This is a genomic window from Candidatus Aeolococcus gillhamiae, assembly GCF_016464765.1.
GTDB classification, from domain to species: domain Bacteria; phylum Chloroflexota; class Dormibacteria; order Aeolococcales; family Aeolococcaceae; genus Aeolococcus; species Aeolococcus gillhamiae.
The window spans coordinates 1-43,238 of sequence record NZ_JAEKNS010000059.1 but is presented as its reverse complement, the minus strand read 5'-3'; the positions used below and the strand labels follow the sequence as shown (position 1 = coordinate 43,238).

Genomic DNA, 43,238 nt, shown 5'->3' with positions numbered 1-43,238 from the left:
GGCAACGCGCGAGGATGCGCGTTGCCGCCGAAGTGTCAGGGAGTGGCCGCGGCCAGGTCCGTCGCAGAGAGCAGCTGCACCTGTGCCTCCTTCCCAGTGGTTGCGTCGGCCTGGAAAGCCCCATACGGGCCGAAGACATTGTTGTACTGGTTGAAGATCAGGTCACCACTGGACCCGTCCATCTTGATCTTGCTGCCGCCCTTGATGCCCTTCAGGCAGTCGGCGTAGGCGTCGCACGGCGTGCCCGGCGGGTCGGTGACCTGCTTCATCGACGCGATGACCGCGGGTCCGTCGGTGGTGCCAGCCTTGTCCATCGCCAGCGCGAGGCTGATCACCGCGTCGTACGCGTAGTTCGCGCCCGCGATCGGCTGTGCGGTGGGCCCGTTCTGAGCGGCGAACGCCTTGGCGAAGTTGTCGGCCGCCGCTCCCGTGGCGTTGGTGCCGAAGACGGAGATGAGATGGTCGTGGGCGATGGGATAGGTGATCGCCTTGAGGTAGTCGTCTCCGCTGGTCACGTCCGTTCCCACGATCGGGATGGCGAGGTTGTTGAGCTCTTTGAAGTTCTGGAACATGACCGCCGCGGTCTGCGGGTCCAGCTGCGTGAAGATGACGTCGGGGTGGGCGTTGATGATGTTCTGCACCTGGGTGCGGTACGACGTCTGACCGGGCGCGACAGTTACGTCGGAGACGATGGTGTTGCCGAACTTCTCCCAGGTGGCCCGGATCGGCTTGGGGATGGTCTGCTGGGCTATGTCCGAGGAGAAAAGCAGCGCCGCGGACTTGTATCCCTTCTTCTGGGCGTACAGCGCCATGGCGACGCCGAGCTGCGAGTCGGAGGGACTGTCGCGCCAGAGGTACTGATTGGCGTTCTTGTCGAAGGCCGTGCTGCCTCCCTGGAACTCGGTGAGAATCCTGGCCGCGCTGATGATCGGCGACACCGCGGCGATCTCCTGCGTCTCCGGACCGATGATGCCGCTGGCATTGTTGGACGCCAGCAGCTGGTGCACGGCAGGAACGGCATCGGCCTCGTCACATTGCGTGTCGGCGTGGCTCAGGTCGAGAGGCTTGCCGAGGACACCCCCGGCGTCGTTGATGACCTTCTGCGCCACCTGGGAGCCCTGCAGCATGGCCTGTCCGAGCACCGCCAGCGGCCCGGTGAAGCACGAGAGCACCCCGTAGCTGACGTGGCCGGCGCTGTCGGTCTTGATGTTGCCGCCCCCTCCCCCGCTGCTGGTCGTGTTGGTGCTGCCGCACGCGGCGACAAGAAGAGCGGCCATCGCGGCCGTGAGGAGACGCCTGCGACCGGCCGCGCCGGTGGTTCGAGCCCATGCAGTCGGGGACACTGTCCAACCTCCGTCAGGGCCCGATCGAGAGCCTTTCATAACGGCCGGGAGTGTTGCTCACTCCGACTAAGTGTGTCAATGAGTCAATGGTCGTACCAATTCTCATGCGATACTCGGAGCCGTGGGCCTCGACACCTCCCCCCTGCGGCCGGTGGGTCGCACGCGCCTCTACGAGGACCTGGTGGACCGGCTCACGGAGTTCGTGGTCAGGACCAACCTGGCAGTGGGCGCGCGGTTCCCGCCCGAGCGCGAGCTGGCGACGCGGCTGGGGGTGAGCCGGGCCTCGCTCCGCCAGGCGTTGGCCGTGCTCGAGGCGCAGGGATTCATCGAGGTGCGCCACGGCGGGGGCGCGTTCCTGCGTCGCAGCCGGGGATTCGGCGGAGTGCTCCACAAGCTTGTAGAGCGCCGGGCCAGGCTGCCGGAGGTCCTCGAGGCGCGCGAGCTGCTCGAGGTCAGGCTCGCGGAGCTGGCCGCGACGCGGCGAACAGCCGACGACCTCGCCGAGATGCGGGTGGCGCTGACCACGATGGAGCTGGACATGGCCGAGGCTGGGCTCGGCGTGGCCGGTGACAGCGCCTTCCACCACGCCATCCATCGGGCCGGGAAGAATTCGGTGCTCGAGCACGTCATCGATGGGCTCGCCGAGGCCATTCACGAGACGCGCATGGAATCGCTGTCCGAGCCGGGGCGCCCGCGCGCTTCCCTCGTGGCCCACAGAAGGATCCTCGAGGCGATCGAGTCCGCCGACGCGGGGCGCGCAGCCGACGCCATGCGCGCGCACCTTCAGCAGGTCGCGGACGTGGCGCTGCTGCGCTGGGAACCGCCGGCTGAAGACGAGGGGAGCTAGCGGCGCCCACGGCGGACGCCTCACGTACGAGCCTCGGCATCGCCGGGTGGCGCGCTATGGTCGCACTGATGGCTGAGGATGCGGTGGTGGTGGAGGCTTCATGTCACGAGATTGCGATCACCAGCCCGAGCAAGGTGTTCTTCGCCGAACGCGGTGACACCAAGCTCGACCTGGTGCGCTACTACCAATCCGTCGAGGAGCCTCTGCTGCGCGCCATGGGCGGCCGTCCCGTGCTGCTCCAGCGTTTCCCCAGCGGCGCGGGCGGTTCGTCGTTCTTCCAGAAGCGCGTTCCCGACTCGCGCCCCGACTGGCTGCAGACCACCATCGTCAGCACGCCGAACGGAACCACCTCGCAGGCGCTGGTGGCCGCCGATCTCGCCCACGTGCTCTGGGCGGTGAACCTCGGCTGCCTCGGCTTCCACGTGTGGCCGTCGAGGGCGGTCGACCCCGAGCATGCGGATGAGCTGCGCATCGACCTCGACCCCACGCCGGGCGTGACCTTCGACATGGTGCGCGACGGTGCGCGCCAAGTGCACGCGCTCCTCGACGAGGCCGGCGTGGTGTGCATGCCCAAGACGACCGGGAATCGCGGCATCCACGTGTACGTTCGCCTGCACCAACGGTGGACGTCGTACGAGGTTCGTTCCGCAGCGGTGGCCGTCGCCCGCGAGCTGGAGCGCCGCCGACCGGACCTGCTCACCGCCGCGTGGTGGAAAGAGGAGCGCGGGCGTCGAGTGTTCATCGACTTCAACCAGAACGCGCCGCACAAGACGATCTTCGGCGCCTGGTCCGTGCGCGCCCGTCCGGGCGCGCAGGTGTCGACGCCCTTCGCCTGGGAGGAGCTCGACGACATTCACCCGGATGCGCTGACCATCGCCACCGTGCCACCACGCGTGGCCCGCGATGGCGATCCGTGGGCGGCGATGGACGCGGCCCCGCAATCACTCGAGCCGCTCCTCGCCATGCACGAGAGGGACCTCTCCGCAGGCCTGCTCGACGCGCCCTGGCCGCCCGCGTACCCGAAGATGCCGGGCGAGCCACCGCGGGTGGCGCCGAGCCGGGCCCGCAAGGTGGCGCCGGCCGAGGATTGAGTCAGCGGCTGGCGGCGCGTTTGTACTGCTGTCCGGCGAGCGGGATGAACACCGCGAGCATGATCACCACCCAGATGAGCGTGTAGATCACCGGGTGCTGCAGTGACCAGTCGTTGGGTGTCGGTAACTTGGCACTGGTGTTGCCGAAGAGCTGGCGCGCCGCCTCGGTGACGGACGACACCGGGTTCCAATTGGCGATGGCGCGCAGCGGGCCCGGGAACCCATTGGTGGGGACGAAGGTGTTGGCGATGAAGGTGATCGGGAAGATCACCACGAAGGACGCCTGCTGCACCACCTCAGGGCTCGGGACCAGGAGCCCAACCCAGGCCATGATCCAGGAGATCGCATAGGCGAACAGCAGCAGGAGCAGAAACCCGGCGGCCGCCTCGAGGAACGACGTGTGGATGCGCCAGCCCACCACGAGACCGGTCAGCGACATGACCACGATGACGATCACGTTGTTGAGCACGTCGCTGTCGGTGCGCCCCACCAGCACAGCGTTGCGCGACATCGGCAGCGATCGGAAGCGCTCGATGATCCCCTTCTGCATGTCCTCGGCGAGCCCCGAGCCGGTGATGGTGGCGCCGAAGATCACGGTCTGCGCAAAGATGCCGGGGATCAAGAATTCGCGGTAGCCGACGCCGGGCACATTGATCGCGCTGCCGAAGACGTACGCGAACAGCAGGATGAACATGATCGGCGAGAGCGTCGTGAACACGAGCAGCTCGGGGACGCGGCGGATCTTGATGAGGTTGCGCTTGGCGACGATGGCGCCGTCACGTAGTGTCTTGGTGGAGATCATCGGCGGCCCTTCTTGACAGAAGGCAACGTATCGATGTCCTCGGCCGCGTGGCCGGTCAGGGTGAGGAAGACGTCGTCGAGCGTTGGTCGCCGCAGCGCGATGTCGACGACCGTGGTGCCGAGCGCGTCGAGGCGGCGCAGTGCCTCGATGAGCACCTGCGATCCGCCCGTCACGGGCACCGTGAAACGGCGCGCGTGCTCGTCGATGATCACCTCGCCCGCGGCGAGCTGCTGCAGGAGCGTGCGCGCGGGTCCGAGGTCCGACCCCTCCCCGATCACGACCTCGATGCGCTCACCGCCGACGCGGTCCTTCAGCTCGGTGGCCGTTCCCTGGGCGATGCCCTTGCCGTGGTCGATGACCACGATGTCGTCGGCCAGCTGGTCCGCCTCCTCCATGTACTGAGTGGTGAGCAGCAGGGTGGTGCCGGCCTTGACCAGCCGGATGATCACGTCCCAGAGCTCGGCACGGCCGCGGGGATCGAGCCCGGTGGTGGGTTCGTCGAGGAAGAGAACGGGCGGCTGCGCCACCAGCGCGCCGGCGAGGTCGAGGCGGCGGCGCATGCCGCCCGAGTACGTCTTGACGGGCCGATCAGCGGACTCGCTCAGCGCGAAGAGCTCGAGGAGCTCGCGTGCCCGCTCATTGGCGCGTCGCCGGCCGAGGCCGTAGAGGCGCGCCACCATCTCGAGGTTCTCGTATCCGGTCAGGTACTCGTCCACCGCGGCTACTGGCCCGACAGGCCGATCTTGGCGCGCACCGCGCCGGGGTTCGTGCGCACGTCGATGCCGGCGACCTCGGCCGAGCCGGAATCTGCATCGAGCAGGGTCGCCAGGATCCGCACCGCCGTCGTCTTGCCGGCGCCGTTGGGGCCGAGCAGGGCGGTCACGGTCCCCTCGGGCACGGCGAGATCGAGCCCGTCGAGCGCGTGGGTCTGGCCATACGTCTTGACCAGCCCGGACGCGCGGATCACATCCGTCATGCCGTGGCTGCCTCCTGTGGCGCGCGGGGTCCCGCGCAGCGGGCGACGGTATCACCCCGGCAGGCGCAACCGACCTCGTCTCAGCTCAGGCGCGAGGATTCCCGCCGAGCGCGCCGCGCCGCGGTGAACACCGAGGTGGCGAGCATGGCGAGGATGCCGGCAGGGAGCAGCCACCATGCATCGGTGCCGGCGTGGGTCAGCAACGCGGTCGTGCCGAGCAACAGGATCACCGCGAGCGCGATCCGGTAGTCGTCGCCGACGATGAAGTCCCACCAGAACAAGGCGAAGGCGCGCACCTGGCGCATCAGGCGACTCTCGCCCGACGCCGCGTTGCCGCCGGCATGCCCCGGCGCAGCGCAACCACCATCGCAAGGCTGACGACGAACGTCACTGGGATGATCACCGCCAGCGCGATGTCGGCGCCTGGCCACGTAACACCGGCGCCCTCGGCGCCCCAGAACGTGCCGAAGGACGTCAGCAGCGCTCCCACGGCGAACTTCATAGTGTTCTCGGGAACGCGTGACAACGGCGCGCGCACGATCACCACCGCTCCCACCACCAGCAGCACGGCAGCGGCGGCACCAATGGCCGCGAGCCCGATGCGCCCCTGGTTGGCGCCGAACGTGATCACGATGAATACCACCTCGAGACCTTCGAGCAGGACACCTTTGAAGCTCACCGTGAAGCCGTACGTGTCGAGCCCACCCGCGGCCACCGCAGCATCGCGGGCGGCCTCGCGCTGCGCGTGAAAGGATTCCTCCTCGTTGTGCAGCGCCTTGACGCCGCCGGCGCGCAGGATCGCCTTGCGCAACCAACCAAGACCGAACACCAGGAGCAGGCCGCCGACCACCAGGCGCAGCGCGCTGAGCGGGATGGCAGTCAGCGCAGGCCCAAGCGCCCCGACCACGACGGCGAGCGCTGCCAGTCCCGCCCCCACCCCGAGAAACGCTCCGCGCCAGCCGCGCGTCACCCCGACCGCGACGACGATGGTCGCGGCCTCCACCGTCTCGACCATGCTGGCAAGGAAGACGGCGACGACAAGCAGGGCGGTGTTGGCGGTCATCGGTGGGGCACGGGGCGGTCAGTCATAGGCACCCTCCATCCTGCCAGAGCGAGGCGGTCCGCTCGCCTCGTGACCGACCTAGCGTCCGACCGGGAACGGGATGGGAGCAGCCGCACCATTCGGGGCGACCGCGATGGTGACCCGGGTGCCATCGCTGTACGTGCGCTGCCACGCTGACCCACTGGCCGGATCGAGAATGTCCACCGACGTTAGGTGCTGGACGCCGATGACGAAGCTGCATTCCTCGACGAGCAGTTGCCCTTGAGGCTGCAGCGTGCAGAGGCCGTGGGATTGGACACCCGCCGACGTCCACGCGGCCGCCGCCCTGGCGGTTCCATGACCGCGCTCGGCGAGGACGTACGACGCGTCGCCTGCGAAGCGGCGCAGCGGCGCACTCGGTGGGCTGACCTCCCGGAGCGCCATACCCCCAACCTGGAGACGGTCACCGAACAGCGAGACGGCAACAGTCTGTGGAGCGAACAGCACGAGGAGCCCGGCCACGCCGCAGAGGGCGCCGACTGCGAGAACCATCGTCGACAGTGGGAGGTGCGATGTCCGACGCAAGCGGCGCCGCCGGATCCGGACCGGGGCCATCCCACCCAGAGGGATCGGCAGGTTCTGGGAGTCGCGGTCAATCACGCGGCTGGCTGGCGTGGTCAAGCGGCCCGCTCGATCCGATGGTCCAGCACTCTGCTGATGCCGGGGTCGAGGAGGAGGTGGAGACGAACACGCCGTCGTGCGTGAACGGGAGTCGAGCCGGTCTCCCCCACCAGCCTCGACCGATCGTCGAACTCCACGACGGTGCGCACCGGCGCGGACTGGTCGAGCAAGTCGCCCTCGATGCGGACCTGCGCGTACTCGCCGAAATCGGGGCGCGTCGGCGCGCCGCCGACGAGCGCCGGCCGCACAGCATCGCCGAGCCGGCGGGCGGAGGTTGCTTCAACGTATCCGTCGAGATCGACCGGGTCGCCGGCGATGAGCAGGCCGAGGTCGTACACAAAGCGTTCGACGAGCTCGAGCACCCGGGTCACGCGCTGAGCTCGCCTGGCATCGAGCTCGCCTCGCGTCGGGCGGCCGAGCAAACCGAACACGCTGCTCACCTGCGCACCGGCTTCGGCAGCCGCGCCACCGCGGCTGTCAGCTCTCGGTACGCCGACCGCATCCTGGGGGACACCTCCTGGACCGGGGCCCCCTCCATACCGGCAAAGCGGACGCTGTCGGCCTCGTCGGGAATTTCCACGAGCTGCTGCACGCGGGGCCCGATCTCGTCCAGGTACTGGCGTGTCACCGGGTGCCGACGATTGCGCCGTGCCGACGAGACGATGTACGGCACCACCGTGGGCGGAAGCTTCGGCACCTCGAGGTAGTCGAGGACGCCGTTGAAGTCCTGCCGGCTGGACCCGGTGGGCAGCACCAACGCGTCAGCCTCCTCCAACCAGTAGGCCGCGACTGCCGCCTCCGGACCCCCGGTCGGATCGGGCAGTCGGTTGCTCATGTCGACCACCACGAAGGTGTATCGGCTGCGCAGGTACTCGGCCAGGCGGCCGATCTCGGTGCGGCTGTACTCGACTCCGTCGCGGCGCTCCGGGAAACAGGCCAGGGCCGGCGTGACCGCATGGATGGGCGGCGGCGGCTCCTCGCCGCGAATCAGCGCGCTCGTGACGTCTCGCACGCAGGCGGCGTGCTCGGGGAGACTGAGCTGTCCCCACGCGTCAGGGTTGGCGACGTTGGCGTCGACGATGGCGGCGCTGTGGCCCACCGCGTCCAGCACGCTGCCCGCGACAATGGCCATCCCCGCTGCGTGACTGGTCTTGCCGACCCCACCCTTACGCGAACCGATGACAACGATGGTGGGCGCGCGCGCGACGAGGAGCACTCCGATCTCCGCGTCGCTGGCGGTCGACGCAGCGCTCCGTCGTCTCCACGCGGGCAGCCGGGAACGCAGACGTGATGTCGCGGTGATAGCGGGCCTCACCGGGCGCCGCAGCTCATCCCAGGACGGCGATGGCTGGGTTGCACGAGCGCTCTCGGCGATGAGCAGCTCCATCGGATCGGAGTGCGCCGGACGAGATCCCACGGTGGGGGCACGGATTCCGTCGACGTGCAGCAGCGGTGGAAACTTCGGACGCGGGCCCTGCGCCAGGCTGGTATCCAGTCGAAGGTTGGCAACCATCCGCGCGTCGCGCCGATTGAAGATATCCGCGAGCGAAGGCTGCTCCGGCTCAGCGGGCACACCGAATCGGATGATGGCCGCCTCGGCCAGCGCCAGCGGTGCCGCCGCCGGGTCGGCATCGACAACGATCCAGTCCGCGTACAGCGTGGCCTGGTGTCGCTTGGCTGCCACCATCGACACGCCGTCCAATCCTCGCAACCAGCCGGTGAGACCCTCCTCATGACAGAGCAGGTACACAGGGACCGACGATTCCGGAACGTTGTCACCCCACCAACGATCGACCTCGGCCTGATGGCGGGGAGCCGCGAAGAAGTCCAACCCACGCACGGGTGGCACGAGGAACACCGATCTCACCTCCGCGGTGGACCGGGCGACGCTGTCCAGCAGCCCGGCGAGACCGCGTGCCTCGAGCTCATCTCGAAGCAAGGAGATGAAGGCAAAGCCGCGCGGGTCAGTGGACAAGGTGCTCTGCCTGTTGGGCGGTGGCCGGATCGCTGCAGCAGACGCGGTACCCGGTCTCCTGTCGGACTACGCCCATGCCGAGAAGTGTGAGGCCGAGAGCGAGAACGACGAGCGACCGCGCGCGGGTTCTCTGCCTCGGAAGACGGGTCGCGGGGAGCAGCGACAGGACACCTGCGATGGCCAGGACCACGACCCCGAGCCAGCACAGAAGAACGATGAAGGCCGATTCGCTGGCGCTGGTGACGTCGCCGGTCACCAGGTCGATGCTCCTGCCCAGATCCGGCACACCGCCGACCACGGCAACCGCGATGCTCATGCCCACCCACGCGGCTCCAAACAGGAGACGGCGCCAGCGCACGTCAACCTCCCCCCAAGCCCGCGCTGATGCTCTGGAAGGTCGGAGCCCCCAAGAGCAGGAGGAGAGGAATGAGCATTCCCGCCACGGGCAGCGTGACCAGGATCCGCGCCCTCGCAGACCGCATGCGTGCCTCGGTGAGGCGCTGCTGGTACACGGCGCCGGCAACCCTGGTGTACGTATCGCGCTCGGCGATGCCCACGTTCGTGGTCACCAGAGCGTCGGCGACGAAGACGAATTGAGGGATGCGGAACTCGTCACCGATGGCGCGGTAGAGGTCGGCGGTGTTGTGCGGCCGGCTGGGGATCAGCCGTCGCCAGCCACCGTCGACCAGGGTGCGCAGGTCCGGCGTGGTGGCGCAGCGGGAGAGGATGCGGATCGCGTCCTCGACCTGGAGACCGCGCCCGTCGGTGAGGATGGCCACCAGCATCATCATGTCGCCGAGGGTGCGCCCCGCCACATCCTGCCGCCTTCGTGCCGCGGCACGGAGCGCAGCAAACCGCAGCAGCACCACACCCACGGCCGTCAGCACCGCAGCCAGCGGTGGGATGGCGAACCCACCAGCGACGCGGGAGCCGACGTCGACCACCAGGATGACGGTGAACGCGAGGAGGGCAAGGAACACGGTGCGCCCCAAGAACGCCGGCTCCGTTTCGTCGCGGCCGGCGATCGCCAGCAGCCGGTGGAGGTCGAGCTCGTCCTGCAGCCTGCGGATCGCCGGGCTGCGTTCGGCGGCGCGCTCCAGCCGGGTCTGCGGACCCGCGTAGCCGCGCAGCGCGGCCAGCCGTCGCCAGGCGCGGACGTCGGGTGACGTCAGATAGCCGAGCTCGGCGAGGACGAAGACCCACGCTCCCACCAGGGCGATCGTCGTCAGCGCGTAAGGCCAGAGGTCACTGAGCACCGAGGCGCTCCTGCTCATCGGCGAGACGCTGCAGGTCCCAACGCGTCCAGCTGCGCACTCGGACGATCGCCCCGAGCAAGGCGACCAGGAGCGCGAAGAGCACCACCACCGCAACCAGGACCAGGTTGCCCGTAAGTGATTGGTAGAAGTGCCGGAAGGTGTCGACGCGCACCACGACCGCGAACATCACCAGCATCAGGACGGACATCGCAATGGTCACCGCGCGCTGCTGGGTGAGCGTGACCGACGCCTCTTCCTGCACCGCCAGCTGCGCCTCGCCGACGGGAAGCAGGAGCCCGTCGATCGCCGCGATGAGGGCGTCCAGGCTGCGGCTGCGTGTCCAGAGGAGGACGGCGCACGCGTACTCCACCACAGGCGAGCGGGCACGCAGGCCCACCGCCACGATGTTGTCGAGAACCGAGCCGCCACGAGCCAGCGGCGCGAGAACGTACTCGAGCTCGGGCCCGGGATTCCGACCGATCTCGGCAAGCGCTGTGTCGAGTGACTGGTTGCCGACCGCCATGCGGTCGCGCAGGTCGCGGAGGCGGCCGAGGAAAGCTCGTTCGACACGCAGGCGGCGGCTCGCCGCGCGGCCCGCGAGCGCGAATCGAAACCCGAGCGTCCCCACCAGGCCACCGACGAGGACGAGGATCCAGATCCGTGACAGCAGTCCCAGCCCGACACCTGTCACGACGAGGGCGACTCGGACGGCCACCCACGTCCGCCAGCGCCAGCCAAGGTTGGCGGCGAGGTCGCGCTCGCGCTCCAGGAACGGGGAGCGGCGGCGCTGGCGGGTCAGGACACCTACGTCAAGATCGAGAATGGCGGCGGCCGCGCCCAGCGCGCAGACAATGACCAGCAGGAAGCCCGCGAACTGACCGGCCGTCAGGGTGACGGAGGACAGCGCCGTCATTGGGACGGGATCTCGTCATCGAGGAAATGACCGCGCAGCCGGGGACCGAGCCGATTGAGGTTGCCCACCAGCTCGGTCATGCGTTGCCAGCCACCGCCGTCGGACTGCCGGTAGATCCACTTGTGGTTGCCACCCCGCTCCACGGCGAGGATGCCCGTGACACGTCGCCTGCCCTCCTGGTTGCCGAGGTGCACCACCAAGTGAATGGCGTGCTCGACGATGCGCTTGGCCATCTTCTCGTTGCCGGTGAAGCGCTGGTTCTCCATGACGTACTGCACCGCCTGGTCAAGGGCGAGCTCCGCGTCCTCGGCGTGGATGGTCGTCATGGAGCCGTCGTGCCCGGTCATCAGCGCCTTGCACACCGCCGCCATCTCTTCACCACGCGACTCGCCGAGGATGAGGCGATCGGGTTGAAACCGCAGCGCGTGCCGCACAAGGTCGAACATGGTGAGCTGGCCTGCATCCGTTTCCACGCGGACCGATGGAATCGTGGAGAGCGCCGTCGTCAACACGTGCCACGGATTTCCGTCGCCGCGGTCCTGGTCGAGGTGCAGCTCCGCTCCGTCCTCCACGACGACGAGGTGGTCACTCGCCGCGGTCATACCGCAGAGAACTCGCATAAGGGTTGTCTTGCCGGTGCTCGTTCCTCCGGCGATCATGATGTTCGCGCGTGCGTGCACGCAGGCCTCGACGAAACGGGCCATCCCCTCCGCCATCACGGCGTCGTGCACGTAGTCGGCGAGGTCACGCACCTTCGAGCGTGCCGGGATCCGAATCGCCGCCTTCAGCGCTGCCTGTCCGGAGACCGCGGGGCGCTTGGCAACGCAGAGCCGCGCCACGCTGCCGACGTTGGCCTCGGCGATCGGCGTCGCGTCGGTGATGCTGTGGTCCCCGGTCACGCCGCGGAGCCGGATGGCGCGACGGAAGAACTCCAGGCAGTCCTCGTCACTGGCAAACGGACTGTTGCCGATCAGCAGCAGCTTGCGGCCGACCAGGCTGACGAGCCAGTTGTCGTGACCGAGACAGGTGATGTTCTCGAGGTCCGCACCGTAGATCAGCAACGAGAGCGGCCAGAGGTGTGAGGCGAGGATTGCCGCGTTGCGCCGGGCCACGTCCCGGTACCCCGGGTTCGCCGCGAGCTCGCTCACCACCGCCAAGGGCAACCCGCTCGTGGATGGAGATGCGATGGCGCGGTCGATGACCGCCGCCACGTCGTGGTGCAGTCGCTCCTCGTGGAGCACTGAGGCGGGTTCGCCACCACGGTCGCGGATGACCCGATCGGCAATGGCCTGGGCCACCTCGAGCTCTTCGGAAGAGATCTCGGGCCATCGCGTCACCGGTACGGGACCGTCGCTGAGCGGTGCCGTCCGCTCCTCGGTCGCAACCGGGTCGGATGTGGACCGCATCACGCGCCCACCAGCGCGAGGTTGAGCTCCCGATCGACTCCGGGGAGTGCTGCCGGGACACCTGTCTCAGCCATGCGCGTCGCCCGCGCCTCATCCCATTGCCAGACGTCCCGCACCGCCATCTCAGGGAGGTTGCGCCCGAGGCTCTCGAGGATTGCCCGACGGTAGGCGCGGCCGTGCTGATGACACACGATCAGCTCGCCGTGTGGCGGGCGTGCCGCCTGCAGGACGGCGATGCTTCGTGACAGCAGCGCGGGCTCATCCCGCACCACGATGAAGGCGCGGCCGAACACGGAGCAGATCGCCTCCGCCGCTGCTCGCGGGGAGCGCAGCCCAGGATGGGACAGCGGATGGCCGAGGTCCGCGATCACCACGTCCTCATCCGCGCCGCTGAGCGCCGGGGCCAGCTTTCTCAGGCATTCGCTCATCTCGTATCCGTAGCTCCGTGACAGGCCTGGTACCACGCGCAGGCTCTCGCGTTCCGGATGGGTCACGGCTTGCGCGGTCAGCTCGCTGGCGGTGACAGGGCGGTCGCCGAAACAGTTGGCGATGCCGCGGTCGTCGGTACGAAGGAGAAGGAGATCGGCGATCGTCCCTCCCTCCATGTCGCAGTCGACCAGCAGGACGCGGGCGCGCTCGGCAAGCGTCCACGCCAGGCAGACGGCCCAATGCGTCGATGTCTGCCCAGCGCGGGTGGTGTACACCGCGACCAGCGTCCTCACGGCGCCGCCGCCGGACTTGCCACGCCCACACAGCTGGAGCCGCACAGACGGCTGACCGCGTCGTCGGGGCTGAGCGGCTGGAGCGACGACGGATCGAGCTGCGCTGACCGAGCCGCGTGCAGCGCGATGCTCGAGGAGGTGACCGATATCCACGCTTCCTCCTGCTGAACAGGTACCAGGACGGTGAGTGCCCCACCAGAGGCTGTGAGCACGGGGATCCCCTGCCCGATCCGGGCCTGACGCCCACCTCCGACCGCGGCGAAGACGTCGATGCGATCCCCCGCGCTCAATGGAGGGGGAGCCTGCACGGTGAGCGCGACCTCCACCTGCGCTCTTACATCGACGAGGTCGTCGTCGCGAAGGATGTCATTGCCCTTGAGGTCCTGGGTATAGCGAGCCGAATACTGTCCGGGCGCGCGGTGCTCGTAGTTGAAATCCCCCTCCTGCGCGCGCACCGCAACCGCAGAGACGTCGTCAGCGCTGTACGTGCTTCCGGCGAGAACCGCGTGCTTGAGCATGTACACAGTGACAGTCTGCTGTCGGCCGGCCTGCTCGAGGTACACCATCACGCCGAGCACCAGCACGATGACCACGCTGAAGAAGATCGCGGCGGTCAGGCGACGCCGATTCATGGTGCGTTCCTCTCCCCCTCATCCCACTTCCGTGCCCCGCCCGACGGCCGCACGCCCATCCAAGGATCGGTGGGCCGCGGCGACCGACGGGTGAGCGGAGACGGTAGGCGCCTGCATTGGCAGCGTCAAGACAGTCGGCCCGGCCCGAGGTAACCGATCGGCGAGCTCCCCCCGCTCGCGTTCGTCTGAAGGTCCAGGTCCGAGCCGTAGGGTGGATGCCAGAAGAGGGCGACCACCTCGATCCTGTGGACCGATGCGGGACGCCGCAGGACACCCCGAACCATCCGTTGGGCGGCGCGGCGCTGCAAGATGGGACGCCGGAGCCGGATCCCGGTTCCGCCAAATGTCGACGCCACACGAGCCACCTGAGTGACCGCGGACGGGCCCACCGCGAAGACCCCGACGGAGAGAACGAAAGCAAGGTCCGGTAACGCGCGAAGGCTGATCGACACCCCCACCAGCATGCTGGGCGGGGCATTGATCAGAGCCAGGAACGTGCCGCGGAGCGGGTCACTGCGTTGCCAGCCGAACGTGCGGCTCTCCACCGCGATGTGCCGGTCTGTTGGGACCAGGTTAACGGCGGCAAGCTCGGTGGCGGCGTCCACCATCGCCGGCACCATCCAGCCGGGCTCGACAGCGCCGCCGCACTGGTCCGCGATGATCGATGCCACCGCCTCCTCGACTCCGCTGTGCGCTGCGGTGACGCCGAGCATCACACGGTTGGCGATGCCGAGCAGGAAGAGACCGAGCCCGCGCCCGGAGGTGAGCTGCCAGAGGTCGGCAAGCAGCCGTTCGGCGTCGGCGGGGGTGGGCACGGGGAATGCCTCGACGAGATACACGGCGCTTCTCGACGCTAGCGCCGGTCGCCGGACAGGCGACGGACGATGCGGCCGGATGGATCGACGCCTCTCTCCCTGCGGAACCGCTGGCGTACAGTGCTTCGCCATGGCGTCGCCGCAGGTGAGCACACACATCCACCAGCTCCTCGACGAGCACTGGACCGCCGCCCTCAACGTGGAGCCGTCGGTGTGGCGGGACGCCGAGGTTGTCGTCGCCTCGCACCCCGAGCCCTCCCACCGCGACCACGTCTACCTGATCCGCCGTGAGGACAGCTGCATCATCGTGGTGCCCCAGGCGCTGGTCGGCAGCACCACCGTGGCGTGCGCCTCGTGGCCGTCCGCAGCGGTCTTCGACCGCGCCTTCGTCCGCACCCTGTACGGCGACGAGGTGGCCGCGATCCACGGCCCGTTCTGGCTCGGCTACGCGACAGAGGAGAGCTTCCGGCGGGTCGAGGGCAGAGGTAGCCGGCGGCTGCACGGCGCGGAGGACGCCGCCGCTCTGGCTACGCTGCTCCGCCAGGTGCCAGAGGAGGAGGCCGTCGACGCCGGCTTCGACGTGGCCCCGCGCCGCGAGTACGGCTGCTTCGTCGGCGACCAGTTGGTCTGCGCGGGCACCCTGACGCCATTCCGCGGGATGGCCGCCAACATCGGCGTGCTCACCGACCCGGCCCATCGCAACCAGGGCATCGGCACCGCGATGCTCAGCGCGCTCACGGCGGACGCGCTGGCACAAAGCCGCACCGCCCAGTTCCGGGTGCTTGTTGAGAACCGCCCGGCGCTGCGCATCGCCCGAGTGCTCGGCTACGTCGAAGACGGCCACACCTTCGAGGTGGTGCTACGGCCGGCGGACCGCGCGCAGGCAGGCGTTCAGGTCAAGACGTAGCGCCGATGCAGCGCGAGCACGCGCTGCGCTGACGCCTGCACCTGGCCTTCGGGGATGGCACCGCTGCGCACAGCGGCAAGCAGCATCTGGTCCGCCTGGTCCTCGAGTGTCGTGCTTCCCGACGACATCAGCAGCAGGTCATTGCCGGCCGCCGCGGCGTCGACCGTGGCTCGGGGCATCGACTCGCCGACCGCGGTCATGCTCAACGAGTCGGTGAGGACCACGCCGCTGAAGCGCAGAGTGTCGCGAAGCAACCTCACGATCACCGGCGACAACAGCGCGGGCCGATTCGACGGGTCGAGGTTGGGGACGCGCAGCGACGTCGTCATCACCGCGTCGGCTCCGGCCCCGATGCCGGCGGCGAAACTTCGCGCTGTCGTTGCGCTCCACTGGGCCAGCGTCACCAGGTCGGTCACCACTTGCCGGTGTGGATCGCCTGCGGCACCTCCCAGCCCGGGAAAGTGCTTGAGGGTGGCGCCGACGCCGCCGTCATGCAGACCGTTCACGTAGGCGGCGACGAGCGGGCCGACAACGCTGGCGTCGCTGCCGAAGGAACGGCTGCCGATGACGGCGTCCGCAGGATTGGTGCGCAGGTCGGCGACCGGGGCGAGGTCGAGCCCGACGCCATCGGCGCGCAGGCCGCCTGCCATGGCTGCGACGTCGCGACGCACCCCGGCAGAGCCCTCGCTGCCGAGCGCCTGCGCGGCCGGCAACAGGTGAAGGCCGTTGGCGACCTGGTCGACCGAACCACCTTCCTCGTCGGTGGTGACGAGCAGCGGTGCCGGCAAACCGGCAATACGCCCGAGGGCCTGGAGCTGGGTTGTCCACGAACGCAGTCCGGCGGCGTCGCCGAAGTTGGAGCGAAAGAGAAGCACGGTGCCCACCTTGTCGTCGAGGATCAGGTGGCGCAGGCCGTCGGTCACCACGGGCCCACTCACGGACGCGACGAGCATCTGGCCGACCGCGACGCTGAGCGGAAGCGTGGCCGGAGTCACAGGTGGCACGCCAGAAACGGCAGCTTTGGTGGCGAGAGCTGCGCTGGGGGTCGTCGGCGCAGCGCTGCTGCACGCGCACATCGCCGCGGACAATCCGACGGCGACGAGCGGCCAACGGGATGGCGACGACACGGCGCTGCAGTCTAGGTGGACGGCGGCGCCCCGCCCACAGGCGTCAGCGATTGACCGCCGCCATGTCCCAGTGGCGCTGGCCCTTGACCGCGTCGCGCGGCACGGCGGCATCGAGCTGGGACATCTCCTCGTCGGAGAGGTCGAGGTCGGCCGCGGCTGCGTTCTCCTCGACCCGAGCCACCCGCTTGGTGCCGGGAATGGGCACGAAGTCGTCTGCGCGGCTGAGAATCCACGCCAGCGCGAGCTGAGCGGGGGTGGCGCCACGGGCGGCCGCCAGCTCACTCACATGACCTGCCAGCGCGACATTGGCGCCGAGGTTCTCCTCCGCGAAGCGCGGGAAACGCTTGAGGCGCACATCGTCGGCAGGCAGCGAAGCCGCGCCGGCGATGGCGCCGGTGAGCAGGCCGCGACCGAGCGGGCTGTACGCGACCAGGCCGATCCCCAGCTCGCGGAGCACCGCGATCACTTCGTCCTCCATGTCACGCGCGAACAGCGAGTACTCGCTCTGCACCGCCGTGATGGGGTGAACGGCGTGGGCGCGCCGGATCGTGGTTGTGGCCGCCTCGGACAGCCCGATGAAGCGCACCTTGCCGGCGGTCACCAGCTCCCCCATCGCGCCCACCGTCTCCTCGATGGGCACGGTGGAGTCAACGCGGTGCTGGTAGTAAAGGTCGATGTGGTCGGTGCCGAGGCGCTGCAGACTGGCGTCGCAGGCGCGGTGCACGTACTCCGGCGAGCCGTTGATGGTCTGCGAGCCATCGGCCTTGCGCTCGAAGCCGAACTTTGTCGCCAGCACCACGCTGTCGCGGCGATCGGCTATCGCCTTGCCGACCAGCTGTTCGTTGGTGTACGGGCCGTACATGTCGGCGGTGTCGAGGAAGTCGACGCCGAGCTCGAGCACGCGGTGGATGGTGGCGATGCCCTCGCCCTCGCTCCGATCGGCGGCGGTGCCATAGAAATCGGACATGCCCATGCAGCCCAGCCCGATCGCCGACACCTCGAGCTCGCCCAGCTTGCGTCGCCTCATCTCTGTTCCTCCGTCTGCTGCTCAGCGGCGCGCCCCGGCCCGACCTCGGTGATGAGGCGGACCGGGCGATCGTAGAAGATGTAGTTCCACGCCCAGTTGATCAGCACCACCGCCTTGCTGCGGAAGCTGATGATGTAGGTGAGGTGGACGACGAGCCACATCAGCCAGCCGACGAAGCCGGCGACCCTGATGCGGCCCAGCTGAACCACCGCGTAGTTGCGACCCACCGTCGCCATGGTGCCCTTGTCGTGGTAGCGGAATGGCGTGGGCGCGCCCCCGCCGCTCATGGCGATAACGTTGGCGGCGGCGTGCTCGCCCTGCTGGATGGCGACGGGGGCGAGCATCGGCAGCGGCTCGCCGTTCTCCTCGAGCTCGGCGAGGTCACCAATCACTTGCACCTCGTCGTGGCCGGGGAGCTGGAGCGTGCTGCGCACCGGCACGCGGCCGAACCGAGCGGGGAGCTCGGTCAGTTGTTTGCCTACCGGCGAGGCGCAGACGCCGGCGGGTCCAGATCACGGTGGCGGCGTCGACGCGAGTGCCGTCATCCAGGGTGATGCCGGCGGCGTCGGCCTCGGTGACGGTGCGGCCGAGCACCAGCTCGACGCCGCGGCGGCGCAGCACCCCGGCGGCCATCGAGCCTAGGCGCGGATGGAAGGTCTCGAGCACTCGGTTGCGGCCCTCGATGAGCACCACCCGAACCGGCGCGAAGTCGAGTCTCGGGAAGTCCTTGGGGAGCAAGTGTACGAAGAGCTCACTCAGCGCTCCCGCGTACTCGATGCCCGTGGGGCCAGCACCGGCGATGACGAAGGTGAGCAGCCGCCGCCGCTCGCGCTCATCCGTGGTTTCGGTGGCTCTCTCGAAGCGCTCCAGCACGTGGGCGCGGAGCGCCAGCGCATCGCTCAGACCCTTCAAGCCCATGGTGTGAGCGGCGATGTCCTGATTGCCGAAATGATTGGTCACGGCGCCCGCCGCGACGATGAGGTAGTCGTACGGAATGTCCGTGCTGCACCGCACCACCTGGCGGTGCAGGTCGATGCCTCGCACCTCGTCCATGCGCACGTCGGTGTTGCGCTGGCCGCGCAGGATGCTGCGGACGGGGTGGGCGATCTCCGCGGGATCGAGCAGTCCCGATGCCACCTGGTACAGGAGTGGCTGGAAGAAGTGGTAGTTGTACCGATCGATCACCAGCACCTCGGCGTCCGCACGCCGCAGGGCACGCGCCGCGCTCAGCCCGCCAAAGCCGGCGCCAACGATGACCACCCGAGGCGCCGTCATCACCGAACCTCCACGATGAAGCCTACTCGCGCGCGGTGACCGTGCTCGCGTCGGCGGCGCCGAGCCCGGCACGTGAGCTGCGATCGGGCAGCGTCGTCCGGCTCATCCGCATGGAGACGACGCCCACGGCCGCGGCGATCACCGCAAGGCCACCGACGATGAGCAGGAATCGCCCGGTGCCGAAGCGACCCGAGAACCAGCCGGTGAGGAACCCGCCGAGCGGCGCTGTGCCGAAGAACACATAGCCGTACAGCGACAGCACCCGGCCGCGCAGCCGGTCGGGCACGACCATCTGCAGCGACGCGTTGCTCTGTGAGGCGTACAGAGAGAAGGTGACGCCGGTGAGCACGAGCGCCATGCATGAGCCCACGACCGTCGCCTGGGTCGCGAGCAACAGCAGTGACGCACCGAAGCCCAGTCCAGCGCCGAGCACCAGCTTGAGGCTTGCCCGCGACAGGGCGGCCGAGACCAGCGCACCCGCCAGCGCGCCGACGCCGAAGCTGGCGCTGAGCACGCCGAACACCTCCGGACCGGAGTTGAGCGTGTGCGAGGTGATCACCGGCAGCAGGACGTTGAAGTTCACCGCCAGGGTTGAGATCACCAGCATCAGCAGCAGCACCAACCGGACGCTGGGGGTGCGCCACGCGTAGCTGAGGCCCTCGCCGATGCCGCGCAGCAGCTTGGGACGTGTGGCACCGCGGTTGATCGGGTACAGCTCGCTCTCGCGCATCAGCAGCAGCGCGATCACCACCGCGACGTAGCTGACCGCGTTGATGAGGAAGCAAATACCCACCCCGGTGGTGGCGATCAGCAGCCCGGCGATCGCCGGGCCGAAGATGCGCGAGGCGTTGAACAGGCTGGAGTTGAGCGCGATGGCGTTGGGCAGCTCCGGCCTGCCGACCATCTGGATGGTGAACGCCTGGCGCACCGGCGTGTCGAGAATGAGCACCGAGCCGCTCGCGGTGGCCAGCAGGAACACCTCCCAGACCTGTGCGCTGTGGGTGAGCGCCAGGCCCGCCAGCGCGGCCGCGATGCACAGCAACGCCGTCTGGGTGAACACCAGCGTGCTGCGCGCGTTGAGCCGGTCCGCGAGCGAGCCGCCGAACAGCCCGAAGAGAGCGTATGGAGCGAACTGGCACACGGCCAGCGCGCCCACGGCGTACGCCGACCCGTGGGTGAGCTCGAGCACGAACCACGCCTGGGCCACGTTCTGCATCCAGGTGCCACTCAGCGACACCACCTGGCCGCCGAAGTACAGGCGGTAGTTGCGGTGGCGGCGCAGCGAGGCGAACGTCCGGGAGGAGGCGCTGGCGACGCTCATCGGGAAGGACGCTCCACCAGCGCGCGCAAGCCGTCGATCGCCGCCTCGACGGCGCGCAGCTGGTCCTCGGGCAGCTCGCGCAGGCGCGCGGCGAGCCAGGCGGTGCGGCGGGAGCGGACGGCGCGCAGCACGCGGGCTCCCTCAGCGGTCACGGCCAGGCCGACGCGACGCCGGTCGCCACCGTCGACGCGGCTGCGGACCACCAGCCCGGAGACCTCGAGGCGGTCGATGTGGTTGGACACCGAGGGCGCCGAGGTGCCCTCACGGGCAGCCAGGTCGCCCACGCCGATGCCGGGCGTGGCCTGGATCGCCGCCAGCAGCGACACCTGACTGCTGCTCACGCCCAGCGCGTGCAGCTCGCGGCGAAGGTGGCGGTTGAGGTGGAGCAGGACGGGGCGCAGCCCATTGGCCACCGCCACCGGGTCAGGCCCGGCGGCAACCCCGCCGGCACTGTCGATCACTACCTCGCTCGTCATCCAAGGTAATTATAGAGGCTAACTATATTTCTTGGCAACCCCTCCCCAGCCCGTGCGGATGCGACCATGCCCAGGTGAGAAGGAGGCCGCCGCGCGCGCGACGGCGGGGCGAGACGGCGCTCGGCCCTCGCGCCGGGCTGGCGGTGGTGCTCGCCGTGGTGGCGTCACTGCTGTGGTTCGACATGCCGGTGGCCGCGCTCACCACGACCGTCGGCCCGGCGGACCGCCCCGCGGCCAGCGCCGACCTGTCGTGGCTCTCGGTGCGTGACCGGCACATCGTCGACGAGGCGGGCCGCACCGTCCTGCTGCACGGCTTCAACACCTCGACGCTGCTGGAGTCGACGGTGCAGCGATCGCCGCTCGACGAGAGTGACGCCACCATGATGGAGCGCGACGGCTTCGACGTCGTGCGCCTCGCCGTCTCCTGGGGCCGCCTCGAGCCGGTGCGCGGACAGTGGGACAGCGCGTACCTCGACCACATCACCCAGACCGTGCGGCTGCTCAACCGCCACCACCTCTACGTCGTCATCGACATGCACTTCCTGGACTGGAGCTCGGCGTTCGGCGGGTCCGGGGCGCCGGCGTGGGCGGCCGTGCCGGGGTTCCCCAACCTGCGCTGGGAGCCTCTCGGTGACTGGCAGCGCCACCTCTCGCCGGCCGTGAACGCGGCCACCACCTACTTCTGGCTGTCGCCGGATTGGCAGGCCGACTTCACGCAGAGCTGGCAACTGCTGGCACGTCGCTTCCGCAACGACAGCGGCGTGGCCGGCTACGACCTATACAACGAGCCCCACGCCGTCCCGCTGCCACCGGTCCGCTTCGAGCGCACCTTCATGTGGCCGCTGTATGCGCGCACCATCGACGCCATCGGAGCCGTCGATCCCAACCACCTCTTCATCGTCGAGGGCCAGCTCTTCGGCGACTTCGGCACCACCGTCGTGCCGCTGCAGGCGCCGAACCTGGTGTACTCCCCGCACGAGTACACCGGCTCGCTGGTTCCGCCGGTCTGGGACGGCAATGTGCAGGCGCTCGACGAGCACGTCAGCAAGCTGAGCGACGAGGCGTCACGCGTGCCGGCCGCGCTGTGGGTCGGCGAGTGGGGAATGTCGGCGACGCAGTCGAAGGCGACCGCGTGGGTCGACGACGTGGTGTCCGCGTTCGACAACGCGGGCGCCGGGTGGGCGTGGTGGCAATGGCGCGAGGACTCGTCGTGGGGCATCCGCGACACCTCCGGCCGTACCAACCGGGCGATGCTGGCGCACCTGGCGCGGCCGTACCTGGCCGCCAGTCCTCCCGGTGTGCGCGCTCGCGTCGACGACCACACCGGGGATTTGACCGTGACCGTCGACGCCGGCACGCCGGGAGGCACGGTCGACATAGCGTGGCCTCTGTTGTCGTCGGCGACGCCGCTCCTCTCCGGGAGCTGTACGGGCCCGTCTCAGTGGGACTCGGTCCGCGCCCGCCTCGTCCTCTCCATCGCCGCTGGACTCGCCTGCGTCGCCGAGGTGCAGGCATCGACAGCGACGTCGCTGGGCTGAGCCTCAGCGGCGGCGGAGCACGTCGGCGAGCGCCACCGCGCTGAGCGCGGCGCCACCGAACACCCGGGGGCCAACCACGCGGTGACGCAGGTGCACTGCGAGCATCGCCGCGTTGGCCGCCGCGACCGCGGCGGCGAGCGCGAGGGTGGCGTTGCTGGGCTTGCCGCGCTCGGCGGCGGAGCTGGCGGCGAGCGCCAGCCACAGCCCCCCGAACGCCGCACTGCCGTAGGCGCGCCCGCGCGCGTTGCGGAACATCTCGCCACGCTGGGCGAGGAAGAGCGCGGTGTCGCCGGCGCCGGCGAGCGCCGCGCGGGTGGTCAGCTGCATGGCTGTCTCCTCTCTCAGGTGGTGGGGACGCGCAGGAACGACTCGGCGCTGCGTCCCTCGCCGAGGTGGTTCTGCTCCGCGTTGAGGCGTGCCCACTCGCGCAGGCGTGCGGCGAGCTCCTCAAAGTTGTCGTACTGGCTGGCGTGGCAGCGCAGCGCCTCGAGCTTGCGGTCGATGGTGCCGGTGATGTCGACCACGGTGTCGCCCTGCATCATCGCCATGAGGTACACCTCCTCCACCGTGTGCGGCTCGAGCCCCTCCTGCTCGAGCAACTCCATGTGGGCGAAGGGGTTGCGCGAATCGGGGTACACCGCGCAGAGCGCCGCCTCACCGGCGGCGAGGTGGTCCGGGTGGCTCGCGAAGATGCGCTGATAGTTGCGCTCCGGCGACTGCGTCACCACCCGCTGCGGCTTGCGCTGGCGGATCACCCGGGTGATGTCGCGACGCAGCTCGATGCTCGACTGCACCTTGCCGTCGGCGTAGCCGAGGAAGGCGATGTCCGATACCCCGACGACGGCGGCGGCGGCAGTCTGCTCGCGGCGGCGCAGCTGCGCGACATCGGCGCGGGTCACGCTCCGATCTGAGCCGCCGGCGTCCCCGTCGGTGACGATGCAGTAGCTGACCTCACGGCCCTCTGACGTCCAGCGAGCCGTGCTGCCGGCGCATCCGAAGTCGCAATCGTCGGGGTGCGCGACCACCACGAGGATGCGTTGGACGGAGTCGTCTCCCTCAGGCACGGTCCTCGATGGTAGCTGAGGGTCCTCGGCGAGGACCCGGCCTACACTGGGCCCGGTGAGACGCGTGGCCTGGCCGGGAGCGCTGGTCGTCGCCGTTGCGCTCGCCGCCTGCAACGACGTCGACAACGCCGCCTTCGACTCCGCGTACCAGTCCAGAAACTCCGCCGAGGTGACCGTGCGCGCGACCGTGACGATGCTGCTGCCGGACGCACCGGCCGGAGCTGAAGGTGCCCACCAGCGTTTCGACGTTACCGTCGACGGAACCACCGTGGAGATCGACCACAATCTCTCGCTCGCGCCGCGCGTGCCCGTCGTCGCCGGGCAGACGGTGGTGATCCATGGCCAGTTCGAGCCCGATCCCGGGCACCCGGTGATCCACTACACGCACCACGCCACCGGCTCCCACGAGGGTGGCTGGATCCAGCTGAACGGCTCAACGTACGAGTGAGCCGTATGCTGGATTGATGGCGCTCCTCCCTCTTCCCCGCCTGCCGGGCGGCGGACGGCTGCTGCGCATCCCGGGCTCGGCCGACCTGGCCGCTGCGATGCGCACGCTGATCCCCTCGGGCAAGCGGCGCTTCCCGATCCGCGACACCGCCCCCGAGCCCGGTCTCTTCGGCCCCGGCTCGGTCACCTGGCGGGTCATGGCCGAACCGGTGCTCATGCTCGGCGCCGGACGTGCCCTTCTGATGCAGGCCGCGCATCCGCTCGTCGCCGAGGGAGCCATCGAGCACAGCACGTACCGCACCGACCCGTACGGGCGTTTCGAGCGCACCGTGGAGTGGGTCACCGTGGTCTGTTTCGGCACCACCGCCGAGGCGCGGCGCGCCTGTCGCCAGGTGAACCGCCTGCACTCCGCCGTCGAGGGCCGGCTCCGGCGCACGCACGCCACCGCCACCGTCGCGCGAGAGTCGGCGTACAGCGGTCGCGACGCCGAGCTGCTGCGCTGGGTGCTGGCGACCTTTGTCGACACCATGCTGGTTGCCCACGACGCCTTCGTCGGCGACCTCGACGAGGCGGACAGAGACCGCTTCGTGCGCGAGTGGCACGCGGTTGCCGCTCTCATGGGCATGCCCACCGGGTCGCTCTGGACGACGCGCGCGGAGCTGAGCGAGTACGTCGCGGCGCAGCTCGACGCCGGGTCGGGCGCGGCGATCCCGGGTGCGGGGTCGCGGCTGGTGGCGGAGACCGTGCTCAACCCGCCGGTGACCTCGGCGGCGATGCGGCCCGGATGGGCGGTGGTCACCTTCACCACGGTGGGCCTCCTGCCCGCCTCCACGCGGCGCGCCTATGGCATCCGCTGGACCCCCGCCCACGCGGCGGCGCACCGGGCCATCTCGCTCTGGCTGCGCGCCGGCAGGCTGGCGGTGCCCCGACGACTCAAGGTGTCGCCCGTCTACGACCACGCGCTGGCGCGGTCGGAGGGCCGCCTGGAGGCTGCGGGGACCCGGAAGCTCGCCTAGAGCGCCTTCGACAGGCCGCGTCTCCATCGGATACCCTACAATGAAATCTGATAGCCGAGTTGTCATGAGCGACCCGGCCGGGAGGGTGGTTGCCTCGCTGGTGAGGACGTCCGCAGTTGGAGGTGTCAGCGATGGACCCGATCGAAGTCCGTGAGGAGCGTGTCTCGACGACCACTCCCGCCGTCCCCGCAACGCCGGTGGTGCCGGCAGCCCCCGTCGTCCCCCCGGCCGACGCGGCTCCAGCTGAGCGTGGATTCCCTGTGCACGGCACGGAGGCCACAGCGCCTGTCGAGCAGGTTCCTGTGGCAGCCGCACCTGTCGCAGCTGCACCCGTCGCTGCCGCACCGGTTGCAGCCGCTCCAGTGGCGGCCGCTCCCGTCGCCCCAGCGGCAGGAACCAGCGTGTACAGCAGCCGCGTCGGCGTGTACCCGATCGGCTACCGCGCCATCCAGCTCATCTGGCTGATCGCCGCTGTCGTCGACATCATTCTCGCGCTCAACTTCATCTTCCGGGCGGCGAACGCCAACAACACGGGTTTCGCCCACTACATCCGCCGCCTCGGCGGCTGGCTGGCAGCGCCGTTCAACGGCATCTTCAACAACACGGCGACCAACGGTACGGTTCTCCGTTGGAGCGACGTGCTCGCTATCGCGGTGTACACCGTCGCCGCGTGGATCGTCACCAAGCTGGTGAGGATCAGCGCCACGCCGCGCTCCGGCGTGAACACCGTCTGACCAAGCCCCCTTCCTTGAGACCCGGCCGTCACGTGCGGCCGGGTCTTCTTCGTTCTTCTTCTCGCACAATCGGCGACATCGCAGTGAAGGGAGGTCTCGGCATGGATGACACAGCGGTCGTGGTCAGCGGCGCGTCCACCGGCATCGGCAGGGCCACCGCGCTGCACCTGGACTCCCTCGGCCTGCGCGTCTTCGCGGGCGTGCGCCGCGACGAGGACGCGGAGAGCCTGCGCCGCGACGGCAGCAACCGGCTCACGCCGATCCGTCTCGACGTCACCGACGCCGAGCAGGTCGCCGCAGCGGCGCGGCAGCTGTCCGAGGCGGTGCAGGACTCGCGGCTGGCCGGAATCGTCAACAACGCCGGCATCGCCGTCGCCGGTCCGGTGGAGTTCGTACCGCTCGACCTGTGGCGCACCCAGCTGGAGATCAATGTGCTCGGGGTCGTCTCCATGGTGCAGGCGTTCACCCCGCTGCTCCGCGAGAGCCGCGGGCGCATCGTTACCGTGGGCTCACTCGGTGGACGGCTGGCGCAGCCGATGGCCGCGCCCTACTGCGCCAGCAAGCACGCGCTCGAGGCGATCAGCGACGCGCTGCGGCTCGAGCTACGTCCCTGGGGGATCAAGGTGTCGCTGATCCAGCCCGGGGCGGTGAAGACACCGATCTGGGACAAGGGGGTGCGCGCCGGCAGCGAGCTGCTGCGCAACGCGCCTCCCGAGCTGCGCACGCTCTACGGAGCGGCCGTCGACATCGCCAGCAAGATGGCCATTCACGAGAACGAGACCGGGGTCGAGCCGACCGAGGTTGCCCGCGCCGTCGAGCACGCGCTGCTGTCGTCGCGGCCACGCACGCGCTACCCGGTGGGCCGCCAGGCCAAGCTGCTCATCCCGCTGTCGCGGCTGCTGCCCGACCGGCTCAAAGACGAGCTCCTGCTGCGCGTCAGCGGCCTGCCTCGCACCGCGGATGCGACCGCCAGCTCGTCCGCCCAGCGCGCCGAGTCCCCCGCCCACGCCTGACCGGTTGGACAACTCTTTCCGCAACCGCGAGGATGGTGTTGTGCGTCAACGTCGCGGAACGTTCAGCGGGGTTCGCGGTGTGCCCATCGCGCACCGCGAATGGCTGCCCGACGGCGAGGCTCGCGGCACCGTGGTCATCGCCCACGGGATCAACGAGCACGGCGGCCGCTACGCACACGTTGCCGAGCGGCTGGTGCGCGACAGCTGGATGGTGGGCGCGCCCGACCACCGTGGTCATGGCCTCTCCGGTGGACGTCGTGCGGCCGTGGAGCGCTTCGACGATTGGATCACCGACCTCGACAGCTACATCCGCGGCGTGCTCACCGCCGCACCCCACCCGCTCTTCCTGTTGGGTCACAGCCTCGGCGGCCTGATCGCCACGGTGTACGCGCTGCGCCACCAGGACGCGCTCGACGGCCTGATCCTCTCGTCGCCGAGTGTCCTGCCGCCTGCCGAGATGTCTGAACGAACCCTGCGCGCCGGGCGTTTCCTGTCGCGCTGGGCCTCCAACCTCCCGGTGGTGGCGCTGCGGCTGGACGCGGTGAGCCGCGACCAGGCGGTGGTCGACGCCTACCGCGCCGATCCGCTGGTGCACCTCGGGAAGGTGCGCGCCCGCACTGGCGCGGAGATCCTCAAGGCGATCGAAGAGGTGCAGCGCGATATCGCCCAGCTCCATCTCCCCGTGCTCGCCGTCCAGGGAACCGTCGACCTGGTCGTCGACCCCGGCGCGGCGCGGTGGGTCGACGGCCACGTGGGCTCAGAGGACCATACCCTGCACATCTACCGCGGCCTCTACCACGAGGTGTTCAACGAGCCCGAACGCGACGCCGTGCTCGACGACCTGGCACGCTGGCTCGACGACCACGCCCCCGTGGGCGCCGCCACCGGCTGACCCGGCGGTCAGGACGCCGCAGCGCTCCGCGCGGGGGGCAGGTGGTCGAGCAGGTGGCGCGTCGACGAGGTGACCTCCTCGACCGCGGCGTCGAAGGCGTCGCGGTTGGCGGCTGAGGGGACGCGGTACCCGCTCACCTTGCGAACGAACTGGAGAGCGGCTGCGCGCATCTCGTCGTCGGTGACCTGCTCTTGAGTACGCAGTGTCTTGATGCTCCGGCACATGGACGCAGTGTAGATTCTGCCGCGTGATGGCCGGCGCGTCCCGACGCCCGCCGCGACGTTGGGCGCCGGGCTCGGGCGTGCCGCCCGTGCACCTGGTCGCGCTGCTCGCCTACGTCGGCGTGCTCACCGCCGAGCTTCCCCGGTTGACCGAGCAGCTGCGCGCCAACAGCGACGTCGCCGCGGTCCTGCTCGTCGGCGACGGCCTGACCGGCGGCGCTTCGTTGCGGCCGATCGAGGTGGGACAGCCCGCTTACGCCTGGCTGGTGGCCGCGCTGGGCCGCCTGGGACACGAGACCGTGGTGTTGTCGGTGCTGCCGCTGCTGGTCACCTGGCTCGGGCTGGCGGGCGTCGTTCTTGCAGTGAGGCGCCTGGCAGGTGGCTGGGCGGGGTCGCTGGCGCTGGCACTCGGCGTCGGAGCTGCCCCGGCCGTGCTGCTCACCGAGGTGGCGCCAGCGTTTCACGGCATGGCCTGGGCCACCGCCGGCCTCCTCGGCTGGTACGCGGTGTCATTGGCGAGCCGAGGGGGTGACGACGGAGGACCGGCGCCGCGCCGGCGGACGCTTGCCATCTCCGCAGGAGCCGGAGTGATGGCAGGCGTGGTGGCGGCCAGCGACGCGCTGGTCGTGGTCGCCGGTTTGGTGCCGTTCGTCCTGGTGGCTGCGCTGCTCTGGGTGCGCACCCGCCGGCGCGCGGTCCTCACACATGCCGGCGCGCTCATCATCGGGGCGCTCCTCTCCTTCACGGTGGTTCACCTGCTGATGGCCCGCGCCGGGTACAGCAGCGGGCTCGGTGGCGGCACGACGCGCGGCGTCGGTATCGGTGCGGTGGCCGCAAACGCGCGCGTGGTGGGACGCGGCCTGCTCGACATGGCCAACGGACTGCCGATGGAGCCGGGCGCCGGGGTCTCGCCGCTCCCGCTGCTGCTGGCCATTGTGCTGGTCGGTCTCGCACTCGCGGGCGTGTGTGTCGTGACGGCACGCAGCACCTGGCAGCTGCAGGCGCGACCCACGCAGCTTGCCAGGGACGCGCACGTCGCCTACTGGGTCACCAGCGCGCTGGTCCTGCTCGGCGCGCTCATCGTCAGCAACGTGATCATGCCCGGCGCCGACGCGCCACCTGCCGACCGACTGGTGTCGTCGCAGCGTTACGTGACGGGAGTGTTCTTTGCGGTGGTGGCCCTGGTGCCGCTCTGGCCGCGGATGCGCGCCGGACGGGTCGCCGCCACTGCGGCGGTGACGGTGTTCATCGCCGCCTCGGCGGTGCGACTGGTCGCCGCGGAGTCGAATGCGGACTTCCAGCCGGCGGCGTCACGCTCCCTGCCGGTGCTCGCCGGAGCCCTGCGCGCGCACGGGCTGTCCCGCGGCTACGCGTCGTACTGGGACGCTGATGTGCTGCGACTCTCATCAGGGGGTGCGCTCGATGTGCTGCCGGCGGCGGAGGGGAGCCCGTGCGGCGCCGGGCCTACCTCCTTCTGCCGCGACCTGCTCAACTCGGCGGGCGGCTGGTTCACCACACCCGCTGGACGCAGCTTCGTGGTGGTCGATCCGGGCGACACATTCATCCCCGCGCCGCCGCCGGCGGCGCTGGGCACCCCGGTGCAGACGTTTTCCGTCGACCGCTTCACGGTCTTTGTCTATGACGGCGACGTGATGACGCGGTTCTCGGCGTCCTGCGCGGGCAGGGCCGACCATAATTGCGCCGGATGAAACCGGTGGAGGTGGATGGGTGAACGGCTGGAAGCGGGGCATATCGCGCGTGCTCGGGACAGGATCGGCGTTGTACGGCCTCAGCGTGCTGGTGGCGCCCGGCAGCTTGGCCAGGCAGTGCCGACTCGACAATCCCGACGACCCATCCACCCGCCTGCTGGCGGTCACCTTCGGCGTGCGCGACGTAGTCTCTGGCGCTTCCATCATGCGCGCTCGCAACCGCGACGCGCTGCGCACCGCGCTGCTGGTGCGCGGCTTTCTCGACGCCGGCGACGCTGTCGCCTGCACCCTGCTGCTCAACGACCGGCGCGCCCGCGTCCTGGTCGCCGGCGTGGCGGGATGGTGGGCCACGATGTCCTTCGCGGTTGCGGCCCTGCTCTGACCTGCCCAATGACACCCGACGCCGGCGACCGCACCACGTTGACCGTCGACGAGTGCCTGGTGCGCCTGCGCGTCGAGGGCGAGCGTCTCGGCGAGGTGGCCGCGGCGACGGCGCTGGACGCCGCCGTGCCCGGCTGCCCCGGCTGGGACGTCGACGCGCTGGTGCGCCACATGGGCGACGTGCACCGCTGGGCCGGCGCCATCGTGCGCGACCGCGTGCAGGAGCGGCTGCGTCTCGACTCCGTCGGTCCCGACGACCGCGACGGATTGTTGGCGTGGTACCGCGACGGTCATCGCCAACTCCTCGATGCGCTGTCCTCAGCGACACCCGACGACCTCTTCTGGGCGTGGGCCGAAGCACCCAGCCCGCTGGCATTCTGGGCCCGGCGGCAGGCGCACGAGACCGCCATCCACCGTCTCGACGTCGAGCAGGCCGCGGGACTAGCGCCAACGCCGTTCCCAGCGCGCGTCGCCGCCGACGGCATCGATGAGTGGCTGCTGCTCGCCCCGGCGCGTTGCCGGGTCGCCGAGGGAAGCGTCGGGTCGCTGCAGGTCGATCCCAGCGACGCGCCAGACCGCTGGCTTGTCGCGCTGCGCAGCGAGGGCATCACTGTGGAGCGGGATGGGGGGCGGGCTGACTGCTCGGTGAACGCGCCGGCGAGCGACCTGTTCGCGCTGCTGATGAACCGCCGGGATATCGACGGTATCGGCGTCGACGGTGACACCGCCGTGCTTCAGACCTGGCGCGAGTCCGTTCGCTTCACCTAGTGGCTGGCGCGGCGGCGCTGACGTCGAGCGACAGCAGGTCGTGCGCGAGGATGGCCCCGGCGATGGGACCGCGCGTGCGCAGGTGACTGAGCACGAAGCGGGTGTCCGGGTATTCGGCGATCAGCTGTTCCAGCTCACCTCGCCAGAGGTGTCCGCCCTCGGTGGGACCGTCCCAGCCGGTGCACTCGCACACCATCACGTCCGCCGATGCGATGGCGCGGCGCAGGCCGGGGCAGAGCGTCGTGTCGCCGCTGAAGCCGATGACGGCGGCACCGTCGCGCTCCACCGTGTAGGCGAGCGACGGCCCAGTGCTGTGCACCACGGCGTGGGCGCGCACCCGGTATCCCGCCACAACATCGTCGGCGCCGTCCTGGAGCACCACCCACTCGAGGTGGAGACTCTCATCGATGAGCCCGACGATGTGGCGCCCGTACCCGGTGCTGAGCAGGCGGAGCACGTACTCCTTCGTCCCGGGCGGCCCGCCGATCACCAGCCCACCGCGCAGCTCGCCGGTGAACGCGCGGGATCCCAGCAGCATCGGCAGCATGTAGGTGTGGTCGGCGTGGAAGTGCGTGATCAGCACGAGGTCGATGGACGCCGCGCTCATGCCGGCGCGCGGCAGCAGCGCATGCACGGGAGCGCCGCAGTCGATGAGCACGCGCTCATCGACCAGGTAGGCGGCATTGCAACCGGAGCCGCTGAAGGCGTCGCCGCTGCCAATCACGGTCAGGCGCGTGGTCTCGCCCGACCCGGCAGCTGTCTCAGCCATGAGGCGAGGGCGCAGCGCTAGGGGTGGGGGTCGGCAGCGTCGACGGCAGCCCCTCCTGCACGAACCCCCAGTCGAGCAGGTGGCGCGACTGGCTATAGCTGTACGGGGCGTTGAGCAGCACGGAGATCAGCCGGTGGCCGTCGCGCACCGCCATCGCGACCTCGCAATAGCCGGCGTCACCTGTCCAGCCCGGCTTGATGCCGGTGGCCGGGGGATACATGCCGAGGAGCAGGTTGATGGACTGGAGGAAGAACTCGGGATGACCCGGTGCGGCGGGGAGATCGGCGCTGCGCATCGTCACGATGTCGCGGAAGAGCGGGTACGTGCGCACCGCGGCGGTGCTGATCGCCGCCAGATCGTACGCGGAGGAGTACTGCTCGGGGTCGTCCAGACCCACCGGGCCGGTGAAATGCGAGTCGTGGAGGCCGAGCGCCGCCACCTGCGCGTTCATGGCGCCGACGAAACGCTCCATGCCGACGGTGCCAAGGCCGATCCCGTTGGCGGCGTCGTTGCCGCTGACCACGAGCAGCCCGGTGAGCAGCTCCCGGACGGTCAGTGTCTGCCCGGCGGACAGGCCCATGCGGGTCTCATCCCACGCCAGGTGCACCGCCTCGGGGGTGAGCGTCACCTGGCGGTCGGGGTTGAGGTTGGCCAGCGCGACGAGAGCTGTGAGGATCTTGGTCGTGCTGGCGGGGGGCAGGTGGGCGTGCGCGTCCAGCTGCCAGAGGACGGCGTTGGAATCAATGTCGACGAGAATCCCGGCGCGAGCGTGCAGGACCGGTGGTGTCTGCGGGGGTGCCGCCTCCACGAATAGCACGGGCTGCCGGACCAGGCTCATGCCGAACCACGCGGGGCGGGCCAGGTCGGCGGCGGTGTTGGCGATTGCGGCCCGAGCGCCGACGGCAGTGCCCGGACCCCCCCCAGCGCTGACCACGGCCACGGCGCCGATCGTCGCCAACAGGAGAGGGACCGCAAGGATTCTGGGCCGGCGGGGGACGGACGGCATCGCGACGAGCCGCATGGTACGTCAGGATTGCGGCGGCGGCCTGCGTTCGCGGAATCGTCGACCCACCGATTTGTCGGCGCCCTGTTGCGGTATGACATGTCCGTGCGACTGGACCGATTCACCGAACGCTCCCAGGAAGCGCTGCAGGCAGCCCAGCAGTCGGCGGCCGCGATGCAGCACGCCCGCGTCGAGCCCGAGCACCTCCTTCTCGCCCTGCTCCGCCAGGAGGACGGACTTGTCCCGTCCCTGCTGCAGCGCCTCGAGGTGCCCCCGCAACCTCTGGCGGCGCGCATCGAGAGCGAGCTCGAATCCCGTCCCAAGCAGTACGGCGGGGGTGAGCCGGCGGTCGGCGAGGCGCTCCGCGAGGTGCTGATGGCCGCCTTCGACGAGATGTCACGCCTGCGGGACGAGTACGTCTCCACCGAGCACCTGCTCCTCGCGCTGAGTGGCCGCAAGGGCGGCGAGGCGTACCGCCTGCTCAGCGGCGGTGGGGTCACTCCCGACCGCATCTACGCGACCCTGGCATCCGTGCGCGGTTCGCAGAGGGTCACCGACCCTAACCCCGAGGACAAGTACGACGCTCTCGGCAAGTACGGCCGCGACCTCACCGACGCCGCGCGCACCGGCAAGCTCGATCCCGTCATCGGCCGCGATGAGGAGATCCGCCGGGTGATCCAGGTGCTCAGCCGGCGCACCAAGAACAACCCGGTGCTGATCGGCGAGCCCGGCGTCGGCAAGACCGCCATCGTCGAGGGCCTCGCCCAGCGCATCGCCGCCGGTGACGTTCCCGAAGGGCTTCGCGACCGCCGGGTCGTGGCCCTCGACCTCGGCGCCATGGTCGCCGGAGCCAAGTACCGCGGCGAGTTCGAGGACAGGCTCAAGGCCGTGCTCGCCGAGGTGACCGGCTCCGACGGCAGGATCGTTTTGTTCATCGACGAGCTGCACACACTCGTTGGTGCGGGCGCTGCCGAGGGTGCCATGGACGCCGGCAACATGCTCAAGCCGGCGCTCGCCCGCGGCGAGCTGCGCTGCATCGGCGCCACCACTCTCGACGAGTACCGCAAGCACATCGAGAAGGACGCCGCGCTGGAGCGCAGGTTCCAGCCCATCGTCGTCGACCAGCCCAGCGTCGAGGACACCATCAGCATCCTGCGCGGGCTCAAGGAGCGCTACGAGGTGCACCACGGGGTGCGCATCAAGGACTCAGCAATCGTCGCCGCCGCCGTGCTCTCCGGTCGTTACATCAGCGATCGCTTTCTCCCCGACAAGGCCATCGACCTCATCGACGAGGCCGCGTCGAAACTGCGCATCGAGATCGACTCCATGCCCACCGAGTTGGACGCCACCGAGCGCGACATCCGCCAGCTCGAGATCGAGCGCGAGGCGCTGCGCAAGGAGACCGACGCAGCCTCACGCGACCGGCTCGCCACCCTCGAGCGCGAGCTTGCCAATCTCCAGGAGCGTGCCAAGGAGATGCGCGAGCGCTGGGAGCGGGAGAAGGGCGCCATCGGTGCCATCCGCGACATCAAGAAACGGATCGAGGAGCTGCGCCACGACGCCGAGCGGGCCGAACTCGCCGCCGACTTCGGGCGCGCCGCGAGCTACGCTACGGGACCCTCGCCGAGCTGGAACGCGCCCTGGCGGCCGAGCAGGAACGGCTGCGCGAGCTACAGGGAGACCGCCCCCTGCTCAAGGAGGAGGTCGACGAGGACGACATCGCCGCGGTGGTGGCGCGCTGGACTGGCATCCCGGTCAGCCGCATGCTCGAGGGCGAGACCCAGAAGCTGCTGCACATCGAGGAGCGTCTACACGAGCGCGTCGTGGGACAGGAGGACGCCGTAGCGGCGGTGGCCGCAGCGGTGCGTCGTGGCCGCGCCGGCCTCAGCGATCCCAACCGGCCGATCGGCTCATTTATCTTCCTCGGGCCCACCGGGGTGGGCAAGACCGAGCTGGCCCGCGCCCTGGCCGCGTTCCTCTTCGACAGCGAGCACGCGATGGTGCGCATCGACATGTCCGAGTACATGGAGCGCCACAGCGTGTCCCGTCTGGTCGGCGCGCCTCCCGGGTACGTCGGCTACGACGAGGGCGGACAGCTCACCGAGGCGGTGCGACGCCGTCCGTACAGCGTGCTGCTCCTCGACGAGATCGAGAAGGCGCACCAGGACGTGTTCAACATCCTTCTTCAGCTTCTCGACGACGGCCGCCTCACCGACGGGCAGGGCCGCACCGTGGACTTCCGCAACACTGTGGTGATCATGACCAGCAACCTGGGCTCGCACGTCATCGCGGAGATGCCGCCGAACGCCGACGCCAGAGAGCACGAGCGCGTCCACGACGAGGTGCTCGCCGTACTCCGCCAGCACTTCCGCCCGGAGTTCCTCAACCGCGTCGACGAAATCATCGTCTTCTCAAGATTGGATCGCGAGCAGCTGCGCCACATCGTCGAGATCCAGCTCCAAAGCTTGCGCTCCCGGCTCGCCCAGCGTTCGATCAGCCTCGACGTCGACGAGGCGGCGCTCGACCTGATCGCCGAGGACGGCTACGACCCGACCTACGGCGCGCGCCCGCTCAAGCGGGTGATCCAGCGCCGCCTCCAGGACCCCCTGGCCATGGCCATCCTCGAGGCCCGCCTGCGGGACGGCGATCGCGCTCACGTCGAGGTGCGCGGCGGCGAGCTGGTCATCCAGACGCCCGCACACACCGACGCTCTCCCGGTCGGCTGATCCGGCCCCCACGCCGTCAGCGGGTACGCTTGCACCGATGCCCGCCATGTCGCTGCGCACCGCCGCCGGCCTGACGGCGCTGGCCGCGTACATCGCGGTGATCTTCGCCGCCAACTGGGCGGTGCAGCGTTTCGGCCTCGTGCCCGTGGGCTTCGGGCTCCGCGCTCCGGCCGCCGTGTACTTCGTCGGACTGGCCTTCACGCTGCGCGACCTGGTGCAGAACATTCTCGGTCGCTGGGTGTCGGTGGCGGCCATCGCCGTCGGCGCGCTAGTGTCGGCGGCTGTCTCGCCCGCCCTCGCGGTCGCCAGCGGGTTCGCCTTCTTCACCTCGGAGCTCGCCGACTTCCTCGTCTACACGCCGCTGCTGCGCCGTGGCTGGATCGTGGCGCTCGTTCCCGCCAACCTGGTCGGTTGCGTGGTCGACTCCGTCGTGTTCCTGAGCATCGCGTTCGGATCGCTCTCGCTGCTCGGTGGCCAGGTGATGGGCAAGGCGTGGATGACCGCTCTCGCGGTGCTGCTGCTCGCCCCGGTGCGGCACTGGTATGTGCTCACCCCGCGCCGCGACAGCGGCCGGTTCGCCGGTGCGGCGGCATGAGCGAGGACGCGGAGCCGCGAAGCCTTCTCGAGTCGTTCGACAACCGCAGCCCCGAGCGCGACTACACCATCCAGTTCACGCTGCCGGAGTTCACCTGCCTGTGTCCACGCAGCGGGTTCCCCGACTTTGCGGTCGTGCATGTGCGTTACGTCCCCGGTCCGCGCTGCGTCGAGCTGAAGTCGCTGAAAATGTACGTCAACGCCTTTCGCAACGTCGGGGTGTTCCACGAGGACGTCGTCAACGGGATCCTCAGTGACCTCGTCTCGCTGCTGGCACCGCGCTACTGCGAGGTGATCGGCGACTTCAACGTCCGCGGCAACATCAAGACCGTGGTGCGCGCCACCCATCGTGACCCCGGCTTTGGCCGCGAGCCCGACGGTTGGTGGACGCCACGCGACGAGCACTCGGCCACGTTCTGACACGGGCGGGGCAGCTCTCGCCGTCAGCTGAGCTGCAGCGAGTCGTCACCCGGCGCGAGGAAGACGCGCACCAGCGGGTCGTCCCGCTGGTCGGCCCTGATGCGCAGATACAGGTCGTCGCCGTCGGCGTCCAGCGCCTCGCCGAACGCGGTGGCGAGGAAGAGCGCCACGCGTGGATCGACCGCGCCGGCGCCGCGGAAGACGGGCAGCGGCATGGCCAGTCCATACGCACGAGCCACGTCCGGCGCGCGCCGGTTCCAGGTCGCGCCGGGAACCCTGACCAGCTCGGCCCCGAGCATCGAGCCGAGGATCGCGGCCAGTGCGACGATCCGTGACCGCGCCGGCTCGGGCACGCCGTCCCACAGCGCGCGCTCGTGGACCATGCCGTCGAGCACGTCGCGGGCGCGGTCGACGACGGCGTCCGGCGGGATCGCCACCCAGGTGCCGGAACTCCCGGTCCGGGCGCACCAGCCGTCGACGCGCGCGATTGCCCCCGGGATGCTCGCGGCCGCCGCCACACAGTGCGCTGCGCGACCATCCGCCAGGCGCCGACCCGGAAGCAGCGACGTCTCCTCGTCCCACGACCGCGTCGCCTTGTGCACGACGCTGTCGCGCACCAGCGCGAGCGGCAGCGAGAGCCGGTTGAGCCCGGTCTCCAGCGACGCGCTGCGCAAGCCGTCGGCGCGTTCGCTCGGCGGATACAGCGCACCGCCGATCGAGTCGGCGGCGATGCGCGCGAAGCCCAGTCCCCAGCGCTGCCGGTCGGCGCGGCGGCGCGCGGTGGCGGCACCCGGGGCGCCGTTCGAGCCGTGCCACTCCACCGCGAACGCGTGGCGGTCGGCGCGAAGCGCCAGCGATTCGGCGCGGTCGTGCCGCTCGGCGTTGGTGGCGAGCTGGACGAGCACCAGCGCCGCGACGGGCGGCGCCAGCACGGCGAATGGTTCGTCGTCCTCCACAGTGACCTGCAGCGCGGTGCGCGACGCGATCCCGGCACAGGCGTGTTCGAGCACGTCGGCGCTGGTCCCTGCGGCGTTCAGCTCACGGCCCGCGACGATGCGCAGGGACGCAGCGAGCATGCGGACGCGTAGCGCCTGGCGCCGCGCCAGCGTCGCAGCGGTGCCGTCGATCTCATCGAGGAGCGCGTCGAGAACCGGTGCACACATCGGGTGGATGTCGTCGGTGCTCACCACCAGCCGGGTCTGGCGGACGCGGTAGGTGACGGCACCGGGTCCGGCGCGGTCCCACTCCGGCGTGTGCGCCACCACCTGCTCCCCGTCGAGCAGCGCCGCCGGCAGGGGCAGCTCCGCCACCTCGCCGATGGTGAGGTTCACGGGCGCGGGGCCAGCCGGTACTTGCGATTCCCGTGGCTCACCACGGCCACCCGCGACCCTCTTGTGTTCAGCCATTGCCCGAACCGGCGCACGGCCTTGGTGGCGGTGTCCGAGTGAAATGTCACCATCTCGGGGTAGTGCACCACCAGCCGCACCGCCTCGCGGTGATGGTGCTCGGCCATGGTGGGCAGGTGGAGCACCACCGACCCGTCCTTGATGCGCAGGTCCTCGACGGTCGGGTCGAGCATGCGCTCGACCCGTTCGATGAGCGAGAGGTCACCGTCGCGCTTGTCGTGCAACCAGGCACGCGGATGGGCACGATGGATCTCGCTGCGCACCCGGAACGAGTCGATGTTGGCTGAGTACACGATGGTCAGGCAGTCCGACAGCTCGCGGGCCAGCAGAGAGAGCACGTCGCTGCTGGTCAGGGTCTGGTCTGGCGCCTTGGACAGGTCCCAGTCGACCACGGCCAGAACCGGTCGCGTCGACTCCGCGTTGTTGCGCAGCGCCGCCACCGCGTGCGCAGCGCTGCGAGTGGCGAGCGGATGGAAACGCTTGCGCGAGAAATGCGCACGCAGCTCGTCGAGCGTCTCCGCGTCGTCCTCGACGATGAGCACCTCGGCATTGGCGCGCATCATGCGGCCCGAGTGTCGAGGCGCGCGCCGCCCGCGGCGGTGCGCGTGACGTGCAGCGCAACGGCGTGGGCGTCCAGCGTAGCGTCCACAGTCCGGAAGTGATGCGCGGCGGCGAAGAGGGGCCGGGGGTGGCTGGCCACCAGTGCCTCGAGCGCCGCGCCGGCGTGGTGCCGGCCGTCCGGCATGGTGACGCCGGCCCCGGGCGCCAGACGGATGCCGCCCACCTCGGCGCCGAGAGCCGACTCCGCCGCGGCGGCCAACTCCGAGAAGCGCTGGAGCTGCCGGGTGTGGGCGGGCAGCCCCGGAGGAGGCGCGCCGCGCCACAGCAGCAGGGTCGGATGCCGCCCCAGCAGCTCCACGGCCGCCCGGGCGAGTCCGGCGCCGTCGCCGACGACCATCCACGGCCAGGGATGGCAGCCGCGCACCGCGGCGTCCGCCTCGGCGGTGCGCGCGTCGCACACCGTCACGTAGCCGCGGTCGAGCCGGTCGCGAAGGGCCACCGCGAGCTCGATGTCCTCGCTGATCACCAGCACCGTACGGCCGTCCCCCCTCGAGCCCACCCCCCGCATGGACGTGGATCTTAGGCCGCCGCCCGCGGACGTTCGGCGGACAGTAGGCGAAGGCGGAACCGCGTTCCCCCCTCGGAACCCACAGCTCAGCGGAGTCAGCTCCGGCGAGGTGGAAGTCGCCTGCGCCGACGGTCTTGCCGGAGGAACCGTGTGCGAGCGGAGGCGAGCCCGGGGCGATTCATCGCGCCGAGTGGGGAGTGAGGTTGGCCAGCTCTGCCGGACGGCCGAGAGGGGCGCATCGCCCCTCTGCTAGAAGAACGGGTCCCCCCGCGCGGCCCCGCCGCGTGGGGGTCCCGCGCGGCTCAGCCGCGTGGGGCGGGTCAGATGTCGGCGGTGTCCCCGGTGTCGGCCTCGTCGATGTCGTCGAGGAAATCAACGATCTCGGCGTCGTTGTTCTCGCGGGCCTGGTGGAGCACCGCGCCGACCACCTCGACCGTTTCCGGCGTCCATTCGAGAGCGGCCGCCAGCTCCAGCGTGGTCGGCTCGCGCTCCAGGCGGCAGCGCAGCACCACCTCAGCGGCCTCGAGGAGCTTGACCTGCTCGAGGAGCATGGTGTCTGCCAGCTTCTGCGCCGCCTCGCGCTTGATGACGTCGTCGAGGAACTTGTCGACGACGCGCGCCACGTAGGCCCGCAGTCCGGTCGCCGCACCGCCGCGACTGGCGAACTCGCCGGCGGCGACGGTGGCAGCGATCGAGCCCTCCTGGTAAAGGTCCATGAGGTCGACGCCCTGTCCCCGCCGCGCCAGCACCGCGTCGAGCACGGTGCCGAGCTGCTGCTCCACCAACTGTCCCGTGGCAGGGCCCGTCGGCGACTGGCGCGCATCGTCGAGGAGCCGGCTCAGCTCCGCCGCCGGCATCCGTGTGAAGGAACGCACCTGGGCGGCGATCGCGTCGAGCTCGGTGTCGTCCGGGAAGCGGGTGGTCATTTCCGCCGTGCCGGGGCCGCGTCCTCGCGCCCGAACCGGGCGGCCAGCTGCTCCACCGCCCGGGCCACCTCGCGGCGAGCCGCCGGCTGGCTGGCGCGCTCGACGGCCCCGCCGAACGCCCCGCCGACCGAGTAACGGGCCTCGACGCGCAGCTTGCTCCCCGCCCTGGCCGGGGTCACGTCGATGGTGATGGTGAGGTCGAGGCCCTCCTCCAGCACCAGCACCATCCGGTGCGGATCGTCCAGCTCCTTGACGAGGAGCACGCCGCGGAGATGCCGTCCCACCATCCCGGCCTCCACCTCGAAGCGCCCCCCCACACCGCGCTTCGGGCCACCCAGGTGGCGGACGCCGCGCACTGCCGGCAACCAGTCGGCGTTGGAGATGTCGCTCACCACGGCGAATGCCTGCTTGGGGAGAACCGGCAGTGTCGCGGTGGCGCTTGCCTCGATCATCGCGGCCTCATCTTCAGTACATCACGGTGGCGAACTCGCCCTGCTGCTCGAATCCGACCCGACCGTACACGCGCAGCGCTGCCTGGTTGTAGCCGTTGACATAGAGAGCCACCAGCGGGACCTCATCGAGGAGAAGCGAGCACAGAGCGATCATCCCGGCCGTGGCCACGCCGCGCCCGCGCCGCGACGGCCCGGTGAAGACGCCCTGGATCTGCACGACGTCAGGCGTCCAGGCGCTGAGCTCGGCTTTGAACACCACCTGGCCACCATCGATCCAGGCCCAGCTCCACCCTCGATCGACGAGCTGGCTCATCCGCACCCTCCAGGCGACGGCATCGGGCGGCGCGCTGTCCGCGCTCATCTCCTCGCGGTGCATCATCGCCGCCGCCACTGCGAGCGCGTCCACGTCGCGCTTGGTGGTGCGCCGGATCGGCGCGGGCGGCAGGACGCGCAGCCGCTGGCGGTCGATCACCATCACCGGCTGCGGATCGTGGATCTCCCGCGCTGGTCGGCGCGGCTCCAGGCACGCGTGCAGGGCGCGGACGGCATCCCGCGGACCGACCATCAGATGAGGCGCGGTATGCGCGCGCGTTGCCTCGGCTAGGCGGGGAGCGTCGCTCGGGTCCGGAAGGAAGGGCACGGTCAACGCGCCGGCGAGCACCACGGCGCGCAGCTCATGGCCGTCGGTCACACACCACCACGGCGCCGCGCTGCCAAGCAGGCGCAGCTCACTGCGCAGGTAGACGTTGTGCACCGGGTTGGAGTCGAGCAGCCGTCGAAGCCCTGCCACCTCGGTGGCCCCGACGCGCGCAACGGTCAGCTGGGTCACGGTTCGATTGTGGCGGGTGTCGCAATCCCGGCAGCGTGCGGCGCCGTTCTCCGGCGGCGCGACACTAGACTGGGCGGCCGTCGCGCCCGAGCCAGACGAGGTCCTCCGAGTGATCCGAGCCCGCCACGCCATTGCCGTCGTGGTGGTGTGCTGTGGGCTCCTCACCGGCTGCGGATCACCTGGGACGCCGGTGACCGGTTCCGTGACCCCGGCGACGCCGTCGCCGTCGCCCCTGAGGGGAACTCCGCTGGCCACCGCCGGCTTCACGACCATCGTCCCCAACGGCTGGACCAACCGCGTCTCTGACGCCAGCGAGGTCCGCAAGTTCAGCGCCAACGGAAAGGTGGACATGCTCATCGAGGAGGGGCCGCCCGGCCAGCTGGTGCAAAACATCAACGACGTCACCGCCAACATCAACGTCCTGCTCCTCACGTTGCCGGTCCCGGATGACCAGGTGGCCGGCTACCTGCAGAGCGTATCCAGCAACGGTGCCACCAACCTCAGCACACCGAAGTCCTTCACCATCGACGGCGCCACCGGTCAGTACATCACCTACGATCGCGACATCCAGGGGACACCGGGCGAGAGTGAGGACATGATCATCAGCCACGGCACCACCACATACGACATCGTGCTCAACACCTCGCAATTCGCCTTCAACCAGCAGCAGTCCGGCCTGTTGGCCGTGCTGACGGCATGGCGGTGGACGAGCTGACGTGCTGATCATGATGAACGCGCAGGCCACGCCTGCGGAGGTCGCCAACGTGATGCAACACGTGCGCGATCGCGGCTACAAGCCGATCGAGCTGCCGGGCGCCGACCGGCTCGCCATCGGCGTGCTCGGCAGCAACCCCTCGTCCATCCGTGACGCCGTTGTGGCCCTTCCCGGGGTGGTGGCAGCGATCCCGGTGAGCAAGCCCTACAAGATGGTGGGGCTGGAGTGGCACCCGGAGCGTTCCGTTGTCAACGTCGGCGGCGTACCCATCGGTGACGGCTCGCTGGTGGTCGCCGCGGGTCCCTGCGCGGTGGAGAGCGAGGCGCAGCTGCTCGAAACCGCCGCGGGCGTCGCCGCCGCCGGCGCCGGGCTGCTGCGCGGCGGCGCCTACAAACCACGCAGCTCGCCCTACTCGTTCCGCGGCCTGGGCGCCCAGGGGCTGGAGCACCTGCGCGCGGCGCGCGAGGTCACCGGCCTGCCGGTGGTCACCGAGGTGCTGACGCCGTCCGATGTCGCGGTTGTCGCCGAGGCGGCCGACATGCTCCAGGTGGGCACCCGCAACGCCCAGAACTTCAGCCTCCTCGAGGCGGTCGGCGAAGCGCGCAAGCCGGTGCTGCTCAAGCGCGGCCTCAGCAACACCGTCGAGGAGTGGCTGCTCAGCGCGGAGTACATCGTGGCTCACGGCAACAACGACGTGGTGCTGTGCGAGCGCGGGATTCGCACGTTCGAGAGCAGCACGCGCAACACGCTCGACCTCTCCGCGGTGCCACTGGTGAAGTCGCTCTCGCATCTGCCGATCCTGGTCGACCCCTCGCACGCCACCGGGCACCGCCACCTGGTTCCCAGCATGGCGCTGGCGGCGGTTGCGGCCGGCGCCGACGGACTCCTCATCGAGGTGCATCCGTCGCCTGACGACGCACTGAGTGACGGTCCGCAATCGCTGACGCTTGAGCAGTTCGCGTCGCTCATGGACGATGTGCGCCGCCTCGTCACTGCATTGCGACACGAGCTTGTTGGCGTGCCGTCACACGAGGCGCGGTAGGATCAAGGCGCGCCAGCCGGCGTGCACCATGCCATTGTTCAAACGCCGCCCCACCGAATTCGCCGCACCGATCGGCACGCTGCCGTGCACCGACCAGGGCTGCAGGAACGAGACGGCAACCGCGTGTTCCTACCGGGACCGCCGCGGGCGCGCGTGCGAGATGGCATTCTGTCCCGAGCACTGGTCGATGATCGGTGGCATCATGTACTGTCGGCGTCATGCTGGCACCATCAGCGCGATGGGGCCGGGCACCGACCCGAGCGCGCTTCCCGAGCTGGAGAACCGCGGACCCTCGCTGGTGAGCTGGGTCGCTGACGAGATCGGGCCGGAGATCGAGGAGTTGCTGCGCGGCATCGCGCGGAGCACCGAGACGGTGAAGACTGAGCCCGAGGTGAAGGTGGTGTTCGACCACAAGCGCCGCCGCCGTTGGGAACGCAGCTGGAAGTTGATCGAGCCCACCGGCATCAGCCTCAAGGTGGCACTCACCGTCAACGAGGACGAGGACGACGCGCTCGTCGACGTGCGCGTCAACTCCAACGTCATCGCGCGGGGCGTGCCGCCGTGGATCGCGCGGCGCCGCGCCGGCCTCGGCGTCGGTGGCCAGGTGGACAAGGATCAGCGCGAGCTCTTCCACCGCTTCTTCATCAATCACATCGCCGAAGAGATCACCGCCCAGCGCACCGCGGACGCCAGCCTCAGCGCATAAGCGAAGGGGGAACTGCGTTCCGCTGGTGGGGCTTTCGAGGACCTGCGAGCGGACGCGAGCCCGGCGCGATTCATCGCGCCGAGTGGGGAGTGAGCTGCGCCGGC

At 70.0% G+C, this 43,238-nt stretch carries 49 protein-coding genes and 2 pseudogenes; 18 read left to right on the top strand and 33 right to left on the bottom strand.

Features of this window, described 5'->3' with window-relative positions:
- Positions 1-35: 35 nt before the first annotated feature.
- Positions 36-1,277, bottom strand: coding sequence for an ABC transporter substrate-binding protein (locus JF886_RS05350; RefSeq protein ID WP_337310326.1), 1,242 nt, complete (start codon positions 1,275-1,277; stop codon positions 36-38).
- A 187-nt stretch (positions 1,278-1,464) separates the two neighbouring features.
- Here JF886_RS05350 and JF886_RS05345 point away from each other — a divergent pair, with 187 nt between their 5' ends.
- Both JF886_RS05345 and ligD read left to right on the top strand, forming a co-directional pair.
- On the top strand, positions 1,465-2,190 hold the full coding sequence (locus tag JF886_RS05345) for a FadR/GntR family transcriptional regulator (protein WP_337310324.1): 726 nt from the start codon (positions 1,465-1,467) through the stop codon (positions 2,188-2,190).
- 68 nt (positions 2,191-2,258) lie between these two features.
- A complete protein-coding gene (gene ligD / locus JF886_RS05340; RefSeq protein WP_337310322.1) occupies positions 2,259-3,281 on the top strand; it encodes a non-homologous end-joining DNA ligase in 1,023 nt (340 codons plus the stop codon).
- Position 3,282: 1 nt separating this feature from the next.
- Here ligD and JF886_RS05335 read toward each other — a convergent pair whose 3' ends face one another.
- The 15 genes and pseudogenes from JF886_RS05335 to JF886_RS05270 all read right to left on the bottom strand — a co-directional run bounded on the left by JF886_RS05335 (position 3,283) and on the right by JF886_RS05270 (position 14,525).
- Positions 3,283-4,083: an ABC transporter permease gene (locus JF886_RS05335; protein ID WP_337310319.1), complete on the bottom strand. Its 801-nt coding sequence runs from the start codon at positions 4,081-4,083 to the stop codon at positions 3,283-3,285.
- Positions 4,080-4,814 (bottom strand): annotated as a pseudogene (locus JF886_RS05330) (ATP-binding cassette domain-containing protein); the annotation flags it as partial. The gene JF886_RS05335 and the pseudogene JF886_RS05330, both read right to left, overlap by 4 nt.
- Positions 4,805-5,059: an ATP-binding cassette domain-containing protein gene (locus tag JF886_RS16915; RefSeq protein ID WP_502711399.1), complete on the bottom strand. Its 255-nt coding sequence runs from the start codon at positions 5,057-5,059 to the stop codon at positions 4,805-4,807. The gene JF886_RS16915 and the pseudogene JF886_RS05330, both read right to left, overlap by 10 nt.
- An 80-nt stretch (positions 5,060-5,139) precedes the next feature.
- Positions 5,140-5,364, bottom strand: coding sequence for a hypothetical protein (locus tag JF886_RS05325; protein WP_337310317.1), 225 nt, complete (start codon positions 5,362-5,364; stop codon positions 5,140-5,142).
- Complete coding sequence (locus JF886_RS05320; RefSeq protein WP_337310315.1) at positions 5,364-6,122, bottom strand: COG4280 domain-containing protein; 759 nt, start codon at positions 6,120-6,122, stop codon at positions 5,364-5,366. Before JF886_RS05320 ends, JF886_RS05325 begins: the two co-directional genes overlap by 1 nt.
- A gap of 78 nt (positions 6,123-6,200) precedes the next feature.
- Complete coding sequence (locus JF886_RS05315) at positions 6,201-6,653, bottom strand: hypothetical protein (protein WP_337310313.1); 453 nt, start codon at positions 6,651-6,653, stop codon at positions 6,201-6,203.
- 125 nt (positions 6,654-6,778) lie between these two features.
- Positions 6,779-7,222, bottom strand: coding sequence for a hypothetical protein (locus JF886_RS05310; RefSeq protein ID WP_337310312.1), 444 nt, complete (start codon positions 7,220-7,222; stop codon positions 6,779-6,781).
- A complete protein-coding gene (locus JF886_RS05305; protein ID WP_337310310.1) occupies positions 7,219-8,757 on the bottom strand; it encodes a CpaE/TadZ family protein in 1,539 nt (512 codons plus the stop codon). Before JF886_RS05305 ends, JF886_RS05310 begins: the two co-directional genes overlap by 4 nt.
- A complete protein-coding gene (locus JF886_RS05300; protein ID WP_337310309.1) occupies positions 8,747-9,115 on the bottom strand; it encodes a hypothetical protein in 369 nt (122 codons plus the stop codon). The genes JF886_RS05305 and JF886_RS05300 overlap by 11 nt, the downstream gene beginning before the upstream one ends.
- 1 nt (position 9,116) lies before the next feature.
- Positions 9,117-10,031 (bottom strand): hypothetical protein, encoded by a 915-nt coding sequence (locus JF886_RS05295; protein ID WP_337310307.1) that lies wholly within the window; start codon positions 10,029-10,031, stop codon positions 9,117-9,119.
- Positions 10,003-10,926 carry a hypothetical protein gene (locus JF886_RS05290; RefSeq protein WP_337310305.1) on the bottom strand — a complete coding sequence of 308 codons (924 nt, stop codon included), beginning with the start codon at positions 10,924-10,926 and terminating at the stop codon, positions 10,003-10,005. Before JF886_RS05290 ends, JF886_RS05295 begins: the two co-directional genes overlap by 29 nt.
- Positions 10,923-12,332, bottom strand: a complete 1,410-nt coding sequence (locus tag JF886_RS05285; RefSeq protein ID WP_337310329.1) for a CpaF/VirB11 family protein — start codon at positions 12,330-12,332, stop codon at positions 10,923-10,925. Before JF886_RS05285 ends, JF886_RS05290 begins: the two co-directional genes overlap by 4 nt.
- The gene (locus JF886_RS05280; RefSeq protein ID WP_337310304.1) at positions 12,332-13,054 is read right to left on the bottom strand and encodes a MinD/ParA family ATP-binding protein; all 723 of its coding nucleotides are present in this window, start codon (positions 13,052-13,054) and stop codon (positions 12,332-12,334) included. Before JF886_RS05280 ends, JF886_RS05285 begins: the two co-directional genes overlap by 1 nt.
- Positions 13,051-13,686: a hypothetical protein gene (locus JF886_RS05275; RefSeq protein ID WP_337310302.1), complete on the bottom strand. Its 636-nt coding sequence runs from the start codon at positions 13,684-13,686 to the stop codon at positions 13,051-13,053. The genes JF886_RS05280 and JF886_RS05275 overlap by 4 nt, the downstream gene beginning before the upstream one ends.
- 125 nt (positions 13,687-13,811) lie before the next feature.
- The gene (locus JF886_RS05270) at positions 13,812-14,525 is read right to left on the bottom strand and encodes a hypothetical protein (protein WP_337310300.1); all 714 of its coding nucleotides are present in this window, start codon (positions 14,523-14,525) and stop codon (positions 13,812-13,814) included.
- Positions 14,526-14,631: 106 nt separating this feature from the next.
- Between JF886_RS05270 and JF886_RS05265 the strand changes: the two genes are divergently transcribed.
- On the top strand, positions 14,632-15,408 hold the full coding sequence (locus JF886_RS05265) for a GNAT family N-acetyltransferase (protein WP_337310298.1): 777 nt from the start codon (positions 14,632-14,634) through the stop codon (positions 15,406-15,408).
- Here JF886_RS05265 and JF886_RS05260 read toward each other — a convergent pair.
- From JF886_RS05260 to JF886_RS05235, 6 genes are read right to left on the bottom strand one after another with little or no spacing between them, the layout of a single operon-like run.
- Positions 15,393-16,535, bottom strand: a complete 1,143-nt coding sequence (locus JF886_RS05260; protein ID WP_337310296.1) for a glycoside hydrolase family 3 N-terminal domain-containing protein — start codon at positions 16,533-16,535, stop codon at positions 15,393-15,395. The two genes, JF886_RS05265 and JF886_RS05260, sit on opposite strands and share 16 nt — an antisense overlap.
- Positions 16,536-16,578: 43 nt before the next feature.
- Positions 16,579-17,562 carry an aldo/keto reductase gene (locus JF886_RS05255; RefSeq protein WP_337310294.1) on the bottom strand — a complete coding sequence of 328 codons (984 nt, stop codon included), beginning with the start codon at positions 17,560-17,562 and terminating at the stop codon, positions 16,579-16,581.
- Complete coding sequence (locus JF886_RS05250) at positions 17,559-18,002, bottom strand: NAD(P)/FAD-dependent oxidoreductase (RefSeq protein ID WP_337310292.1); 444 nt, start codon at positions 18,000-18,002, stop codon at positions 17,559-17,561. Before JF886_RS05250 ends, JF886_RS05255 begins: the two co-directional genes overlap by 4 nt.
- Entirely contained in the window at positions 17,944-18,837 is an 894-nt protein-coding gene (locus tag JF886_RS05245) for an NAD(P)/FAD-dependent oxidoreductase (protein ID WP_337310289.1), read from the bottom strand. The genes JF886_RS05250 and JF886_RS05245 overlap by 59 nt, the downstream gene beginning before the upstream one ends.
- 22 nt (positions 18,838-18,859) lie before the next feature.
- Positions 18,860-20,158, bottom strand: coding sequence for an MFS transporter (locus JF886_RS05240; RefSeq protein WP_337310287.1), 1,299 nt, complete (start codon positions 20,156-20,158; stop codon positions 18,860-18,862).
- Positions 20,155-20,634, bottom strand: a complete 480-nt coding sequence (locus tag JF886_RS05235) for a MarR family winged helix-turn-helix transcriptional regulator (protein ID WP_337310285.1) — start codon at positions 20,632-20,634, stop codon at positions 20,155-20,157. The genes JF886_RS05240 and JF886_RS05235 overlap by 4 nt, the downstream gene beginning before the upstream one ends.
- Before the next feature lie 74 nt (positions 20,635-20,708).
- On the opposite strand from JF886_RS05235, the gene JF886_RS05230 reads away from it, so the two are divergent.
- Entirely contained in the window at positions 20,709-22,172 is a 1,464-nt protein-coding gene (locus JF886_RS05230) for a glycoside hydrolase family 5 protein (RefSeq protein WP_337310284.1), read from the top strand.
- Positions 22,173-22,175: 3 nt separating this feature from the next.
- Here JF886_RS05230 and JF886_RS05225 read toward each other — a convergent pair whose 3' ends face one another.
- Both JF886_RS05225 and JF886_RS05220 read right to left on the bottom strand, forming a co-directional pair.
- The gene (locus JF886_RS05225; protein ID WP_337310280.1) at positions 22,176-22,499 is read right to left on the bottom strand and encodes a hypothetical protein; all 324 of its coding nucleotides are present in this window, start codon (positions 22,497-22,499) and stop codon (positions 22,176-22,178) included.
- A gap of 14 nt (positions 22,500-22,513) precedes the next feature.
- Positions 22,514-23,236 (bottom strand): PIG-L deacetylase family protein, encoded by a 723-nt coding sequence (locus JF886_RS05220; RefSeq protein ID WP_337310278.1) that lies wholly within the window; start codon positions 23,234-23,236, stop codon positions 22,514-22,516.
- A gap of 55 nt (positions 23,237-23,291) precedes the next feature.
- Between JF886_RS05220 and JF886_RS05215 the strand changes: the two genes are divergently transcribed.
- From JF886_RS05215 to JF886_RS05195, 5 genes are all read left to right on the top strand, one after another.
- Positions 23,292-23,684: a DUF3465 domain-containing protein gene (locus JF886_RS05215; RefSeq protein ID WP_337310276.1), complete on the top strand. Its 393-nt coding sequence runs from the start codon at positions 23,292-23,294 to the stop codon at positions 23,682-23,684.
- Positions 23,685-23,700: 16 nt separating this feature from the next.
- On the top strand, positions 23,701-24,699 hold the full coding sequence (locus tag JF886_RS05210; RefSeq protein WP_337310274.1) for an oxygenase MpaB family protein: 999 nt from the start codon (positions 23,701-23,703) through the stop codon (positions 24,697-24,699).
- Positions 24,700-24,830: 131 nt separating this feature from the next.
- Positions 24,831-25,433 carry a hypothetical protein gene (locus tag JF886_RS05205; protein WP_337310272.1) on the top strand — a complete coding sequence of 201 codons (603 nt, stop codon included), beginning with the start codon at positions 24,831-24,833 and terminating at the stop codon, positions 25,431-25,433.
- Positions 25,434-25,534: 101 nt separating this feature from the next.
- The gene (locus JF886_RS05200) at positions 25,535-26,446 is read left to right on the top strand and encodes an SDR family NAD(P)-dependent oxidoreductase (RefSeq protein WP_337310270.1); all 912 of its coding nucleotides are present in this window, start codon (positions 25,535-25,537) and stop codon (positions 26,444-26,446) included.
- 40 nt (positions 26,447-26,486) lie between these two features.
- Positions 26,487-27,338 (top strand): alpha/beta hydrolase, encoded by an 852-nt coding sequence (locus tag JF886_RS05195; RefSeq protein WP_337310268.1) that lies wholly within the window; start codon positions 26,487-26,489, stop codon positions 27,336-27,338.
- 8 nt (positions 27,339-27,346) lie between these two features.
- Here the strand turns inward: JF886_RS05195 and JF886_RS05190 are convergent, their stop codons facing one another.
- Entirely contained in the window at positions 27,347-27,562 is a 216-nt protein-coding gene (locus JF886_RS05190; RefSeq protein WP_337310266.1) for a DUF2277 domain-containing protein, read from the bottom strand.
- A gap of 23 nt (positions 27,563-27,585) precedes the next feature.
- Here JF886_RS05190 and JF886_RS05185 point away from each other — a divergent pair, with 23 nt between their 5' ends.
- Genes JF886_RS05185 through JF886_RS05175 form a run of 3 tightly spaced genes read left to right on the top strand, consistent with a single transcriptional unit; the run spans position 27,586 to position 30,417 of the window.
- Positions 27,586-29,268, top strand: coding sequence for a GumC domain-containing protein (locus JF886_RS05185; protein WP_337310265.1), 1,683 nt, complete (start codon positions 27,586-27,588; stop codon positions 29,266-29,268).
- 19 nt (positions 29,269-29,287) lie between these two features.
- Positions 29,288-29,650 carry a DUF4267 domain-containing protein gene (locus JF886_RS05180; RefSeq protein ID WP_337310263.1) on the top strand — a complete coding sequence of 121 codons (363 nt, stop codon included), beginning with the start codon at positions 29,288-29,290 and terminating at the stop codon, positions 29,648-29,650.
- Between the two features lie 8 nt (positions 29,651-29,658).
- The gene (locus tag JF886_RS05175; protein WP_337310261.1) at positions 29,659-30,417 is read left to right on the top strand and encodes a maleylpyruvate isomerase family mycothiol-dependent enzyme; all 759 of its coding nucleotides are present in this window, start codon (positions 29,659-29,661) and stop codon (positions 30,415-30,417) included.
- Here the strand turns inward: JF886_RS05175 and JF886_RS05170 are convergent.
- Positions 30,410-31,186 carry an MBL fold metallo-hydrolase gene (locus tag JF886_RS05170; RefSeq protein WP_337310259.1) on the bottom strand — a complete coding sequence of 259 codons (777 nt, stop codon included), beginning with the start codon at positions 31,184-31,186 and terminating at the stop codon, positions 30,410-30,412. The genes JF886_RS05175 and JF886_RS05170 overlap by 8 nt on opposite strands.
- Complete coding sequence (locus tag JF886_RS05165; RefSeq protein WP_337310257.1) at positions 31,179-32,126, bottom strand: D-alanyl-D-alanine carboxypeptidase family protein; 948 nt, start codon at positions 32,124-32,126, stop codon at positions 31,179-31,181. Before JF886_RS05165 ends, JF886_RS05170 begins: the two co-directional genes overlap by 8 nt.
- 162 nt (positions 32,127-32,288) lie before the next feature.
- On the opposite strand from JF886_RS05165, the pseudogene clpB reads away from it, so the two are divergent.
- The 3 genes and pseudogenes from clpB to queF all read left to right on the top strand — a co-directional run bounded on the left by clpB (position 32,289) and on the right by queF (position 35,929).
- Positions 32,289-34,915, top strand: a pseudogene (gene clpB / locus JF886_RS05160) (ATP-dependent chaperone ClpB).
- 37 nt (positions 34,916-34,952) lie between these two features.
- Positions 34,953-35,510 (top strand): VUT family protein, encoded by a 558-nt coding sequence (locus JF886_RS05155; RefSeq protein WP_337310255.1) that lies wholly within the window; start codon positions 34,953-34,955, stop codon positions 35,508-35,510.
- On the top strand, positions 35,507-35,929 hold the full coding sequence (queF, locus tag JF886_RS05150) for a preQ(1) synthase (protein WP_337310253.1): 423 nt from the start codon (positions 35,507-35,509) through the stop codon (positions 35,927-35,929). Before JF886_RS05155 ends, queF begins: the two co-directional genes overlap by 4 nt.
- Positions 35,930-35,952: 23 nt before the next feature.
- On the opposite strand, the gene JF886_RS05145 is transcribed toward queF, so the two are convergent.
- The 6 genes from JF886_RS05145 to JF886_RS05120 form a co-directional block, all read right to left on the bottom strand.
- Entirely contained in the window at positions 35,953-37,260 is a 1,308-nt protein-coding gene (locus JF886_RS05145) for a hypothetical protein (RefSeq protein ID WP_337310251.1), read from the bottom strand.
- On the bottom strand, positions 37,257-37,898 hold the full coding sequence (locus JF886_RS05140) for a response regulator (RefSeq protein ID WP_337310249.1): 642 nt from the start codon (positions 37,896-37,898) through the stop codon (positions 37,257-37,259). The genes JF886_RS05145 and JF886_RS05140 overlap by 4 nt, the downstream gene beginning before the upstream one ends.
- Complete coding sequence (locus JF886_RS05135; RefSeq protein WP_337310247.1) at positions 37,895-38,464, bottom strand: hypothetical protein; 570 nt, start codon at positions 38,462-38,464, stop codon at positions 37,895-37,897. The genes JF886_RS05140 and JF886_RS05135 overlap by 4 nt, the downstream gene beginning before the upstream one ends.
- Before the next feature lie 320 nt (positions 38,465-38,784).
- Entirely contained in the window at positions 38,785-39,390 is a 606-nt protein-coding gene (locus tag JF886_RS05130; RefSeq protein ID WP_337310245.1) for a hypothetical protein, read from the bottom strand.
- On the bottom strand, positions 39,387-39,842 hold the full coding sequence (locus JF886_RS05125; RefSeq protein ID WP_337310243.1) for an SRPBCC family protein: 456 nt from the start codon (positions 39,840-39,842) through the stop codon (positions 39,387-39,389). Before JF886_RS05125 ends, JF886_RS05130 begins: the two co-directional genes overlap by 4 nt.
- 13 nt (positions 39,843-39,855) lie before the next feature.
- On the bottom strand, positions 39,856-40,671 hold the full coding sequence (locus JF886_RS05120; protein WP_337310241.1) for a GNAT family N-acetyltransferase: 816 nt from the start codon (positions 40,669-40,671) through the stop codon (positions 39,856-39,858).
- 109 nt (positions 40,672-40,780) lie between these two features.
- On the opposite strand from JF886_RS05120, the gene JF886_RS05115 reads away from it, so the two are divergent.
- The 3 genes from JF886_RS05115 to JF886_RS05105 are packed head-to-tail and all read left to right on the top strand — an operon-like array spanning position 40,781 to position 43,134.
- Complete coding sequence (locus JF886_RS05115) at positions 40,781-41,386, top strand: hypothetical protein (RefSeq protein WP_337310239.1); 606 nt, start codon at positions 40,781-40,783, stop codon at positions 41,384-41,386.
- 10 nt (positions 41,387-41,396) lie between these two features.
- Positions 41,397-42,428 carry a 3-deoxy-7-phosphoheptulonate synthase gene (aroF, locus tag JF886_RS05110; RefSeq protein ID WP_337310327.1) on the top strand — a complete coding sequence of 344 codons (1,032 nt, stop codon included), beginning with the start codon at positions 41,397-41,399 and terminating at the stop codon, positions 42,426-42,428.
- Positions 42,429-42,456: 28 nt separating this feature from the next.
- Positions 42,457-43,134 (top strand): hypothetical protein, encoded by a 678-nt coding sequence (locus tag JF886_RS05105; RefSeq protein ID WP_337310237.1) that lies wholly within the window; start codon positions 42,457-42,459, stop codon positions 43,132-43,134.
- Positions 43,135-43,238: the final 104 nt, after the last annotated feature.

Coding starts and splice junctions, on each gene's coding strand:
- JF886_RS05350 (WP_337310326.1), bottom strand. CDS start 1,277: ATGGCCGCTCTTCTTGTCGCCGCGTGCGGCAGCACCAACACGACCAGC.
- ligD (WP_337310322.1), top strand. CDS start 2,259: ATGGCTGAGGATGCGGTGGTGGTGGAGGCTTCATGTCACGAGATTGCG.
- JF886_RS05335 (WP_337310319.1), bottom strand. CDS start 4,083: ATGATCTCCACCAAGACACTACGTGACGGCGCCATCGTCGCCAAGCGC.
- JF886_RS16915 (WP_502711399.1), bottom strand. CDS start 5,059: ATGACGGATGTGATCCGCGCGTCCGGGCTGGTCAAGACGTATGGCCAG.
- JF886_RS05325 (WP_337310317.1), bottom strand. CDS start 5,364: ATGCGCCAGGTGCGCGCCTTCGCCTTGTTCTGGTGGGACTTCATCGTC.
- JF886_RS05320 (WP_337310315.1), bottom strand. CDS start 6,122: ATGACCGCCAACACCGCCCTGCTTGTCGTCGCCGTCTTCCTTGCCAGC.
- JF886_RS05315 (WP_337310313.1), bottom strand. CDS start 6,653: ATGGTTCTCGCAGTCGGCGCCCTCTGCGGCGTGGCCGGGCTCCTCGTG.
- JF886_RS05295 (WP_337310307.1), bottom strand. CDS start 10,031: ATGAGCAGGAGCGCCTCGGTGCTCAGTGACCTCTGGCCTTACGCGCTG.
- JF886_RS05290 (WP_337310305.1), bottom strand. CDS start 10,926: ATGACGGCGCTGTCCTCCGTCACCCTGACGGCCGGTCAGTTCGCGGGC.
- JF886_RS05285 (WP_337310329.1), bottom strand. CDS start 12,332: ATGCGGTCCACATCCGACCCGGTTGCGACCGAGGAGCGGACGGCACCG.
- JF886_RS05275 (WP_337310302.1), bottom strand. CDS start 13,686: ATGAATCGGCGTCGCCTGACCGCCGCGATCTTCTTCAGCGTGGTCATC.
- JF886_RS05265 (WP_337310298.1), top strand. CDS start 14,632: ATGGCGTCGCCGCAGGTGAGCACACACATCCACCAGCTCCTCGACGAG.
- JF886_RS05255 (WP_337310294.1), bottom strand. CDS start 17,562: ATGAGGCGACGCAAGCTGGGCGAGCTCGAGGTGTCGGCGATCGGGCTG.
- JF886_RS05245 (WP_337310289.1), bottom strand. CDS start 18,837: ATGACGGCGCCTCGGGTGGTCATCGTTGGCGCCGGCTTTGGCGGGCTG.
- JF886_RS05240 (WP_337310287.1), bottom strand. CDS start 20,158: ATGAGCGTCGCCAGCGCCTCCTCCCGGACGTTCGCCTCGCTGCGCCGC.
- JF886_RS05235 (WP_337310285.1), bottom strand. CDS start 20,634: ATGACGAGCGAGGTAGTGATCGACAGTGCCGGCGGGGTTGCCGCCGGG.
- JF886_RS05225 (WP_337310280.1), bottom strand. CDS start 22,499: ATGCAGCTGACCACCCGCGCGGCGCTCGCCGGCGCCGGCGACACCGCG.
- JF886_RS05210 (WP_337310274.1), top strand. CDS start 23,701: ATGGCGCTCCTCCCTCTTCCCCGCCTGCCGGGCGGCGGACGGCTGCTG.
- JF886_RS05205 (WP_337310272.1), top strand. CDS start 24,831: ATGGACCCGATCGAAGTCCGTGAGGAGCGTGTCTCGACGACCACTCCC.
- JF886_RS05200 (WP_337310270.1), top strand. CDS start 25,535: ATGGATGACACAGCGGTCGTGGTCAGCGGCGCGTCCACCGGCATCGGC.
- JF886_RS05190 (WP_337310266.1), bottom strand. CDS start 27,562: ATGTGCCGGAGCATCAAGACACTGCGTACTCAAGAGCAGGTCACCGAC.
- JF886_RS05175 (WP_337310261.1), top strand. CDS start 29,659: ATGACACCCGACGCCGGCGACCGCACCACGTTGACCGTCGACGAGTGC.
- JF886_RS05170 (WP_337310259.1), bottom strand. CDS start 31,186: ATGGCTGAGACAGCTGCCGGGTCGGGCGAGACCACGCGCCTGACCGTG.
- JF886_RS05155 (WP_337310255.1), top strand. CDS start 34,953: ATGCCCGCCATGTCGCTGCGCACCGCCGCCGGCCTGACGGCGCTGGCC.
- queF (WP_337310253.1), top strand. CDS start 35,507: ATGAGCGAGGACGCGGAGCCGCGAAGCCTTCTCGAGTCGTTCGACAAC.
- JF886_RS05140 (WP_337310249.1), bottom strand. CDS start 37,898: ATGATGCGCGCCAATGCCGAGGTGCTCATCGTCGAGGACGACGCGGAG.
- JF886_RS05135 (WP_337310247.1), bottom strand. CDS start 38,464: ATGCGGGGGGTGGGCTCGAGGGGGGACGGCCGTACGGTGCTGGTGATC.
- JF886_RS05130 (WP_337310245.1), bottom strand. CDS start 39,390: ATGACCACCCGCTTCCCGGACGACACCGAGCTCGACGCGATCGCCGCC.
- JF886_RS05125 (WP_337310243.1), bottom strand. CDS start 39,842: ATGATCGAGGCAAGCGCCACCGCGACACTGCCGGTTCTCCCCAAGCAG.
- aroF (WP_337310327.1), top strand. CDS start 41,397: ATGATGAACGCGCAGGCCACGCCTGCGGAGGTCGCCAACGTGATGCAA.
- JF886_RS05105 (WP_337310237.1), top strand. CDS start 42,457: ATGCCATTGTTCAAACGCCGCCCCACCGAATTCGCCGCACCGATCGGC.